The organism is Streptomyces formicae (assembly GCF_002556545.1).
GTDB lineage: Bacteria > Actinomycetota > Actinomycetes > Streptomycetales > Streptomycetaceae > Streptomyces > Streptomyces formicae_A.
The window spans coordinates 4,958,145-5,014,593 of record NZ_CP022685.1 but is presented as its reverse complement, the minus strand read 5'-3'; the positions used below and the strand labels follow the sequence as shown (position 1 = coordinate 5,014,593).

General features: G+C 68.7%; 55 protein-coding genes, 1 tRNA gene and 3 pseudogenes (1 of these 59 running past the window's edge). 33 read left to right on the top strand and 26 right to left on the bottom strand.

The window, feature by feature from the left end; translation table 11 throughout:
- Positions 1-330: 330 nt before the first annotated feature.
- Positions 331-633: a hypothetical protein gene (locus KY5_RS21580; RefSeq protein WP_098243799.1), complete on the bottom strand. Its 303-nt coding sequence runs from the start codon at positions 631-633 to the stop codon at positions 331-333.
- A 122-nt stretch (positions 634-755) separates the two neighbouring features.
- Here KY5_RS21580 and KY5_RS21575 point away from each other — a divergent pair, with 122 nt between their 5' ends.
- Both KY5_RS21575 and KY5_RS21570 read left to right on the top strand, forming a co-directional pair.
- On the top strand, positions 756-1,955 hold the full coding sequence (locus tag KY5_RS21575; RefSeq protein WP_199843184.1) for a pyridoxal phosphate-dependent aminotransferase: 1,200 nt from the start codon (positions 756-758) through the stop codon (positions 1,953-1,955).
- 63 nt (positions 1,956-2,018) lie between these two features.
- Positions 2,019-3,260, top strand: a complete 1,242-nt coding sequence (locus KY5_RS21570) for a hypothetical protein (protein ID WP_418952803.1) — start codon at positions 2,019-2,021, stop codon at positions 3,258-3,260.
- Between the two features lie 14 nt (positions 3,261-3,274).
- On the opposite strand, the gene KY5_RS21565 is transcribed toward KY5_RS21570, so the two are convergent.
- A complete protein-coding gene (locus tag KY5_RS21565) occupies positions 3,275-3,823 on the bottom strand; it encodes a YbjN domain-containing protein (protein WP_098243798.1) in 549 nt (182 codons plus the stop codon).
- A gap of 151 nt (positions 3,824-3,974) precedes the next feature.
- A complete protein-coding gene (gene clpB, locus KY5_RS21560) occupies positions 3,975-6,578 on the bottom strand; it encodes an ATP-dependent chaperone ClpB (protein WP_098243797.1) in 2,604 nt (867 codons plus the stop codon).
- A 196-nt stretch (positions 6,579-6,774) separates the two neighbouring features.
- Here clpB and KY5_RS21555 point away from each other — a divergent pair, with 196 nt between their 5' ends.
- Positions 6,775-7,248, top strand: coding sequence for a pyridoxamine 5'-phosphate oxidase family protein (locus KY5_RS21555; protein ID WP_098243796.1), 474 nt, complete (start codon positions 6,775-6,777; stop codon positions 7,246-7,248).
- Between the two features lie 105 nt (positions 7,249-7,353).
- Here the strand turns inward: KY5_RS21555 and KY5_RS21550 are convergent, their stop codons facing one another.
- Together KY5_RS21550 and KY5_RS21545 are read right to left on the bottom strand one after the other, a co-directional pair.
- Positions 7,354-7,722 (bottom strand): hypothetical protein, encoded by a 369-nt coding sequence (locus tag KY5_RS21550; protein WP_098243795.1) that lies wholly within the window; start codon positions 7,720-7,722, stop codon positions 7,354-7,356.
- The gene (locus tag KY5_RS21545) at positions 7,719-7,877 is read right to left on the bottom strand and encodes a hypothetical protein (protein ID WP_159072576.1); all 159 of its coding nucleotides are present in this window, start codon (positions 7,875-7,877) and stop codon (positions 7,719-7,721) included. Before KY5_RS21545 ends, KY5_RS21550 begins: the two co-directional genes overlap by 4 nt.
- Before the next feature lie 155 nt (positions 7,878-8,032).
- Between KY5_RS21545 and KY5_RS21540 the strand changes: the two genes are divergently transcribed.
- From KY5_RS21540 to KY5_RS21525, 4 genes are all read left to right on the top strand, one after another.
- A complete protein-coding gene (locus KY5_RS21540) occupies positions 8,033-9,016 on the top strand; it encodes a helix-turn-helix transcriptional regulator (RefSeq protein WP_098243793.1) in 984 nt (327 codons plus the stop codon).
- A gap of 89 nt (positions 9,017-9,105) precedes the next feature.
- A complete protein-coding gene (locus KY5_RS21535; protein ID WP_098243792.1) occupies positions 9,106-10,083 on the top strand; it encodes a helix-turn-helix transcriptional regulator in 978 nt (325 codons plus the stop codon).
- Positions 10,084-10,226: 143 nt separating this feature from the next.
- A complete protein-coding gene (locus tag KY5_RS21530; RefSeq protein ID WP_098243791.1) occupies positions 10,227-11,204 on the top strand; it encodes a helix-turn-helix transcriptional regulator in 978 nt (325 codons plus the stop codon).
- A 33-nt stretch (positions 11,205-11,237) separates the two neighbouring features.
- Positions 11,238-11,594: a hypothetical protein gene (locus KY5_RS21525; protein ID WP_098243790.1), complete on the top strand. Its 357-nt coding sequence runs from the start codon at positions 11,238-11,240 to the stop codon at positions 11,592-11,594.
- Between the two features lie 24 nt (positions 11,595-11,618).
- On the opposite strand, the gene KY5_RS21520 is transcribed toward KY5_RS21525, so the two are convergent.
- The 5 genes from KY5_RS21520 to dnaK form a co-directional block, all read right to left on the bottom strand.
- Positions 11,619-12,164, bottom strand: coding sequence for a hypothetical protein (locus KY5_RS21520; RefSeq protein WP_098243789.1), 546 nt, complete (start codon positions 12,162-12,164; stop codon positions 11,619-11,621).
- Positions 12,165-12,262: 98 nt separating this feature from the next.
- On the bottom strand, positions 12,263-12,727 hold the full coding sequence (locus KY5_RS21515) for a heat shock protein transcriptional repressor HspR (RefSeq protein WP_098243788.1): 465 nt from the start codon (positions 12,725-12,727) through the stop codon (positions 12,263-12,265).
- A 1-nt stretch (position 12,728) separates the two neighbouring features.
- Entirely contained in the window at positions 12,729-13,922 is a 1,194-nt protein-coding gene (dnaJ, locus tag KY5_RS21510; protein WP_098243787.1) for a molecular chaperone DnaJ, read from the bottom strand.
- 42 nt (positions 13,923-13,964) lie between these two features.
- Positions 13,965-14,666, bottom strand: coding sequence for a nucleotide exchange factor GrpE (gene grpE / locus KY5_RS21505; RefSeq protein ID WP_098243786.1), 702 nt, complete (start codon positions 14,664-14,666; stop codon positions 13,965-13,967).
- Positions 14,666-16,540 carry a molecular chaperone DnaK gene (dnaK, locus tag KY5_RS21500; protein WP_098243785.1) on the bottom strand — a complete coding sequence of 625 codons (1,875 nt, stop codon included), beginning with the start codon at positions 16,538-16,540 and terminating at the stop codon, positions 14,666-14,668. The genes grpE and dnaK overlap by 1 nt, the downstream gene beginning before the upstream one ends.
- A gap of 350 nt (positions 16,541-16,890) precedes the next feature.
- On the opposite strand from dnaK, the gene KY5_RS21495 reads away from it, so the two are divergent.
- Positions 16,891-19,158, top strand: a complete 2,268-nt coding sequence (locus KY5_RS21495) for a (Fe-S)-binding protein (protein WP_098243784.1) — start codon at positions 16,891-16,893, stop codon at positions 19,156-19,158.
- A gap of 157 nt (positions 19,159-19,315) precedes the next feature.
- On the opposite strand, the gene KY5_RS21490 is transcribed toward KY5_RS21495, so the two are convergent.
- Complete coding sequence (locus KY5_RS21490) at positions 19,316-19,726, bottom strand: ATP-binding protein (protein ID WP_098243783.1); 411 nt, start codon at positions 19,724-19,726, stop codon at positions 19,316-19,318.
- Positions 19,727-19,980: 254 nt separating this feature from the next.
- Between KY5_RS21490 and KY5_RS21485 the strand changes: the two genes are divergently transcribed.
- The 10 genes from KY5_RS21485 to KY5_RS21440 all read left to right on the top strand — a co-directional run bounded on the left by KY5_RS21485 (position 19,981) and on the right by KY5_RS21440 (position 31,682).
- Positions 19,981-20,832 carry a helix-turn-helix domain-containing protein gene (locus KY5_RS21485; protein WP_098243782.1) on the top strand — a complete coding sequence of 284 codons (852 nt, stop codon included), beginning with the start codon at positions 19,981-19,983 and terminating at the stop codon, positions 20,830-20,832.
- Between the two features lie 3 nt (positions 20,833-20,835).
- Positions 20,836-21,009, top strand: a complete 174-nt coding sequence (locus KY5_RS21480; RefSeq protein WP_098243781.1) for a DUF397 domain-containing protein — start codon at positions 20,836-20,838, stop codon at positions 21,007-21,009.
- Between the two features lie 3 nt (positions 21,010-21,012).
- Positions 21,013-21,201 carry a DUF397 domain-containing protein gene (locus tag KY5_RS21475; protein ID WP_098243780.1) on the top strand — a complete coding sequence of 63 codons (189 nt, stop codon included), beginning with the start codon at positions 21,013-21,015 and terminating at the stop codon, positions 21,199-21,201.
- Between the two features lie 152 nt (positions 21,202-21,353).
- Entirely contained in the window at positions 21,354-22,676 is a 1,323-nt protein-coding gene (locus KY5_RS21470; protein WP_418952874.1) for an FG-GAP repeat domain-containing protein, read from the top strand.
- A gap of 17 nt (positions 22,677-22,693) precedes the next feature.
- Positions 22,694-24,211, top strand: a complete 1,518-nt coding sequence (locus KY5_RS21465) for an FG-GAP repeat domain-containing protein (protein ID WP_159072575.1) — start codon at positions 22,694-22,696, stop codon at positions 24,209-24,211.
- Between the two features lie 196 nt (positions 24,212-24,407).
- Complete coding sequence (locus KY5_RS21460; protein ID WP_098243777.1) at positions 24,408-25,799, top strand: FG-GAP-like repeat-containing protein; 1,392 nt, start codon at positions 24,408-24,410, stop codon at positions 25,797-25,799.
- A 35-nt stretch (positions 25,800-25,834) separates the two neighbouring features.
- Positions 25,835-27,316 carry an FG-GAP and VCBS repeat-containing protein gene (locus KY5_RS21455; RefSeq protein ID WP_098243776.1) on the top strand — a complete coding sequence of 494 codons (1,482 nt, stop codon included), beginning with the start codon at positions 25,835-25,837 and terminating at the stop codon, positions 27,314-27,316.
- Between the two features lie 121 nt (positions 27,317-27,437).
- The gene (locus KY5_RS42950; protein WP_098243775.1) at positions 27,438-28,913 is read left to right on the top strand and encodes an FG-GAP repeat protein; all 1,476 of its coding nucleotides are present in this window, start codon (positions 27,438-27,440) and stop codon (positions 28,911-28,913) included.
- 137 nt (positions 28,914-29,050) lie between these two features.
- The gene (locus KY5_RS21445) at positions 29,051-30,517 is read left to right on the top strand and encodes an FG-GAP-like repeat-containing protein (RefSeq protein WP_234362801.1); all 1,467 of its coding nucleotides are present in this window, start codon (positions 29,051-29,053) and stop codon (positions 30,515-30,517) included.
- Between the two features lie 133 nt (positions 30,518-30,650).
- Complete coding sequence (locus KY5_RS21440; RefSeq protein ID WP_098243773.1) at positions 30,651-31,682, top strand: Yip1 family protein; 1,032 nt, start codon at positions 30,651-30,653, stop codon at positions 31,680-31,682.
- A gap of 101 nt (positions 31,683-31,783) precedes the next feature.
- Here KY5_RS21440 and KY5_RS21435 read toward each other — a convergent pair whose 3' ends face one another.
- A complete protein-coding gene (locus KY5_RS21435) occupies positions 31,784-32,281 on the bottom strand; it encodes a phosphoribosyltransferase (protein WP_098243772.1) in 498 nt (165 codons plus the stop codon).
- Positions 32,282-32,289: 8 nt separating this feature from the next.
- Complete coding sequence (gene dcd / locus KY5_RS21430; protein ID WP_055565996.1) at positions 32,290-32,865, bottom strand: dCTP deaminase; 576 nt, start codon at positions 32,863-32,865, stop codon at positions 32,290-32,292.
- 588 nt (positions 32,866-33,453) lie between these two features.
- Between dcd and KY5_RS21420 the strand changes: the two genes are divergently transcribed.
- A tRNA-Gly gene (locus KY5_RS21420) sits at positions 33,454-33,527 on the top strand.
- A 65-nt stretch (positions 33,528-33,592) separates the two neighbouring features.
- Here KY5_RS21420 and KY5_RS21415 read toward each other — a convergent pair.
- On the bottom strand, positions 33,593-34,381 hold the full coding sequence (locus KY5_RS21415) for a GntR family transcriptional regulator (RefSeq protein ID WP_098243770.1): 789 nt from the start codon (positions 34,379-34,381) through the stop codon (positions 33,593-33,595).
- A 143-nt stretch (positions 34,382-34,524) separates the two neighbouring features.
- Here KY5_RS21415 and KY5_RS21410 point away from each other — a divergent pair, with 143 nt between their 5' ends.
- From KY5_RS21410 to KY5_RS43110, 3 genes are all read left to right on the top strand, one after another.
- Entirely contained in the window at positions 34,525-34,932 is a 408-nt protein-coding gene (locus tag KY5_RS21410; RefSeq protein ID WP_098243769.1) for an NUDIX hydrolase, read from the top strand.
- A gap of 55 nt (positions 34,933-34,987) precedes the next feature.
- Complete coding sequence (locus tag KY5_RS21405; RefSeq protein WP_098243768.1) at positions 34,988-35,419, top strand: ATP-binding protein; 432 nt, start codon at positions 34,988-34,990, stop codon at positions 35,417-35,419.
- Between the two features lie 780 nt (positions 35,420-36,199).
- Positions 36,200-36,844 (top strand): DUF4145 domain-containing protein, encoded by a 645-nt coding sequence (locus KY5_RS43110; RefSeq protein WP_098243767.1) that lies wholly within the window; start codon positions 36,200-36,202, stop codon positions 36,842-36,844.
- 107 nt (positions 36,845-36,951) lie between these two features.
- Here KY5_RS43110 and KY5_RS41860 read toward each other — a convergent pair whose 3' ends face one another.
- Both KY5_RS41860 and KY5_RS21385 read right to left on the bottom strand, forming a co-directional pair.
- A complete protein-coding gene (locus tag KY5_RS41860; RefSeq protein WP_159072574.1) occupies positions 36,952-39,030 on the bottom strand; it encodes a hypothetical protein in 2,079 nt (692 codons plus the stop codon).
- A 653-nt stretch (positions 39,031-39,683) separates the two neighbouring features.
- Positions 39,684-39,937, bottom strand: a pseudogene (locus KY5_RS21385) (GntR family transcriptional regulator); the annotation flags it as partial.
- An 11-nt stretch (positions 39,938-39,948) separates the two neighbouring features.
- Between KY5_RS21385 and KY5_RS43105 the strand changes: the two are divergent.
- Positions 39,949-40,356 (top strand): MerR family transcriptional regulator, encoded by a 408-nt coding sequence (locus tag KY5_RS43105; protein WP_324963495.1) that lies wholly within the window; start codon positions 39,949-39,951, stop codon positions 40,354-40,356.
- Positions 40,347-40,703 carry a hypothetical protein gene (locus KY5_RS43100; protein WP_324963492.1) on the top strand — a complete coding sequence of 119 codons (357 nt, stop codon included), beginning with the start codon at positions 40,347-40,349 and terminating at the stop codon, positions 40,701-40,703. Before KY5_RS43105 ends, KY5_RS43100 begins: the two co-directional genes overlap by 10 nt.
- Before the next feature lie 132 nt (positions 40,704-40,835).
- On the opposite strand, the gene KY5_RS21375 is transcribed toward KY5_RS43100, so the two are convergent.
- The 6 genes from KY5_RS21375 to KY5_RS21350 all read right to left on the bottom strand — a co-directional run bounded on the left by KY5_RS21375 (position 40,836) and on the right by KY5_RS21350 (position 44,181).
- The gene (locus KY5_RS21375) at positions 40,836-41,279 is read right to left on the bottom strand and encodes a PIN domain-containing protein (RefSeq protein ID WP_098243765.1); all 444 of its coding nucleotides are present in this window, start codon (positions 41,277-41,279) and stop codon (positions 40,836-40,838) included.
- A complete protein-coding gene (locus KY5_RS21370) occupies positions 41,276-41,536 on the bottom strand; it encodes a CopG family transcriptional regulator (RefSeq protein WP_098247388.1) in 261 nt (86 codons plus the stop codon). Before KY5_RS21370 ends, KY5_RS21375 begins: the two co-directional genes overlap by 4 nt.
- Positions 41,537-41,642: 106 nt before the next feature.
- Positions 41,643-42,323, bottom strand: coding sequence for a DUF4232 domain-containing protein (locus tag KY5_RS21365; protein WP_098243764.1), 681 nt, complete (start codon positions 42,321-42,323; stop codon positions 41,643-41,645).
- Positions 42,324-42,494: 171 nt separating this feature from the next.
- A complete protein-coding gene (locus tag KY5_RS21360) occupies positions 42,495-42,743 on the bottom strand; it encodes a hypothetical protein (RefSeq protein WP_098243763.1) in 249 nt (82 codons plus the stop codon).
- Complete coding sequence (locus KY5_RS21355) at positions 42,736-43,506, bottom strand: SDR family NAD(P)-dependent oxidoreductase (RefSeq protein WP_098243762.1); 771 nt, start codon at positions 43,504-43,506, stop codon at positions 42,736-42,738. The genes KY5_RS21360 and KY5_RS21355 overlap by 8 nt, the downstream gene beginning before the upstream one ends.
- 57 nt (positions 43,507-43,563) lie before the next feature.
- Positions 43,564-44,181 (bottom strand): NAD(P)-dependent oxidoreductase, encoded by a 618-nt coding sequence (locus tag KY5_RS21350; RefSeq protein ID WP_098243761.1) that lies wholly within the window; start codon positions 44,179-44,181, stop codon positions 43,564-43,566.
- A 146-nt stretch (positions 44,182-44,327) separates the two neighbouring features.
- On the opposite strand from KY5_RS21350, the gene KY5_RS21345 reads away from it, so the two are divergent.
- The gene (locus KY5_RS21345; RefSeq protein WP_234362800.1) at positions 44,328-45,023 is read left to right on the top strand and encodes a TetR/AcrR family transcriptional regulator; all 696 of its coding nucleotides are present in this window, start codon (positions 44,328-44,330) and stop codon (positions 45,021-45,023) included.
- A 25-nt stretch (positions 45,024-45,048) separates the two neighbouring features.
- On the opposite strand, the gene KY5_RS21340 is transcribed toward KY5_RS21345, so the two are convergent.
- Both KY5_RS21340 and KY5_RS41465 read right to left on the bottom strand, forming a co-directional pair.
- The gene (locus tag KY5_RS21340; protein WP_098243760.1) at positions 45,049-45,471 is read right to left on the bottom strand and encodes a hypothetical protein; all 423 of its coding nucleotides are present in this window, start codon (positions 45,469-45,471) and stop codon (positions 45,049-45,051) included.
- A gap of 59 nt (positions 45,472-45,530) precedes the next feature.
- Positions 45,531-45,725, bottom strand: a pseudogene (locus KY5_RS41465) (hypothetical protein); the annotation flags it as partial.
- Between KY5_RS41465 and KY5_RS42575 the strand changes: the two are divergent.
- The 3 genes and pseudogenes from KY5_RS42575 to KY5_RS21325 form a co-directional block, all read left to right on the top strand.
- A pseudogene (locus KY5_RS42575) lies at positions 45,724-45,837 on the top strand (glyoxalase/bleomycin resistance/dioxygenase family protein); the annotation flags it as partial. The pseudogenes KY5_RS41465 and KY5_RS42575 overlap by 2 nt on opposite strands.
- Before the next feature lie 184 nt (positions 45,838-46,021).
- Positions 46,022-48,217 (top strand): McrB family protein, encoded by a 2,196-nt coding sequence (locus KY5_RS21330; RefSeq protein WP_098243759.1) that lies wholly within the window; start codon positions 46,022-46,024, stop codon positions 48,215-48,217.
- A 35-nt stretch (positions 48,218-48,252) separates the two neighbouring features.
- Positions 48,253-49,503, top strand: a complete 1,251-nt coding sequence (locus KY5_RS21325) for a 5-methylcytosine restriction system specificity protein McrC (protein ID WP_159072573.1) — start codon at positions 48,253-48,255, stop codon at positions 49,501-49,503.
- Here KY5_RS21325 and KY5_RS21320 read toward each other — a convergent pair.
- Both KY5_RS21320 and KY5_RS21315 read right to left on the bottom strand, forming a co-directional pair.
- Positions 49,492-49,815, bottom strand: coding sequence for a hypothetical protein (locus tag KY5_RS21320; protein ID WP_098243757.1), 324 nt, complete (start codon positions 49,813-49,815; stop codon positions 49,492-49,494). The genes KY5_RS21325 and KY5_RS21320 overlap by 12 nt on opposite strands.
- Positions 49,812-51,041, bottom strand: coding sequence for a Shedu anti-phage system protein SduA domain-containing protein (locus KY5_RS21315; RefSeq protein WP_098243756.1), 1,230 nt, complete (start codon positions 51,039-51,041; stop codon positions 49,812-49,814). Before KY5_RS21315 ends, KY5_RS21320 begins: the two co-directional genes overlap by 4 nt.
- Before the next feature lie 154 nt (positions 51,042-51,195).
- Between KY5_RS21315 and phoA the strand changes: the two genes are divergently transcribed.
- From phoA to KY5_RS21290, 5 genes are all read left to right on the top strand, one after another.
- Positions 51,196-52,581, top strand: coding sequence for an alkaline phosphatase (gene phoA, locus KY5_RS21310; RefSeq protein ID WP_098243755.1), 1,386 nt, complete (start codon positions 51,196-51,198; stop codon positions 52,579-52,581).
- A 106-nt stretch (positions 52,582-52,687) separates the two neighbouring features.
- Positions 52,688-53,284, top strand: a complete 597-nt coding sequence (locus tag KY5_RS21305; RefSeq protein WP_098243754.1) for a chemotaxis protein CheB — start codon at positions 52,688-52,690, stop codon at positions 53,282-53,284.
- Positions 53,285-55,150, top strand: a complete 1,866-nt coding sequence (locus KY5_RS21300; RefSeq protein WP_098243753.1) for a CheR family methyltransferase — start codon at positions 53,285-53,287, stop codon at positions 55,148-55,150.
- Between the two features lie 22 nt (positions 55,151-55,172).
- Positions 55,173-56,033 carry a GAF domain-containing protein gene (locus tag KY5_RS21295; protein ID WP_098243752.1) on the top strand — a complete coding sequence of 287 codons (861 nt, stop codon included), beginning with the start codon at positions 55,173-55,175 and terminating at the stop codon, positions 56,031-56,033.
- Positions 56,034-56,046: 13 nt separating this feature from the next.
- On the top strand, positions 56,047-56,449 hold the 5' portion of the coding sequence (locus tag KY5_RS21290) for an ANTAR domain-containing response regulator (RefSeq protein WP_098243751.1). Its footprint extends 338 nt past the window's final position; only the first 403 of its 741 coding nucleotides appear in the window; it begins with the start codon at positions 56,047-56,049; its stop codon lies beyond the right edge, outside the window.

The window sequence follows — 56,449 nt, the reverse complement described above, 5'->3', positions numbered from 1 at the left end:
GGTGGGGCCGGCGCACCCGGATCGGAACACCGGGAGGTCGGAATGCCGGCTCGTGCCCACGAGAACGTCCGGGGATTCGGGACGGCCGAGGGCGGTGCTGACGTTTAAGAGGGAATCATGGTCGGCGACAGTGCCACAGCGTTTTTACCCAACTTCGTAGGGTTTCCATCCCCCTGGGGGCTGCACAGTTCAACTGTTCAAGCCCTCAATCACCCGATGGCGCCGGAGCGCACCCCCCTCGCACTACGCCGCACGACGCCGAAGCGCCCGGTGGAGAGTTGCCTCCCGCACCGGGCGCCCCGCTGGAACCGGTGGACCAGCTGCCCCGTGTCAGCTGCCTCCGCCGCATCCGCCCCCGCCGCCCCCGCACGAGGACCCGCCGCCGCAGGACGACCCGCCCCCGCAGGAGTGCCCGCCGCCGCAACCGTGCCCGCCACCGCCGTGGTGGTGCCCGCCGCCTCCGCCGTAGGAGCCGTCGGCCGAACCGGCCCACCAACTGCCCGCCGTGCCGGACGCGGCACCACCACCGGCGCCCCAGCTCTTGCGACGCCGCTTGCCCCGGCGCGAACCGAGCCCCGCCACCAGAGCGAACAAGAGCACCGCACCGAAGATGAAGGCCAGGATCACGGCCATCACGCTCCTTCCGTTCCCCCGAAGCAGGTCCCCCGTGGGCCTCGCTTCTCGCGTGACAGGGAAATGCCCCCACCCACCCGGCGCCAAAGCAGAGTTGAGGAACTCCAGAGGTTCGGCGCAGGATGGCGGCCATGACCTCCACTTCCGGGAGCGGGCGCCCGCTGCTCAACCGCCGCCTCGCCGAGTTCGGTACGACGATTTTCGCCGAGATGTCCGCACTCGCGGTGAAAACGGGTGCGATCAACCTGGGCCAGGGCTTCCCGGACACGGACGGCCCCGAGTCCGTGCGGGAGGCGGCCGTACGGGCGCTGCGCGACGGCCGGGGCAACCAGTACCCGCCGGGCCCCGGCGTCCCCGAGCTGCGCACGGCGATCGCCGAGCACCAACTCGCGCGCTACGCCCTGACGTACGACCCCGACCGCGAGGTCCTGGTCACGGCGGGCGCCACCGAGGCGATCGCCGCCTCGCTGCTCGCCCTCGTCGAGCCGGGCGACGAAGTGATCGCACTGGAGCCCTATTACGACTCGTACGCCGCCTCGATCGCGCTGGCGGGCGGCGCCCGCGTCCCGGTCACCCTGCGCCCCCACGAAGGACGCTTCCGCCTCGACCTGGACGAGCTGCGCGACGCGGTCACCGACCGCACCCGGCTGATCCTGCTCAACACCCCGCACAACCCGACCGGCACGGTGCTCACCCGCGCCGAGCTCACCGAGATCGCGAAGCTCGCCGTCGAGCGCGACCTGCTCGTCGTCACCGACGAGGTCTACGAACACCTCGTCTTCGACGACGCCGAGCACATCCCGCTCGCCTCCTTCCCCGGCATGCGCGAACGCACGGTCACCATCGGCTCGGCGGGCAAGACGTTCTCGTTCACCGGCTGGAAGGTCGGCTGGGTGACGGCCACACCGGAGCTCGTCGGCGCCGTCCGCTCGGCCAAGCAGTTCCTCACGTACGTCTCCTCCGGCCCCTTCCAGTACGCGGTCGCCGAGGCGCTCGCGCTGCCCGCCGCGTACTTCGCCGACTTCCGCGCGGACATGCTGGCCAAGCGGGACCTGCTGAGCGCGGGCCTGACGGCGGCGGGCTTCGACGTGTACCGCCCGGCGGGGACGTACTTCGTGACCACCGACATCACACCGCTCGGCGAACGCGACGGCTTCGCCTTCTGCCGCTCGCTCCCCGAGCGAGCGGGCGTGGTCGCCATTCCCAACGCGGTCTTCTACGACCACCGGGACGCGGGCGCCCCCTTCGTACGGTTCGCCTTCTGCAAGAAGACGTCCGTCCTGGAGGAGGCGGTGTCCCGCCTGAAGTCGCTGGCGGGCTGATCGGCCTCCCTCGCACGGGTCCCTCCGGTCGCGCCCGCGCCGGACGGACCGCAGGGTTCCTGTGTGAGTCAGTCCACTGCCCTCCTCCCCGCCCCCGCCACGGAACGCGGCGACGGCGGCTGTGCCCGCCCCTCCCGCGCGACGGTGGCGGGGCCCGTCCTCGCCGTCGGAGCCTTCGCCGCGGCCCGGCTCACCGGCATGGTGTGCGTCGCCCTCGTCTCGCACCTCACCCACCAGGACGCCTTCCGGCTGCTCGGGCGGTCGTGGGACTCGCGCTGGTACACGGGGATCGCCGCGCACGGCTACGGGCGCACCCTCTTCTTCGAACCCGGCGTGGTCCAGAGCGACCTCGCGTTCTTCCCGCTCTATCCGGGGCTCGTGCGCGCCGTCGCCACCGTCCTGCCCCTCGGGTACGGCGCGGCCGCGCTGCTCCTGTCCTGGCTCGCGGCAGGGGCCGCCGCGTGGGGCGTCTACGCGATCGGGGAGCGGCTGCACGGACGGCGCACCGGCACCTTCCTCGTGCTGCTCTGGGCGCTCATGCCGCACTCCGTGGTGCTCTCGCTCGCGTACACGGAGCCGGTCCTCACCGCGCTCGCCGCCTGGTCGTTGTACGCGGTGCTGAGCGGGCGCTGGCTGTGGGCGGGGACGCTCGCGGCGCTCGCGGGTCTCGCCAGGCCCAACGGGTTCGCGGTGGCGGCGGCCGTCTGCGTCACGGCGGCGTACGAGATCGTCGTACGGATCAAGGGGCGCGCCCCCGCGCTGGAAGCTCCCCGGAAAGTTCCCCACAGCCTGTGGAAACTCGGCGGCCTGCGGAGAGTCTGCGCGGGCGCGGCGCTCGCCCCGCTCGGGTGGGCGGCATATGTCCTCTATGTGGGCATCCGCAAGGGCGATCCGCTGCACGGCTACTTCGCGGTGCAGCGCGGCTGGGGGTCCACCTTCGACTTCGGCGCGGGCTCACTGGCCTTCGTCAAGCACCTGCTGCGCGACGGCGACAAGCTCGTCTTCTCGATGACCCTCGTCATCGTCGCGGGGGCGCTGCTGCTCTTCGCGCTGCTCGTCGCGGACCGCGCGCCGCTGCCGCTGGTCGTCTACACGGGCGTGCTCGTCCTCATCACCGTCGGCGGCTCCGGCTTCTTCGAGTCCAAGCCGCGCTTCCTGCTCCCGGCGTTCCCGCTGCTGCTCCCGCTGGCCCTGGCCATGACGAGAGCCCGGCCGAACAGCGCCCACCTGGTGGTGTGCGCCCTGGCCGGGCTCTCGCTCGCCTATGGGACGTATCTGGTGACGACCGCCCACATGCCGTTGTAGGACGAAGGCTCAGGTCAGGCCTGGTCGTCGCCGGGCTTGTCCTCGCCCTCGCCCTCGGCCGAGTCGACGTCGGCCTCCAGGCCGAGCTGCTCGACGAGCCACTTGTCGAACTCGATCGCGGCGCGCACCCAGCTGACGGTCGACGAGACGAAGTGCTCCAGGGAGACTCCGGTGCCGATCAGCATCTGGGCCTCGCCGATGAGGCGGACCGTGCCGTCGTCGTGCGTGTGGCTGTAGACCTTGGGCCACAGCGTGCGGCGGTTCCAGTCGTCGATCGACTCCAGGAGCTGCTGCTTGGTCTCGATCGCGTGAGGGCGGTCGTAGAAGGTCCGCACCGAGAAGACCTGCTGGTCGTCCTCGCCGCGGAACATGAAGTACGTACGGAACTCCTCCCACGGCGCCGCGAGGTCACCCTCGTCGTCGACGACGTGCTTGAGCTCCATCTGGTCCAGAAGCTGCTTGACCAGGTCCTGGTCGGGGACGACGGGGCCCGCCGGTCCTGCGCCCTGCTGCGGTTCGGGCTGGCCCCCGAAATTCGGAATGGAGGACGGGTCGATGCTCACGTGCTTGGTCCCTTCGTATGGATGAGCCCATCCTCTCCCAGGAAGGGCCCCCGGGGGCAAGCCCGCGCCCCCTAAGGGGCGCGGGGAACTGCGCGAGCAACCGACGAGCCGCCGCAGTCGGCGAAAAGGGCGCCCGGCAAACGGGATGCCGCTACAGGGACTTACCCGTAGCAGGGCCGACGATCAGGCCGTCCTCGAAACGGTCGACGCGAACCGTGTCCCCGTCCTTGACCTCCCCGGAGAGGATCTCCTTGGCGAGGCGGTCGCCGATGGAGGTCTGGATGAGGCGCCGCAACGGCCTCGCCCCGTACGCGGGATCGTTGCCCTCGTCCGCCAGCCACGCCAGCGCCTCGGGCGTGACGTCGAGGGTGAGCCGCCGGTCGGCGAGCCGCTTGGCGAGCCGGGCGATCTGGAGCTCGGCGATGTGCGCGAGCTCGTCCTTGGTCAGCGCGGAGAAGACGACGAGGTCGTCGAGCCGGTTGAGGAACTCCGGCTTGAAGGAGGCCCGCACCACTTCGAGGACCTGCTGCTTCTTCTCCTCCTCGGAGGTCAGCGGCTCCACCAGGTACTGGCTGCCCAGGTTGGAGGTGAGCACCAGGATGGTGTTGCGGAAGTCGACCGTCCGCCCCTGCCCGTCGGTCAGGCGCCCGTCGTCGAGCACCTGGAGCAGGATGTCGAAGACCTCGGGGTGCGCCTTCTCGACCTCGTCGAGGAGTACGACGCTGTAGGGACGCCGCCGTACCGCCTCGGTCAGCTGGCCGCCCTCCTCGTACCCCACGTAGCCGGGAGGCGCGCCGACGAGCCGCGCGACGCTGTGCTTCTCGCTGTACTCGCTCATGTCGATGCGGACCATGGCCCGCTCGTCGTCGAAGAGGAAGTCCGCGAGCGCCTTGGCCAGCTCGGTCTTGCCGACGCCGGTCGGGCCGAGGAAGAGGAAGGAGCCGGTGGGCCGGTCGGGATCGGCGATCCCCGCCCGCGTACGCCGCACGGCGTCCGAGACGGCGCGCACGGCCTCGGTCTGGCCGATGAGCCGCTTGCCGAGCTCGTCCTCCATGCGGAGCAGCTTCTGCGTCTCGCCTTCGAGCAGGCGCCCCGCGGGGATGCCGGTCCAGGATCCGACGACGTCGGCGATGTCGTCCGGGCCGACCTCCTCCTTCACCATGGTGTCCTTGGCGGCCTCCTGCTGGGCCTCGGCCTCGCTGGCCTCCTCCAGCTCGCGCTCGACGTCGGGGATCTCGCCGTAGAGCAGCTTGGACGCGGTGTCGAAGTCGCCGTCGCGCTGCGCGCGCTCGGCCTGGCCGCGCAGCTCGTCGAGCTTCTCCTTGAGCGCGCCGACGCGGTTGAGGGACTCCTTCTCCTTCTCCCAGCGTGCGGTGAGCCCGCGCAGCTCCTCCTCCTTGTCGGCGAGGTCGCGCCGCAGCTTCTCCAGGCGCTGCCTGCTGGCCGGATCGGTCTCCTTGCCGATCGCCAGCTCCTCCATCTTCAGGCGGTCGACGGCGCGCTGGAGCTCGTCGATCTCGACGGGCGAGGAGTCGATCTCCATGCGCAGCCGCGACGCGGCCTCGTCGACGAGGTCGATGGCCTTGTCGGGCAGGAAGCGCGAGGTGATGTACCGGTCGGAGAGGCTCGCGGCGGCGACCAGCGCGCTGTCCGCGATCTGCACCTTGTGATGCGCCTCGTAGCGCCCCTTGAGCCCGCGCAGGATCGCGATGGAGTCCTCGACGGACGGCTCGGCGACGAGCACCTGCTGGAAGCGGCGCTCCAGGGCCGGGTCCTTCTCGATCCGCTCCCGGTACTCGTCGAGGGTGGTCGCGCCGACCATCCTCAACTCCCCGCGGGCGAGCATGGGCTTGAGCATGTTGCCCGCGTCCATGGCGGAATCCCCACCGGCGCCCGCGCCCACGACGGTGTGCAGCTCGTCGATGAACGTGATGACCTGCCCGCCGCTCTCCTTGATCTCGGAGAGGACGGTCTTGAGCCGCTCCTCGAACTCACCGCGGTACTTCGCGCCCGCGACCATCGCGCCGAGGTCGAGCGAGACCAGCCGCTTGTTCTTCAGCGACTCGGGCACGTCCCCCTTCACGATGCGCTGCGCGAGCCCCTCGACGACGGCGGTCTTGCCGACGCCGGGCTCGCCGATGAGCACGGGATTGTTCTTCGTACGCCGGGACAGGACCTGCACCACGCGCCGGATCTCCTGATCGCGCCCGATGACGGGATCGAGCTTCCCCTCGCGCGCGGCGGCGGTGAAATCGGTACCGAACTTCTCCAGGGCCTTGTACTGGCCCTCCGGGTCGGGTGTGGTCACCCGGCGTCCTCCCCTTGCTTTCTCGAATGCGTCAAGCAGCTTCTTGGCCGTCGCCCCGTGCCGCCCGAGCGCCTCGCCCGCGGCGCCGCCCTCCGCGGCGATGCCGATGAGCAGGTGCTCGGTGGAAAGGTAGTCGTCGCCGAGCTCCTTGGCCCGCCGGGCGGCGTCGGAGATCACGGCGAGCAGCTCGCGGTTGGGCTGCGGCGGCGCGACGGTCGACCCGGTTACGCTCGGCAGCGCGGCGAGGGCGCGCTCGGTGTCCGCGCGCACGGTCGCCTGGTCGGCCTCGACCGCGACGAGCAGATCGGTGATGTTCTCGTTGTCCTCGCCCTCGAGCAGCGCGAGCAGCAGATGCGCGGGGGTCAGATCCGGGTGCCCGTCCTGCACGGCCCGGTTGGTGGCCGCGGTGATCGCGTCCCGGCTCCTGTTGGTCAGCTCGGCGTCCACGGGTGTCTTCTCCTCCTTGCGGGCCGGGTCCGGCCTGGCTCACTGGCTTGGCACTGGATTGCTGGCTTGCTGGATTGCTGGCTTACGAACAACACTGACTTACCCAACGTACACAAAGTTGAGTCTATTCCACTCAATGCAGGGGTGGAAGCGGGGTGGAGGTCCGGGCTCGCCCCGGGTGGCTTATGTTCCGGTCATGACGAACACGCCCGGTACGTCGTCCGGCTCGCCCGGCACGAGTTCCCGCAAGGACCGCATCGACCCGCGCGATCCGCCGGCCGACTACCTCAGCTTCTGGCGGGAGCGGCACCTGTGCACCCTGACGACGCTGCGCCCCGACGGCACGCCGCACGTCGTGCCGGTCGGCGTCACCTACGACCCGGAGGCGGGCGTCGCCCGCGTCCTCGCGCGCAAGACGAGCAGGAAGGTCGCACACGTCCTCGCGGCCGCCGGGGTCGATGGGCCAGGGGCGCGGGTCGCGGTCTGCCAGTTCGCGGGCAGGCACTGGGCGACCCTGGAGGGGCACGCGGAGATCAGGACGGATCCCGCGGAGATCGACGCGGCGGAACAGCGCTACGAGGAACGCTACGAACGCCGCCCCTCGCCCAACCCGGACCGGGTCCTGATCGAGATCACGGTGACGCGAGCACTGGGCAAGCCACCGCGCTAGCCCCCGCGCCTACACACACCACAGCGGCGCCACCGTGTTCAGGTCCACGGTGACGCCGCTGCTGGGGGAAGCACCTGCGCGATTTACAACGACGGGGGAATCGCGTCAGGCGCTGCGGGGGGTGGCTGTGATGGTTCCTGCGGCCGGGGCGTTCGCGGCGCCCCGGTCCTGGTCCTGCTGATCACCGTCGCCGACCAGCTGGTGGTCGCGCCGGTCGAGATTCACGAAGACCATCCCGTACCGAATGGCACACCGCACGGGCTGCGGCGCACCCCTCGGCCGACGGAGGCACCGGTAGGCCCTGATCTCCTCCTCGTCGTCCCGGGTGACGACGATCGGCTCACCGAGGAGGGTCACCATCAACGAGTCACCGCGGTGGGGGATCGCGGTCACGAGGTCGATGAAGTGCCATCCGGAGCGGTAGGCGGTGGCCATTTCGCGGCGGAAGGTGCGGTCGTCGGGGGGAGTGCTCATGACGCCGCGCCCTTCGGCAGCGAGCTCCAGGAGAGGTCCGGCGGCGGAGCGGCGACAGAGCTGGTGGCTGCCGACTCCTGCTGGACGCTCCAGGAGAGATCGAGAGCGCTAACCGCTCCCATGACCAGCCCTGCGGAGAAGGTGGTGACAAGCACCGAGCGAAGCATGCGCTTAAACATGGTCGGCTTCGTCCTCACTTGATAGGTTCCTCTCCCCCGGCACAACAAGACGATGTCTCAATCGAGCACGTCAAAGCCACAGGGTGGATGCATCATGTTCCTGCACGTTCAGGACCCTGGGGGGTGGAGATTTGACTACAACTGGTGCGAAACCGACACATCCTCACCCCGCAATCCCCCTATGCCCTGACGGTTCGGTTCTTTACGCCACCGCGCTGGGCAACGGCCGCCTGCCGCGCACCGAGGCCGAGAACGTGCCCTGCCTCATGGACACCGCCCTTCTGCACCCGGATCCGGACGATGCGGACTGGCTGATCCCGGTTCTCCCGTCCGCCGCGCTCACCCAGCGGCTCCAGCCCATCGAGCGCGAGATCAGGGAGCAAAGACGGCTCGCCATCGAGTTGGCGGACGTATTTGAGCCATTCATGGCGATCACCGCCCATGCGGAACCCACGACGCAAGGGCTCACGGTCCTCGAAGGGGGCGACCGCATCGGCGCGGTCATCGAACGGGCCACCGCGGAGTGCCGCTCCGAGATACTCACCGTCCAGCCGGGCGGCGGCCGCAGCGAGGACTCCCTCACGGAGGCCATGAAGCGCGGCCAGACGGTCCTCGACCGCGGCATCATGATGCGCACCCTCTACCAACACACCGTCAGGCACAGCCAGGGAACCCTCGCGTACGCGGCCCGCATGGCCCAGGGGAACGTACAGATACGCACCCTGGAAGAACTGGTCGACCGGCTGATGATCTTCGACCGCACGGTCGCGCTCATACCGGCGCGCGCCGACCGTCAGGCCGCCCTGGAGCTGCGCCACCCCGGCCTGGTCGAGTACCTCGCCAAGGTCTTCGAGCAGCAGTGGAACAGGGCGACTCCGCTCGTCGAGGAAGTGCCCTACCCGCCCTCGACCGACGGCATCACCGGCGTGCAGCGCACGATCGCCAAGCTCCTCGTCGAAGGCCACGTCGACGAGGCCATCGCCCGCCGCCTCGGCATGAACGTCCGCACCTGCCGCGCCCACATAGCCAAGATCGCGGCAGCCCTCGGCAGCGGAAGCCGTGCCCAGCTCGGCTACTTGATCGCCCAGTCGGGGATCCTCGACAAGGACACCTGATCCGCGCGCACTGCCCGGAGCCGACGGCGGCGCACCTCCCCCTTGCGTAGAATCGCGGCGCTTCTACCAAGCCGGAGGGAGCGCGCCACATGTCCGACGAGCACATGCCGCACGGAGCCGACCAACTCTGTGAAACCGGCTCGGTCCTCTACACGCGCGCCGTGCGCGAGGGCCGCATCCGAGGCGGCGACGCCGAACCGGCCCCCTGCCTGCTCGAGTTCGGATTCCTCAAGACCGACGCCGACGACGCGCGGTGGCTGAAGCCCGTCGCCCCGGCCGTCGTCCTCCCCCGGCTCCTGCGCACCATCGAGGACCGCGTCGCCCGTCACCGCCGACGCGAGGAGAAGCTCACCGCGACGTTCGAACCGTTCCTGGCGCTCCAGCCGCAGGCCCCCTCAGGCACTCACGAACACTCCTTGATCACCGCCCTGGAGGGCTTCCCCCGCATCGCTGCGGCGATAGAGCAAGCCGTGGCCGAAACGTCACGGGAGGCCCTCGTCATCCAGCCCGGGGGCGCCCGACCGCTCGAATCCCTCAGACAGTCCCTCCCGCGGTCCCGGGAGATCCTGGCCCGCGGCGGCCGCATGCGCACGCTCTACCAGCACACCACCCGCCACGACGCCGCCGCTCTCTCCCACTACGAGCGGCTCGAAGGCGATGTGGAGGTCCGCACGCTCGACGAAGTCACGGATCGCCTCTTCGTCTTCGACCGCGCGGTGGCCTTCATCCCCGTGAACAAGCAGCGCGACGTGGCCCTGCGGATCCGTCTGCCCGCACTCGTCGAATACTTCGCCACCACGTTCGACCGGCTCTGGAGCATGGCTACGCCCCTGTACCCCCGGGCTGCCCCGCAACCGCCGGAGAACGGCATCACCACACGCCAAAGAGCCATCGCGGCCCTCCTCGTCGAGGGCCTCACCGACGCCGAAATCGCCACCCGCCTCGGCATGAACATCCGCACCGCCCGCGTCCACATCGCCAAACTCGCCGCCACACTCGGCAGCGGCAGCCGGACCCAGCTCGGCTATCTCATAGGGCAGTCCGGAATTCTCAGCCAGCAGCCGTGACTCATCGGGGTGTGCTCCGGGCCGCTCCCGCGCTCCCCGGGGCCGGACCGCGAGAAGTGGACACTTCAATCACGGGCCCCGGCCCGGCACACATGTCCCCTGCATAGAATCTCGGCGCTTCAACCGAGCGGGAGGGAGCACATATGAACCGGGAGCACACGCCCCATCGAGCCGAGGAACTCTGCGCCGCGGGATCGGCCCTGTACACGCGCGCCCTCAGCGAAGGCCGGGTCCAGAGCGAGGCGGCGAGGCAGGCGCCCTGCCTGGTCGACTTCGGCCTCCTGCACCCCGACCTGGACGACATGCGCTGGCTGCGCCCCACCGCCCCCAAGGTCGCCCTGCCCCGCCTCCTGCGCACCATCGAGGACCGCATCGCGGACCAGCGCCGAAGGGAGGAGGAGCTGACCGCCACGTTCGAGCCGCTCATGGCCCTCGACGCGGAGTTCTCCGCCGCCTCGGACGAAGCACCCACGATCACCGTCCTGGACGGGCTCGAACGCATAAATTCAGCCATTGACCGGGCGATGAGCGAGGCGCGGGAGGAGTTCCTCGCCATCCAGCCCGGCGGCACCCGTCCGCCCGAGGCACTGGCCGAGGCGCTCCCCCGCGACCAGGACCTCCTCTCCCGCGGCTGCCGCATGCGGACGCTCTACCAGCACACGACCCGGCACTCCCTGCCCGTACTCGGCTACTTCGAACAACTGGAGGGCGACGCGGAGGCCCGCACGCTCGACGAGGTCACCGACCGGCTCTTCGTCTTCGACAGGACCGTGGCGTTCATTCCGGCGTGCAAGGACCGCACCCTCGCCCTGGAACTGCGCCACCCCGCGCTCGTCGAGTACTTCGCCACCACGTTCTGGCGCCTGTGGCGCCTGGCCACGCCCATGTGGCCGCAGGCCGCGCCCCAACTCTCCGAGAACGGCGTCACCGCACGCCAACGCGCCATCGCGAGCCTCCTCATCGAGGGCCTCACCGACGCGGAAATCGCCACGCGCCTGGGCATGAACGTCCGCACCGCCCGCGTCCACATCGCCAAACTCGCGGCGACGCTCGGCAGCGGCAGCAGGGCCCAACTGGGCTTCCTCATCGGGCAGTCAGGCATCTTGAGCCAGAACTCCTGACCCTCGACCGACCCCGCTCACACGAGGAGAGAGATGGCCGACGAAACCTCCCGAGCCACCGTCAGCGGTGACGGCAGCGGTGACGGCAGCGACAGCGAGTTCCAGCGGATCCGCTATCTCGGCCCTTATTTACTGTTCGTCACCGCCAACGCCGGGACCAGTCGCGTTTCCCTCTCGGAGAGGCCGTTCGTCTTCTGGGTCTTCGTCGCGTGCGCCGTGCTCGGTGTCGTGACGACCGTCGCGTGCTTGAAGAGCATGAAGAACAGCCGCACCTCCCGCGGTGACGGGCAGAGGCAGCACCGTCCGGCGTACTGGCCGGACTTCTGGGGCACCCTTCTCGTGCTCTACGCGCTCTACGTCACCGGTTCGGTCATCAACCACGCTACGTAGCCGCCCTCACGCCCCGCCGAGGCGCTACACCTCCAGCCACGCCGCCAGCAACTCCTCCCGCCGAGCCGCCCGAGGCGAGCCCCCCTCATGCCCCCGCCCCCACTCCGCCATCGCCGCCAACGTCGTGTGGAGCGTCGCCGCCCCCTCCGTCATGCGGCTGAGCAGCGCGCGCGAGAGGTCGTACTCGGTCTGCGAGTAGCCCGACGCCGCCGCCGTGTACGCCGTGAGTTCGACGTCGGCCACGGCCTCCGCGTCGGACGTCTCGTCGGACGTCTCGTCGGACGTCTCCGTGCGTATCCGTACCGTCATCGTCGGCGCCTCGTCCTCGCCGCCGAGGCCCAGCGTCAGGGCCATGTCGACCATCGTGCCCAGGTGGAGCTTGAGGGACTTCACGGGGACGTTCTCGACCGTCAGTTCGTGGATGTCGTCCCAGAGCCAGAACGCGGACTGCTTGTCGCCCAGGGCCGTGACGCCCTCCGGGGAGAGGCGCACGCCGGGTGCCAGCCCGGACGGCTTCGCGCCCACGTACACATCGCCTTCGGCGATCCAGAAAAGACCCACCATGGCCATGGTCGGCTCAACTCCCCCACATAGCGGACAACACGCAGAACAGGGGCCGGAGGGTGGTCACCCTCCGGCCCCTGCTTCAGACTACGAAATCTGGAGAACTACTGCTCCGACGACCTCTTGGGCCGCCACACCACCAGCGCGCTCGTCTGCTGGACGTCCTGGTACGGGACCAGGTCGCGGCGGTACGAGGCATGCACCGCCGCCTCACGTTGCTGCATCGTGGCGGCGGCTCCCTCCACGGCCGCGGTCAGTTCCGCGACGCGCGACTGGAGCGCGGTGACCTGGTTCTCCAGCTCGATGATGCGCTTGATGCCGGCGAGGTTGATGCCCTCCTCCTGCGACAACTGCTGGACGGTGCGCAGCAGTTCGATGTCGCGGGCGGAGTAGCGCCTGCCCCGGCCCGCGGTGCGGTCCGGGGAGACCAGGCCCAGGCGGTCGTACTGGCGGAGCGTCTGGGGATGGAGGCCGCTCAGCTGGGCGGCCACCGAGATGACGTACACCGGCGTCTCGTCCGTGAGCTGATACGCCCTACTGAAACCGGGCTGTCGACGACGGCCGTCCATCTCATGCTCCCTTCGCGGCCTTGAACAGTTCTGCCCGCGGATCGTCGCCCGCAGTCGCCTTGCGGTAGGACTCCAGTGCTTCCTTCGCCTCGTCGGACAGCGACGTCGGTACCACGACGTCCACCGTCACGAGCAGGTCGCCGCGGGTACCGTCCTTGCGGACCGCTCCCTTGCCGCGCGCCCGCATCGTACGACCGTTGGGCGTGCCCGCGGGCAGCTTCAGCGTGACCGGCGGGCCGCCCAGGGTGGGCACCTTGACCTCGCCGCCCAGCGCGGCCTCCGCGTACGTCACGGGAACCGTGACCGTGAGGTTGTCGCCCTTGCGGCCGAAGACCGGGTGGGCCTCCACGTGCACGACGACGTACAGGTCGCCCGCCGGGCCGCCCCGTTCGCCGGGCGCGCCCTTGCCGCGCAGGCGGATGCGCTGTCCGTCCGAGACCCCGGCCGGGATCCGCACCTGCATCGTGCGCGACGACTTGGCGCGGCCCGAGCCGCCGCAGACCTCGCACGGGTCCTGGGCGATGAGCCCGCGGCCCTTGCAGTCCACGCACGGGTCGGTGAGGGAGAACCCTCCGCCGCCGCCCCGCGAGACCTGGCCGGTGCCGACGCACGTCGGGCACACGCGCGGCGTGCCGTTCTTGTCGCCGGTGCCCGAGCACGCCTTGCAGGGCGCCTGGGAGGACATGCGGAGCGGCACGGTCGCGCCGTCCACCGCCTCCGTGAAGTTCAGCGTGACCTCGGACTCGATGTCCTGGCCGCGCCTCGGCTGCGTACGCGTGCCGGTACCGGCACCTCCGCCGCCGCGGTTGAACAGGCCCCCGAAGACGTCACCGAGACCGCCCCCGAAGCCGCCGCCGGCCGCTCCTCCGCCGCCCGGGGCGTTGCCTCCGAAGAGGTCGCCCAGGTCGAAGTTGAACGAACCGCCGCCGGCTCCGGGACCCTGCCGGAATCCGCCGTTGCCGAAGAGAGCACGCGCTTCGTCGTACTCCTTGCGCTTCTTGGGATCGCCGAGGATGTCGTTCGCCTCGGAGATCTCCTTGAAGCGCTCCTCCGCCTTGGTGTTTCCCTTGTTGGCGTCCGGGTGGTTCTCGCGGGCGAGCTTCCGGTACGCCTTCTTGATCTCGGCTTCGGTGGCGTCCTTGGGGACGCCGAGGACCTTGTAGTAGTCCTTCTCGATGAAGTCCTTGGTGCTCATCCCCGACGTCCCTCCTCTCTGGTCAGTGCAACGTCAGTTACGTCAGCCCTCGTCCGGGCCACCGTTGTCCTTGTCCGCTGCCTCCGCCTGGTCGGCGTCGGCGTCGACCGTCTCGCCCTTGACCGTCTGCGCGCCCGGCTGCGGCTCCGCCACGGCAACGCGCGCGGGGCGGATGGTGCGCTCGCCGATCCGGTACCCGGGCTGCAGGATCGCGACGCAGGTCGTCTCGGTGACGTCCGGCGCGTACGAGTGCATCAGGGCCTCGTGGATCGTCGGGTCGAAGGGCTCGCCCTCCTTGCCGAACTGCTGGAGGCCCAGCTTGGCGACGACGGTCTCCAGGGACTCCGCCACCGACTTGAACCCGCCCACCAGTTCGCCGTGCTCACGGGCGCGGCCGACGTCGTCGAGGGTCGGGAGCAGCTCGCCCAGGAGGTTCGCCGCGGCGATCTCCTTGACGGTGACCTTGTCCCGCTCCACCCGACGGCGGTAGTTCTGGTACTCGGCCTGCAGCCGCTGGAGGTCCGCCGTGCGCTCGTTGAGCGCGGTGCGCACCTGGTCCAGCTGTGCGGTCAGGCCCACGTCCTGCGCGGACGTCTTGGTGCTTTCAGCGTCCCCGGCCGGGGCCGCCGGGCCCTCCTCGGTGGAGGGCTCGGCGGACTTCGGCGCGGCGTCATCGGGGGTGGCGCCGGAGGGGACGTCAGGGTTCTCGGCGTTCTCGCCGAGGCCCGGGGTCTCCTCGGTCATCAGGCGGCGCCACCCTTCGCGTCACCGGGCTTCTCGTCGTCGACGATCTCGGCGTCGACGACGCCGTCGTCTTCCTTCGACATGTTCGGCGCCTCGCCACCGGGGGCAGCGCCCTCGGGACCGCCCGCGGCCTGCGCGCCCTGGGCGTCGGCGTACATGGCCTGGCCCAGCTTCTGCGAGACGGCGGCGACCTTCTCGGTCGCGGTGCGGATCTCGGCCGAGTCCTCGCCCTTGAGCTTCTCCTTCAGCTCGGTGACGGCTTCCTCGACCTCGGTCTTCACATCGCCGGGGACCTTGTCCTCGTTGTCCTTGAGGAACTTCTCGGTCTGGTAGACGAGCTGCTCGCCCTGGTTGCGGGACTCGGCGGCCTCGCGGCGCGCGTGGTCCTCGTCCGCGTACTTCTCGGCCTCCTGGCGCATGCGGTCGACCTCGTCCTTCGGCAGCGAGGAGCCACCGGTGACGGTCATCTTCTGCTCCTTGCCCGTGCCGAGGTCCTTCGCGGTCACGTGCATGATGCCGTTGGCGTCGATGTCGAAGGAGACCTCGATCTGCGGGACGCCGCGCGGGGCCGGGGGCAGGCCCGTGAGCTCGAACATTCCGAGCTTCTTGTTGTACGCCGCGATCTCGCGCTCGCCCTGGTAGACCTGGATCTGCACGGACGGCTGGTTGTCCTCGGCCGTCGTGAAGATCTCCGAGCGCTTGGTCGGGATCGTGGTGTTGCGCTCGATGAGCTTGGTCATGATCCCTCCCTTGGTCTCGATGCCGAGGGACAGCGGGGTCACGTCGAGGAGCAGGACGTCCTTGACCTCGCCCTTGAGGACACCGGCCTGGAGCGAGGCGCCGATGGCGACGACCTCGTCCGGGTTCACGCCCTTGTTGGCGTCCTTGCCGCCGGTGAGCTCCTTGACGAGCTCGGCCACGGCGGGCATGCGGGTGGAGCCACCGACGAGAACGACGTGGTCGATCTCGGAGAGCTGGATGCCCGCGTCCTTGATGACGTTGTTGAACGGGTTCTTGCACCGCTCGAGAAGGTCGGACGTGAGCTGCTGGAACTGGGCGCGCGTGAGCTTCTCGTCCAGGTGCAGCGGGCCCTCGGCGGATGCCGTGATGTAGGGCAGGTTGATCGAGGTCTCCGTGGAGGAGGACAGCTCGATCTTGGCCTTCTCGGCGGCCTCGCGCAGGCGCTGGAGCGCCATCTTGTCCTTGCTGAGGTCCACGCCGTGGCCGTTGTTGAACTGCTTGACCAGGTAGTCGACGACGCGCTGGTCCCAGTCGTCACCACCGAGGTGGTTGTCGCCGTTCGTGGCCTTCACCTCGACGACGCCGTCGCCGATCTCGAGCAGCGAGACGTCGAAGGTGCCGCCACCGAGGTCGAAGACCAGAATGGTCTGGTCGTCCTTGTCGAGACCGTAGGCCAGGGCGGCGGCGGTGGGCTCGTTGACGATGCGCAGGACGTTGAGGCCCGCGATCTCACCGGCCTCCTTGGTGGCCTGGCGCTCCGAGTCGTTGAAGTACGCGGGGACGGTGATGACCGCGTCGGCCACCTTCTCGCCCAGGTACGCCTCGGCGTCACGCTTCAGCTTCTGCAGGATGAAGGCGCTCATCTGCTGCGGGTTGAACTGCTTGTCGTCGAGGTCGATCTTCCAGTCAGTGCCCATGTGGCGCTTGACCGAACGGATCGTCCTGTCGACGTTGGTGACCGCCTGGCGCTTGGCGACCTCGCCGACGAGCACCTCGCCGTTCTTCGCGAAGGCGACGACGGACGGCGTGGTCCTGGCACCCTCGGCGTTGGTGATGACGGTGGGCTCGCCGCCTTCGAGAACGCTGACGACGGAGTTAGTCGTGCCCAGGTCGATGCCGACCGCACGTGCCATGTCAATTCCTCCAGAGGTACTTCTTGAGTGGATCTGACTCAAGAGTGCATGACCGCTCCGCTGGAGTCAACAGAGCTGAGTCAGGGTGACTCAACTCTTATCTTGGGCTTACGCGCAACTCGCCCCGTATTCGGCTGCGGGTCGCCGGTGGCTGGTCGCGCGGTTCCCCGCACCCCTTGCGGGGCGCCCCACCGGGACGGGAAACGACGACGACACGGGAAGGGTTGCCTGAGCGACGCAGATCACCGCCGCCCTGGCTACAGTGCGGCTGGGTAAGTGGGTAGTCTCAGACGGACTGCATAAGTTACCGCTTAGTAATAGTCCGCCTCGCAGGCCCGAGGAGCCCCCAAATGCAACTCGCCGCGATCATCGTGTCGCTGGTCCTAATCGCGGTCGGCGTCGCGCTGTTCGGCCGTGCCATCGTGCAGATCTACCAGTTCATGCGGCTCGGCCAGAACGTGCCCGCAGGCACGAGGACCGACCAGCCCGCCCAGCGCACGCTCACCGTGGCCAAGGAGTTCCTCGGCCACACGCGCATGAACAGGTGGGGCGTCGTCGGTGTCGCGCACTGGTTCGTGGCGGTGGGCTTCTTCTCGCTGCTCCTGACGATCGTCAACGCCATCGGCCAGCTCTTCAAGGCCGACTGGATGCTCCCGATCATCGGCGAGTGGGCGCCGTACAACGTCTTCGTCGAGTTCATCGGCACGATGACGGTGCTCGGCATCCTGGCCCTGATCGTCATCCGCCAGCTGAGCCGCCCCGACAAGCCGGGCCGCAAGTCCCGCTTCGCGGGCTCCAACTTCGGTCAGGCGTACTTCGTCGAGGCCGTCATCCTCATCGTCGGCGTCTGCATCTTCATGCTGCACGCGCTCGAGGGCGCCCAGCACCACGTGGACAGCTACGAGGCGTCGTTCTTCATCTCGTACCCGGTGGTGTCCTGGCTCGGGGACATGGACGTCTCCACGCTCCAGAACCTCACGTACTTCTTCGCGGGCCTGAAGATCGCGACGTCCTTCATCTGGATGATCACGGTCGCCCTGAAGACCGACATGGGCGTGGCCTGGCACCGCTTCCTGGCCTTCCCCAACATCTGGTTCAAGCGTGACGCCGACGGCTCCACCACCCTCGGCGAGCTCCAGCCCATGACGTCCGGCGGCAAGCCGATCGACTGGGAGGACCCGGGCGAGGACGACACCTTCGGCGTCTCCCAGGTCGAGCAGTTCTCCTGGAAGGGCCTGCTCGACTTCTCCACGTGTACGGAGTGCGGCCGCTGCCAGTCGCAGTGCCCGGCCTGGAACACGGGCAAGCCGCTCTCCCCCAAGCTCCTGATCATGTCCCTCCGGGACCACGCGCACGCGAAGGCCCCCTACTTGCTCGCCGGTGGCGGCAAGGACATGGAGGGCAACGAGAAGGCGACGGAGGAGCAGCTCAAGGACGTGCCCGCGGCCGCCATCGCGGAGGCCGAGCGCCCCCTCATCGGCACGGTCGAGGAGAACGGCGTCATCGACCCGGACGTCCTGTGGTCCTGCACCACGTGCGGCGCCTGCGTCGAGCAGTGCCCGGTCGACATCGAGCACATCGACCACATCGTCGACATGCGCCGCTACCAGGTGATGATCGAGTCCGCGTTCCCGTCCGAGGCGGGCACGATGCTCAAGAACCTGGAGAAGAAGGGCAACCCCTGGGGGCTCGCCAAGAAGCAGCGCGTGGAGTGGACCAAGGAGGTCGACTTCGAGGTCCCGATCGTCGGCAAGACGGTCGACGACCTCACCGAGGTCGACTACCTCTACTGGGTCGGCTGCGCGGGCGCCCTCGAAGACCGCGCCAAGAAGACCACGAAGGCCTTCGCCGAACTCCTCCACATGGCGGGCGTCAAGTTCGCGATCATGGGCGGCGACGAGAAGTGCACGGGTGACTCGGCCCGCCGCCTCGGCAACGAGCCGCTGTTCCAGCAGCTGGGCGCCGAGAACGTCGCGATGCTGAACATGGCGTACGGCGAGGACGACGAGGACGAGTCGACGCGCAAGCCGAAGTCGTCCAAGAAGATCGTCGCGACCTGCCCGCACTGCTTCAACACCATCGCGAACGAGTACCCGCAGCTCGGCGGCGACTTCGAGGTCATCCACCACACGCAGCTGCTCCAGCACCTCATCGACGAGGGCAAGCTGGTCCCGGTGACGCCCGTCGAGGGCCTCATCACCTACCACGACCCGTGCTACCTGGGCCGCCACAACAAGGTCTACACGCCCCCGCGCGAGATCATGACGGCCGTCCCGGGCCTGCGCCAGCAGGAGATGCACCGCCACAAGGAGCGCGGCTTCTGCTGCGGCGCGGGTGGCGCGCGGATGTGGATGGAGGAGCGGATCGGCAAGCGCATCAACACGGAGCGGGTCGACGAGGCGCTGTCCTTGAACCCCGACATCGTGTCGACGGCGTGCCCGTTCTGCCTGGTCATGCTCACGGACTCCGTCAACGGCAAGAAGAACGACGGCAAGGCGAAGGAGTCCCTCCAGGTCGTCGACGTCGCGCAGCTCCTGCTCGAATCGGTCAAGACGCCGGTCGACCCGGCGGGCGACGAGGAGTCGGCGGACGCGCCGGAGCCGGAGCCGGTGAAGTAGCCCGGGCTCGTAGGCAGTTGATCGCCGAAGACCCCGTCTCCTCCTCGCGGAGGGGACGGGGTCTTCTGTCTCCGGCTCAGGGGGTTCCCTGAGGGGTGATGCGCCCGGTCTCCAGCACCTCGTGGATCGACGCGTTGCGCTGAGCGCGCCCCCCCCCTCAGGCCGCGGCCCCCGTCAACTCGCACCACACGACCTTGCCCCGCCCCTCGTCCCGCCGCTCCCGTGCGCACCACCCCCACCCGTCGGCACACTCCCGTACGAGCGCGAGCCCTCTGCCCCCGGTCTCGTCCCACCCGACGGCCCTGACCGGGGACGGAGGCGTGGGATCCGTGTCCCACACCCCGATGCGGAGCACCGCCCCCGCCCACTGCATGCGCAGGGCGGCGGGGCCTTTGGTGTGCTGCACGGCGTTGGCGATCAGCTCCGTGGCGACGAGTTCGGCGGCTTCTGCGAGGTGGGGCAGGCCGTGTGCCTTCAGGATGAGGCGGAGGGTGTGGCGGCTCACGGGGACGGCGCGGGGGTCGTTGGGGATGGTGAGGGTGTAGGTCCAGGTCTCGGTTTCCGGCATCGGTGAACTCCGTTGTGCGGTACGGATGTTGCCCTGACGCGGCGGTCTCCTGGCGGTGGCAGTGTCGCGGCCGCCATGGCATGGCGGTGCGGTGCGCTTCCGTGGATCCGGGACCTCAGCGTGTGCGACGCGTCACTGACGGTAGGGGATATGGTTAATCCGTCGCAACCTTAAGCCGCGAGTTCGGTTCACGTTCGAGTGCGCCAACTGCCCTGCACAAGGCAGGCTTTGGACGATCAGCGAAGGAGGCGCCCATGCCGCCCAGGAGTCAGCCCACCGCACGCCAGGTGCGGCTGGGAGCCGAATTGCGCAAGCTGCGCGAGGCGGCCGGGATGACAGCTCGGGAGGCCGCGCAGTTGATGGGCGTCAACCCCATCCAGGTGAGCCAGATCGAATCCGGGCGCGCGGGGGTGAGCGACGTACGCCTGCGGCGACTCGCGGCGCATTACGCCTGCGCGGACATGGAGTTGATCGATGCGCTCTCGGCCATGGCTACGGAACGTACGCGCGGGTGGTGGGAGGAGTACCGAGGAGTACTACCGGCGCTCTTCCTGGACCTGTCCGAACTGGACCACCACGCCCAGTCCCTGCAGACGATCGGGACCACCCACGTCCCCGGCCTCCTCCAGACACCCGAGTACGCACGAGCCATCTACACCTTTTGGCAACCTGAGCTACCCGGCAATGAGGTCGAGCTGCGGGTGGAGCACCGCATGCGTCGCGCCGAGGTACTCACACGGGAAAACCCCGTGCCCTACACGGCTGTACTGCACGAGAGCGTGCTACGCACACACGTTGCCGATCGACGCGTCACACATGCCCAACTCGCGGCCATACTCGTGGCGTCGGAGCGCCCCCATGTCACAGTGCGCGTCATTCCCTTCGACGTGCTCGGATTCGCCGGGGCCGGTGCGACGATCCTGTACGCAACGGGCGCGGTACCGGCCCTGGACACCGCCCAGCGGGACACCCCGAACGGTTCCCTGTTCCTGGATGCCCCCGCACATCTTCTCGCCATGCGCAGGCTCTTCCGTAGGGTGGAATCCATGGCCTTGAAGCCAGAGGAATCAAGGGACTTGATCCACCGCATGTCCAAGGAGCTGTAAGCCATGCCCTACTGGCAGAAGTCCTCGTTCTCCGCCGGCGCCGACGGCAACGACTGCATCGAACTGGCCAAGGGGGAACATAGCCTGCTGCTCCGCGAAAGCGACGCCCCGGACCGCAGGCTCGCCCTCACCTCCGACGCCCTCGGCGCTCTCCTGCGCCGGATACGGAAGGCATGACTCATGCCCCAGTGGCAGAAGTCCTCCTTCTCCGGTCCCGCTGACGGAACTGAGTGCATCGAACTCGCCCGCGACGAGAACACCCTCCTCCTCCGCGAAAGCGACACCCCCCACCACATCCTCACCCTCACCCCCACCGCCCTCTCCGCCCTGATATCGCACGCTACGCACCCACACGTGACCCGCAAGTAACCAAAGCGCGATCCCCCCGGCCTTAACCACACCGCCCCGCAAGAGCATCATGTGCACGTTGTGATGTCTGGTGCGGTCGGGGTGGATGGGCAATGCGGAGTGCCGGTAGTAGACGGGGCAGGGAACGCGACGTGAGACGGGGCGTGGCCTCAATCGTGGCCGCCAGCCTCAGCTGTGCCCTGCTCCTCACGAGCTGCGGCGGCAGCGGCGACGACGACGCGAACGCCACCGACAAGCACCGCCCCGTCAGCATGGCCGGCAAGGGCGCCCCCCAGCAGCCCGTCCCACGCGGCGACGGCAGCAAGGTCGACGACGACTTCAACGGCGACGGCGCCCCCGACCTCGTCCTCGACGACCTCGTCCACCGCGACCACGGCGACGACGCGGGCATCGGCATCGTCTACGGCGGCAGGGACGGACTGCGCCCCGGAGCGCGGCAATTGCTCAGCGCGCACGCCAACGGGGCCCGCATCAAGGGGCAGCTCCCCGCCGCCTTCGAGTCCGAGGCCGCCTGCGACCTGGACAAGGACGGCTTCACGGATCTGCTCGTCTCCACTGATCCGCCTTACAACGGGCAGGGCAGGCCCCCCGTACCCCTCCAGATTCTTTTCGGTTCGCCGCAGGGCCTGACCGGCAAGGCCGTGCAGCTGAAGGTGCCCGCGCAGGCACGTTTCGGCAATGACTGGCCCGATCAGCCCGTGTGCGGGGACTTCGACGGGGACGGCGCGAACGACCTCGTGCTGCACGCGAGCTCCGCCCGGATCTCCTTCCTGCGCGGGCCCTTCACCAAGAAGGGCGCCCCGCGCGCGGCAGGCGCACCCGTCACCGCCCCCGGCAACAACCTCGTGACCGGCAGGGCCACGGACGTCAACGGCGACGGCTACGACGACGTGCTCGTACGCAAGGCGGCGGGCGCCACCGGAGCCGCCGCCAGCGCCCTCGTCCTCGGCGGGCCCAAGGGTCCCGACGAGACCGGCGTGCTCTTCCCGGCGGGCAAGGACGTCGCCTTCGGCCGCTTCGGCAAGGGGAAGGGGACGGACGCGGCGATCGCCGGGCCCAACGGCGTCGCCCTGCGCTACGACGTCCCCGGCACCCTGCGCGGCTCCCTGGAGGCCAAGGGCGTCGCCGTGGACGCGGGCGACCTCGACGGGGACGGTCTGAGCGAGCTCGTCCTCAGCGGCGGGGGCAGCGGGAGCGGCGGCGGCGCGGGCGAGGTGCGGGTCTTCAGGGGACGTACGTCGGGACTGGCCGCCAACGCCAGCGCGACCGTGATCCCCTCGGCCAAGGGCACCACCCAGGTCCTGAAGATCGCCGACTTCGACGGCGACAAGCGCGCCGATCTGGTGCTGCGCACCTATCGCGGAGACAGCGCCGACACCGTGGGCGTCTACCCGGGCCTGAAGGGCGACCTGGTCGCCCGCAAGCCACAACTCACCTTCTCCACAGCGGAGTTCCTCTCACTGAGCGACGGCTGATGACGAGGCGGACCCGTGTGACCGTCGCACTGTGCGGCGTGGCGGCCCTACTGCTCACCGGATGCGCCTCCGACGGCGGCGGCTCGGGCGGTGACGGCGACCGCACCCCGCCCCCACCCCTCAAAGGCACCCCCGCCCTCGGCAAGCCCGCCGACCGACCCGACCCGAACGACTTCAACGGGGACGGCTACGACGACTACGCGCGCGTGCTCGACGCGGAGGGCGGGGGGAAGGACGAGAGGGACCGAGCCACCCTCGTCGTCCTCTACGGCTCACCCAAGGGCCTCCTCACCGGCTCGCCCGCCCGCCTGAGGGCCCGCAGCGGCGACGAGTTCTTCACCGAGCCCCACCGCGCCGACCTGGACGGCGACGGGTACACCGACCTGGTCGTGGCGCGCGGCGAGTCCGCGGACTGGGAGACCTTCGCGCTGTTCGGAGGGCCGCGCGGCCTCGGCGCCCCGCGCCCGCTCGCGCTGGAGCCCGGCACCCGCGTCCAGGCCGCCGGGGACTTCAACGGCGACGGCAGGGCCGACCTCCTCGACGGCGGCCGGGGCGGCAGCGGCGACATCAACGCGGAGAGCCCGGGGCAGGACCCGGCCGCCGTACTGCTCGGCCCGTTCGACCGCGCGGCGGGCGAGCCCGCGGGCAGCATCCCCCTCGACCTCGGGCAGCACGGCTACACCAGCCCCTACGAGGCCGTCGTGGGGGACGTCGACGGCGACCGGCGTACGGACGCGATCCTCTTCTACGACTTCGACGCCGAGCAGGACGACTCGGCGCCCGAAGGGCTCACGTCCATCGCCTACTTCCGGGGCGATGCCACCAAGGGACTGGTGCCGGGACCCGACGTACGGCCCGATCTGTACGAGTCGTTGGCCAACTTCGACACCATCCGCGGCGCCACGATCGCCGACATGGACGGCGACGGCGTCGGGGACCTCGTCGGCGCCTCCCAGGTCTCCTCGGGCCGCTCGGCGAGCGGCAGGAACCCCGGCAGGGTCACGGTCATCCACGGCTCGCGGACCGGACTCGGCGCGGGCCGCGCGGCCACCGTCCTCCAGTTCCCGGAGCGGCGGGGCGCGTTGTGGGGCGAGGCCCCGCACGTCGGTGACGTCAACGGCGACAAGAAGGCCGACCTGGTCGTCAGCGACCTCGAACCGAGGGCGAGGACCGGCGGCGAGGTCACCCTGCTGCCCGGGGACGGCAAGGGCCCCGTACGGGACCGGGCGCAGTACCTCAGCCCGCTGACCGGCGGGCTGCCCAGCAGGAAGGGGCACCCCGACGTGTGGTCCGGGTTCGTCGCCGACGCCCTGCTCGACGTCGACGGGGACGGCCGCGACGACGTCGTCGTCCACGCGGACGAGTGGGAGAGCGGCAGGCGCGGGAGCGGCAAGGCCAAGCACTACGGCGGCGAGGGGCAGGCGAGGACGCACGCCGCGTTCCTCGTCCTCGGCGGTACGGACAAGGGGCTCGATCCGGAGCGGGTGCGGTACTTCACCCCGGGGGACGTACGCGGCGAAACCACACTGAAGTAGGCGCGACAGCGGTGGAGTTCCGCCGTTCCGTTGTTTACCCGTACGTCACTTCACCGACCGCGTCGCACAACCCTTCGTACGCCCCACGAGTCACACACCCGGAAGCAAAGTCATACCCAAGGGCTCACTGAGAGCGCCTTGGAAGGGTTCACGCAGAGCCCTCAGATGCCCTGCCCCCCACTTTCGGGAGCTCCACGTGCGCGTAAGAAACCTGGCCGTCACCGCCACCGTCGCGGCACTCGCCGCCACCGGCCTGACGCTGCCCCTGGCCGGTTCCGCGAGCGCCGCCTCCACCCTGAAGGACGACTTCAACGGCGACGGCTACCGCGACCTCGCGGTCGGCACGCCCGGGGCCAACTCCGTGACCGTGACGTACGGTTCGGCGTCCGGCGTCTCCGAGTCCCGCGCGGTGACCCTCACCCAGGACACGCCGGGCGTGCCCGGCGTCACCGAGCCCGAGGACGAGTTCGGCGAGAACGTCACCACCGGAGACGTGAACTCCGACGGCTACGCCGACCTGATCATCGGCGCGCCCGGCGAGCAGGTCACGGGCAAGCCCTCCGGCTCCGTCACCGTCATCAAGGGCGGCAAGAACGGCTTCACCGGCGGGAGTTACGTCGTGAACGCCCCGAGCGACAACACGGCGGGCCGCTTCGGCGAGGCCACCGCCTGGACCGACCTCGACTACGACGGTTCGCCCCAGCTCGCCGTGATCAGCGGCGACAACTGGTGGTTCTACAGCGGCAGCGGCGAGAACGACAGCCACCCCGTCGGCCTCGAAGTCGACTTCCTGCCCGAGGGCGTACGCCTCGACGGCATGGTCACCGGCAACTTCAAGTACAAGAGCGGCGTCGGCTTCGTCCTCTTCGGCGAGCGCGCGGACGGCGGCGCCTACACCGCGCACATGGACGGCGGCGTCGGCGACTACGGCTACGAGGCCGAGCTGCTCGCCGAGGGCGACGACCCGACGGCGACGCGCGACGCGGCCACCGCCGGCGACGTCAACGGCGACGGGTACGCCGACCTGATCACCGGTAACTCCCGCGCGGGGAAGGGCGGTTCGGTCACCGTCCGGCTCGGCGGTGACGACAAGTTCGGCGCCCCGGTGACGTACGACCAGAGCAGCGCGGGCGTGCCCGGCGCCGACGAGAGCGGCGACGCCTTCGGCTCGGCGGTCTCGGCGGGGGACGTGACCGGCGACGGTCTCGCCGACCTCGCGGTCGGCGCGCCCGGCGAGGCCGTCGGCACGGTCGCGGGCACCGGCAGCGTCACCTTCCTCAAGTCCACGGCGGGCAAGTTCACCTCGGGCCAGGCGTGGCACCAGGAGAGCGCGGGCGTGCCCGGCGTCGCCGAGGAAGGCGACCGCTTCGGCGCGTCCGTGCGCCTGAAGGACATCAACAAGAACGGCAGGGCCGACCTGTCCACCGGCGCCACCGGCGAGGCCATCGGCACGACGAAGGGCGTCGGCGCCGTGTGGGTGCTCCGGGGCACCTCGACCGGCCTGACCTCGTCGAACGCCGCGTCCTTCAACGGCACGGACTTCGGCATCGGCCACGCGGGCGCGGGCTTCGGCCACACCGTCCGCTGACCCCCCTCACCCTCATGCGAGTTGGAGACCCTTCCATGACTGCACACCTGCGCAACCCCACGCGTGAAGCCGCGCGCAAGCCCGCGCGCAACAAGCTCATCGCGGCGGGCGCCCTCTGCGCCGCGACCGCGCTCGGCCTCACCGGCCTCGCGGCGGGCGGCGCGTCCGCCGCCGCGCCCGCGAAGATCCGCGCCGACTACAACGGCGACGGCTACGCCGACCTCGCCGTCGGCGTGCCGAACGGAACCGTGGACGGCAAGGCGAAGGCCGGATACGTCAACGTCGTCTGGGGCGGCAAGTCGGGCCTCGGCCAGCACGGCTCGACCACCGTCAGCCAGGGCACCACCGGCGTGCCCGGCACCGTCGAGGCGGGCGACCGCTTCGGCAAGGCCGTCGCGTCCGACGACATGAACGGCGACGGCTTCGCCGACCTGGTCGTCGGCACGCCCGACGAGGCCAACGACGCCGGGCTCGGCGCGGGCACCGTCGCCGTCGTCTGGGGGTCGGCGAGCGGCTTCAAGGGCGGGTTCACCGCCGCCAACGGCGGCGTCAGCGACGCCTCGTACGGCGCGCTCCTCGCCACCGGCGACTTCGACAAGGACGGCGACAAGGACATCGCCCTCAACACCCACTTCGACGAGACCAGCCAAGTCGCTGTGCGCAAGGGCCCGTTCACCGCAGGATCGTCCGCCACGCTCGAACGCGTCGAGGGCTGGCACTTCGCGGGGCCCGCCGCGCTCACCGCGGGCGACTTCGACGGGGACGGCGGCGACGACCTCGCCTTCTCGTACAAGGGCATGGAAGTCAGCGGTACGCAGGTGATGAGCCGTGCGTCCGGCGCGTGGAAGTCGACCTGGTCGACCGGCGACAGCACCAACAGCGCGCTCGCCGCGGGTGACTTCGACGGCGACGGCACCACCGACCTCGCCGTCGGCAACGTCCAGGCCAACCCCGAGTCGGAGGAGACCGGCTGCGAGGACCGCCTCGGTGGCGCGATCCTCACCGTCTACGGCAAGCAGGGCGGCACGCTCGGCGGCGGCACCTCCTGCACCACGCAGAACTCCGACCAGGTCGGCGGCGCCTCGGAGGCCGAGGACAACTTCGGCGCGCGGCTCGCCGTCGGCAAGCTCGACCAGGGCGGCGCCGACAAGCTGCTCGTCGGCGCGGACCAGGAGGCCGTCGGCACCGCGAAGAACGCGGGCACCTACTGGACCCTCACGTCCACCGGCACGGCCAAGCCCTTCACGGGCCCGGCCTTCAGCCAGAACTCCGCGGACGTGGCGGGCACGGCGGAGGCGGACGACCGCCTCGGCGCGGCCGTCTCGACCGGCGACTACAACGGCGACGGCCGCGCGGACGTCGCGGTCGGCGCGCCCGGCGAGGACGCGAAGAAGGGTGGCGTCTGGTACGGCCCGAGCGCCGCGGCCGGTGGCCCCAACTCGCCGGTCACCGCGGTGACTCCGGGGAAGCTGGGCCTCGCGGGAGCGCATGAGTACGGGTCGCCCCTCGGGCACTGAGGCAAGGTCCCTCGGCGCCGGGGCAATCACCGGCTCCGCCGAGTTCGTCCTCAAGCGCCGGACGGGCTGAATTCAGCCCGTCCGGCGCTGCTCAACCCCCTGCCCACGCAAGGAGATCCACATGCCCAAGCACAAGCCCACCCGCTCCAGACGCACCCGCCTCGCCACGGCGACGGCCACCGCCGCCGCGCTGACCGGCGGACTCCTCGGCCTCACGGCCACCACCGCGAGCGCCGCCGAACCACCGGCCGCCACCCGGGCCGACGACGCCGACTTCAACGGCGACGGGGCGGCCGACCTCGCCACCTCGGCCCCGTTGGCCGACGTGGGCGGCCGGGACAAGGCGGGCCAGGTCACCGTCACGTACGGCGGGACCGCGCGGCGCCACGTCACGTACAGCCAGAACAGCCCCGGCGTGCCGGTCACCGCCGAGAAGAGCGACCGGTTCGGCGGCGACACCGCGTACGGCGACTTCGACCGCGACGGCTACGACGACCTCGTGGTCGCCGCCACGGGCGAGGACGTCGGCAGCGACGTCGACGGCGGCACCGTGCAGGTCCTGTGGGGCTCCAAGAACGGCCTGACCAGCGGTACCACCCTCAAGGACCCGCGCCCCACCCGGCACGACCTCTTCGGCGGCCCCCTCCAGGCGGGTGACTTCGACGGCGACGGCAAGGACGACCTGGCCGTCGCGTCGGGCTCGGGCGCGGCCACCATCGACATGTTCAAGGGCGGCATCACCCGCTCCGGCGCCACCGGCGGCCACTACACCGTCCTGCCGCCCATCACGAGCGACCCCGGCGAGGGCCCCTTCAACCTGCACTCCGGCGACGTCAACGGTGACGGCAAGGACGACCTGATCGTCAACGGCTTCTCCACGGGCGACGGTTACAACGCCAACCTCTGGCTGCCCGGCAGCGCGAACGGCGTCACCACCCGCGGCGTGCAGCGGCTGCCCGGCGGCCACATCACCGACGTCGGCGACACCGACAAGGACGGCCACGACGACATCGTCATCGGCCTCACCTGGGACGACGGCATCGACGGCGCGCACAAGGGCGGCACGGTCTACGTCGTCAAGGGCAACGCCAACGGCCCCTACGGCGACACCCAGGTGATCACGCAGGACACCCGGGGCGTGCCCGGCGGCAGCGAGAAGGGCGACGCGTTCGGCGCGGAGCTCGACCTCGGCGACATCGACGGCGACGGCCACCTCGACCTGGTCGTCGGCACGCCCGGCGAGGACCTGGACGGCGTCACCGACGCGGGCGCGGTCACCGTCCTCTACGGCGCGGCGGACGGCTCGGGCCTGAGCACGGCGCAGTCCGTGCTGCTCAGCCAGAACAGCCCCGGCGTCCCCAACTCCAACGAGAAGAACGACGTCTTCGGCTCGGACGTCCACATCGACGACCTGAACGACGACGGCCGAGGCGACATCGCCATCGGCGCGTCCGGCGAGAACGCGGACAACGGCGCGCTCTACGTCCTGGACTCCCTCGCCAACGGCACGCTCTCCGGCTCGTCCGGGATCTACACGTCGACGGTCGGCATCTCCGGCGCGGGCACGCCGCGCTTCGGCGCGAACTTCGCCGACTGACGCACTCCGCCGTCCCCCGGTCCACCCCACAGCCAGGCGCGGCCACGCACCCCCATACGGCCCCGCCATCCCGGCGCGGGCCCGCACCCCCGATGCGGGCCCGCGCACCCCAAGAGTCGAAGAGTTGGAGTCCCTCCGTGCGCACACGCGTCCTCGCCGCCGCCGCGGCCACCGCACTGGCAGCCACCGGCCTCGCCGTCCCCCTCGCGACCTCGGCAGCCGCCTCCGAACCCACCGAACCCCCGCCCCTCACCAGCGACTTCAACGGCGACGGCTATGCCGACCTCGCCGTCGGCGTGCCCAGCGGCACCGTCGACGGGAAGGCCAGGGCCGGATACGTGAGCGTCGTCTTCGGCGGCGAGTACGGGCTCGGCCCGCACGGCGTGCGGCGCGTCACGCAGGCCACCGTCGAGGTGCCGGGCACCCCGGAGGCCGGTGACCGGTTCGGGGGCGCGGTCACCACCGCGTACGTCAACGCAGACCGGTACGCCGACCTCGTCATCGGCGCTCCCGGCGAGGACATCGGCACCAAGAAGGACGCCGGCTCCGTCACCGTGCTCTACGGCACCGGCGACGGCTTCGCCACGGCCAACACCGCGGCCAGGGGTGACGCGACGGGCGCCGCGTACGGAAACGCCCTGGTCGCCGCCGACTTCACCGGGGACAAGAAGACCGACCTGGCCATCGGCGCCAAGGACAAGGTCGTCTACAACAGCAAGCCCGGCGCCGCGACGACCGGCCTCCTGATGGACGACCGCATGGGCGGCCGCGCCCCCGTCATGACCACCGGCGACTTCGACGAAGACGGCCTCACCGAGCTCGCCGTCGCCTTCTACACCGAGTCCGAGCCCTACATCCGCTCCCACGTCCAGCTCTTCCGCTACGACCGCGGCGGCGACTTCGAGGGCGACTTCGGGCTCACCTGGAGCAGCGACAACAGCGCCGCCAACTCCCTCGCCGCGGGCGACTTCAACGGCGACGGCCACGACGACCTCGCCCTCGGCAACTGCCGCGAGATCGCCGACGAGAACATCGACGACCCGTGCGGCCCCGAGGAACTCACCAAGGGCGGCGGCATCCACATCCACTACGGAGACGGCGACGGCCTCGTGTGGAAGGGCCAGACCCTCAACCAGGACACCCCCGGCGTGCCGGGCGCCGCCGAGCCCGGTGACGACTTCGGCAACGCGCTCACCGCTGCCGACTTCGACGGCGACGGCCACGACGATCTGGTCGCGGGCGCCCCCGGCGAGGCGGTGGGCAGCACGAAGGGCGCGGGCAGCGTCACCGTGCTGCGGGGCGGCCCCCAGGGCATCCTGGACGCGGCGGGCGCCGCGCGCGCCACCACGTACCACCAGAACTCCCCCGGCATCCTGGGCGTAGCTCAGAAGGATGACGCCTTCGGCACCGCCCTCACCGTCGGCGACCACGACGGCGACGGGCGCCCCGACCTCTCGGTGGGCGCGCCCGGCGAGGACGCCTCGACGGGCGGCGTCTGGGACCTGCCGAGCGGCGCCGCGGGCGGCTCCGTGATCAATCCCAACACCCTTGGCCTGCCCGCCTCTTCGGACCCGACGGCGTACGGCGCGGTGCTCGGGCGCTGAGCCGCACGGCGTCCCGGCCGGCCTGGGGCAAACCCTTCAGGGTTCCCTTAGGGGTTGTCACAGGTCGGCCGCAAACCCTCTCTCCTCCCGAGGAGGGACGACCCGACCCCCGAAGACCAGGTACGTTCGATTCGTGGCTGGATTCAGGATCGGACGCGGCCGGGACGACAACTCCCCGCAGCGACCACAACAACCGCGGCAGCAGCCGTACGGACAGCAGACCCCCCAGGGGCAGCAGCAGCCGTACGGCCATCCACCCGTGCCCCCGCGCGGCGGCCCCCGGCAGGGAGCTCCGTACCAAGGGCAGGGACAGCCGAACCCGCAGCAGTACGGCGGCGGGGGCGGCGGTCAGTACGGGGGCGGCGGCCAGTACGGCGGTGGTGGTCAGTACGGCGGCGGCCGGCACGGCGGCGGCCAGCAGTGGCCCCAGGCCGCGGGCGGCCACGGCGAGCCCGAGTACTTCGGCGGCCCGGACGATCACGGTCAGGGCCACGGCCCGCAGGGCGGCTACGACCCCTACGCGGCCAACAGCCCCGGCAGCACGCAGGCCTTCTCCATCGGCGAGGACCCCTACAGCCAGGGCGACACCTACCGCGCGGGCCAGGCGGCGGCCCCGCCCGTGGGCCCTCGGCTGCACTGGAAGGACCTGCTGCGCGGCATCGTGATGAACCCGGGTCCGACGTTCCTCCAGATGCGCGACTACGCGATGTGGGCCCCGGCCGTCATCGTCACGTTCCTCTACGGCATGCTCGCGATCTTCGGCTTCGACGCGGCCCGCAAGGACGCGATCAACGCCACCATCTCGACGGCCGTCCCGTACGTCCTCACCACCGGCGTCGCGATCACGATCAGCACGTTCATCCTGGGCGTGGTCACCCACTCGCTCGCCCGCCAGCTCGGCGGCGACGGCGCCTGGCAGCCGACGGTCGGCCTCTCCATGCTGATCATGTCGCTCACGGACGCGCCCCGCGTGATCGTCGCGATGTTCTTCGGCGGCGGCGAGACCTTCGTCCAGCTGCTCGGCTGGGCGACCTGGATCGCCGCGGGCTCGCTGCTCACCATGATGGTGAGCAAGTCGCACGACCTGCCGTGGCCGAGGGCGCTGGGAGCGGCGTCGATCCAGCTGCTCGCGATTCTGGCGATCATCAAGCTGGGTACGTTCTAGAGGCACGCGTACGAGGAGGGCCCCGGACGACTCGTCCGGGGCCCTCTCCGTATCTCCGTATCTCTGCGTCTCTGCGTCTCTGCTCTCCGCGTACGCGGGGGTCAGGCGTCCAGGACCTGCCCGTCCCGCTTCACGACGGGCGGCTCGACGCTCCACGGGAAGTTGATCCACTCGTCGGTGCGCTTCCACACGTACTCGCACTTCACCAGCGAGTGCGACTTCTCATAGATCACGGCGGACCGGACCTCGGCCACGTGGTCGAGGCAGAAGTCGTGGACGAGCTTCAGCGTCTTCCCGGTGTCGGCGACGTCATCGGCGATCAGCACCTTCTTGTCGGTGAAGTCGATGACGTTGGGCACGGGCGCGAGCATGACGGGCATCTCAAGGGTCGTCCCCACCCCCGTGTAGAACTCCACGTTCACCAGGTGGATGTTCTTGCAGTCGAGCGCGTACGCGAGCCCGCCCGCGACGAAGACGCCACCGCGAGCGATGGAGATGATCACGTCGGGCTGGTACCCGTCATCGGCCACGGCCTGCGCGAGCTCCCGCACAGCGCCGCCGAACTTCTCGTACGTAAGGTTCTCGCGCACGTCACTCATGCTGGATGTCACACCTGTGTCCGATGGAAATTGAGGAAGGAACGGGAGGCGGTGGGGCCTCGCTGTCCCTGATAACGCGACCCGTACCGCTCCGACCCGTAGGGGGCCTCTGCGGGCGAGGTGAGCCGGAACATGCAGAGCTGCCCGATCTTCATCCCCGGCCAGAGCTTGATCGGCAGGGTCGCGAGGTTCGAGAGCTCCAGGGTCACGTGCCCGCTGAACCCCGGGTCGATGAACCCGGCGGTGGAGTGCGTGACGAGCCCGAGCCGCCCGAGGCTGGACTTGCCCTCCAGCCGACTGGCGAGGTCGTCCGGCAGGCTGATGACCTCGTACGTCGAGGCGAGCACGAACTCACCCGGGTGCAGGATGAACGGCTCGTCGCCCTCGGGCTCCACGAGCCGCGTCAGGTCGGCCTGCTCCACGGAGGGGTCGATGTGGGGGTAGCGGTGGTTCTCGAACACCCGGAAGTAGCGGTCCAGCCGCACGTCGATGCTCGAGGGCTGCACCATGGATTCGTCGTACGGATCGATCCGTACTCGTCCGGAGTCGATCTCGGCCCGGATGTCCTTGTCTGAGAGAAGCACGCACCGAGGATACGCAGAGCGCGCGGGCCCTCCCCAATCGGACGGGACCCGCGCGCCTCGGCGTCTGCGCGTCTGCGCTGTGCTGGTCGTCTGTCGTGCGTGGGCCGCGCCGGCTACCGCTTCTGCATGGTCACCGGCACGGAATGCCGGAGCCTGGCACACCGCGGACAGCGGATCAGCCGCCCGGGACCGAGCCGGTCCGCCTGCTGCATCGGGAACGACGCGGTGCTGAACACGTGCCCTTCGGCACATCGGACGACGGTGCGCTCCATCAAGTCCTCGAGTCCCTTCCCCAAAGCCGGAATTGAGCCCCGTACTGGCTCCTGCAAACTCGCCCTGCCCGTCTCCGAGCCGACGAACGAAAGGCCACATTACGGTATGAAAGGGACGCCGATCCAAGCGGCACGACCACAATCCACGGTACGCCCCAACTCCCTCCCCCCGCACGGCGCATCCACCTCCCGAACTCGGCCCGAACGCGGCCCGGACACGGCCCGGACAGCACTCGGACCCCACGGCGAGAGCGCCTGGGGCCCGGTATGAGGTACAGTGTGCGACGTTACGGCGCCGCTTCTGGCGGAGTCTTTCGCGGGTGTAGTTTAGTGGTAGAACATCAGCTTCCCAAGCTGAGAGTGCGAGTTCGATTCTCGTCACCCGCTCCATAGTTCGCGGCAGTTGAGGCCCAGGTCGGGTGACCTGGGCCTTTGTTTTGTGCCCTTCCTTGCGCTCAGGTGGCGGGGAGCTGGTAGGCCAGGACGTAGGCGTCGGCGGCCATGACGGTGTCGCACACTTCGACCGCCCGTCCGTCGGTGTCGTAGGCGGTGCGGATGAGATGGATGACCGGCACGCCGGAGGCCAGGCGCAGCGTCCGCACCTCGGCGGGCGAGGGCATCCGTGCCCGGATCTCCTCGTCGAAGCGGTCGAGGCGGTGTCCGAGCTCTTCGAGGCGGGCGTAGATGCCGCCGGGCCCGGGGTCGGGTTCGGCGATCCGGGTAGCCCGGGCGATGTCGATGGGCAGGTAGGAGGTGGCGAACTCGACGGGCCGCCCGTCGAGCAGGTACCGGCGCCTGCGGGCCAGCACCCGCCGTACGGAGGATCCCAGGCGGACGGCGACGTCCCGCCCGGCCTTCTCCTCCTTGACCTCCAGGCTGTCCACCTCGGGGTGGCTGCCTGCGGCGTCGGCTTCGACGAGGAAGGCGGACTTGCCCTGTTCGCGGTGGCGTCGGGCGAAGCGGTCGGAGGCGAGGCGCCGTACAGGTTGCCGGGGCCGGACGAAGACGCCCCTGCCGTGCTCGGCGTGGACGAGTCCTTCGCCTTGGAGTACGGAGAAGGAGTTGCGCACGGTCATCCGGGATACCCCGTAGTGCTCGACGAGTTCGGCCTCGGAGGGCAGCTTCTCGCCCTCGCTGAACCGTCCGCGGTCGATGGCCTCGCGCAGCTGGTCGGCGATCTGCCGGAAGACCGCACGGTCGCTCGTGGGGTCCACGGTGCCGAGCCGCCCCGGGAGTGAGCTCACGGGTACTCCTTTAGATATCTAGACAAGTGCATGAGTGGCGTTGCTACGGTGTGGAGCCTAGCCATCCAAGGGCACTTCGAGAGAGCTTCGCGGGTGCTTCGGGGCAGTCAAGGAGGACCGTGAGCACTGACCGTCCGCACTCCGTGAGCGTCGCCGGAGTCATCGTCGACGACCAGGGCCGGGCCCTGTTGATCAAGCGCCGTGACAACGGCAAGTGGGAGCCCCCGGGCGGCATCTTGGAGCGCGAGGAAACCATCCCCGAGGCCCTGCAACGCGAGGTCCTCGAAGAAACCGGCCTCAAGATCACCCTGCCCGCGGCCCTGACCGGCATCTACAAGAACATGACGGGCCTGATCGTCTCCATGGTCTTCCGCTGCGAGGCCGCCGACGGCACGCCCACGACCGGCGACGAGACCCGCGCCCTGCGCTGGGCCACCCGCGACGAGGTCACGGAACTCGCCGACGAGGCCTACGCGATCCGCGTCCTGGATGCACTCGACGCGATGTCCCCGCCAGCGATCCGCGCCCACGACGGCGTGAAACTCATCTAGCTCGCAGAGCTCGAACCCGCTGCACATGGCGGCCTACCAGCACGAAGGAACTTGTATGCACGAGTATATGAGCACCGCCGCCCGGGTTTGGGGCCTCACGTGCCCGGGTTTCCCGGAAGAGGTCAGCAGAGCCCGCCGCTGGACCCGCGACATCCTCGCGGGCTCGCCGCTGGCGGAGGACGCGGAACTGATCGTGAGCGAACTGAGCGCGAACGCGATCCTGCACACGGCGAGTGGCCGGTCAGCGGGGAGCTTCCACCTAGCACTGGCGGTCTCGTCACAGGTCATCACACTGTCGATCACGGACGACGGGGACGTAGAGACGGCCCCGAAGGCCAGGCGCCCGGACGAGGAAGCCACGCACGGGCGAGGCCTGGGCATGGTCAGCACGCTGGCCCACCGGGTGGTGGTCCGGAACAGCGACGACGGCCACACGGTGACGGCGGAACTCTTCGTGGAGGCGCACCCCGGGGAGTCCACATACTGAGCGACGAAGTCTCCTGCGGATTCTGGTGCGAATGCTGGGTGGAAGACCTTGCCTCCGGGGCCGCCCAGCACTCACGGCATGCTTCGGCGCCTACTCGGCGGCCCGGGCCGATGGCTGGCTGACGATCGCGCTGCGGTAGGTCGAGGCGGCACTCAACCCGCGACAGTCATGGAGACTTGGGACGGGCTCTACGAGGGCCGCATCGATAAAAGAAGAGCGCTGCTCCGAGCCGAGCCCTGCACAGCATCGATTACCGACGCCCGCACCCTGATCACATGGACGATACGACCAGTGCGCCTCATGCCGCTGGCAGACCACAATGAGGCTTAACTCCGGGCCTGCACAGATGGCTTCAAGGCCCACGCGACCGACTGAGTTGCAACGTTCTTTACTGGCTCAAGGCGGCTCGCTCCCCTCCCCGCGAGCAGGTCTGCCCCCCGGCCGGGCCTGCGCTCCTGTCTCCGCCCCGCGCCAGCCCGGCCGGCGGCCGGGCCGCGTGCAGAGCAATCAGCCGCTTAAGCTGAGAGCGAGGGTACGTCGCGGCTAGGGCGACCGGTTCCACGGCTTTAGGGCCACCTCCCCTGCCCGGGGCTCGCGTTGAGTAAGGCCAGGGGGCCACTCGTGCACATCGCGGGTAGGCCCCAAGCCTGCCGCGTTGCCAACCAGCGTTCAACGCCCTGATCACGCTCCCCCCAGACCGGGCAGGCCACCAGCCAAACCCGCTCCACCAACCTTGTGAAAAGCCTGCTCGCACATACGCGTTCTAGATATTCTTTGCGCATGCCTTGGGACGAGCGACACTCATTCAGAGACTGCCCGTGGTGCGGTCTCACCAATACCCGACTGACGACTATCACCGCTGACCAATTAGTATCCGACAAATGGGGCGAGAATAGGTTTTGGGCAACGTTGGGATGCCCATCCTGCGGGAATGCCGTACTTGTACGGCATGGAGCCCCTGACAGCGACGATATCAAGGCGTACGAAGTTGTACCGATCTCCAAGCGCGCCGAGACCGATATCATGCATCTACCGAATGACGTGACACGTTACTATAGCGGTGCTCTACGCGTGCTTCGTGCTGGTGTGCCGGACGCCGCAGCCGTTCAACTTAGGCGAACCCTTGAGGCCGCTGCCGCTCATTATGAGATCAAAGAGAAGGTCCTCATGAAGAGCATCGAGAAGTTGATCAAGGATGGGCATGTCACGCAATCATTCGGCCCGCTTCTTCATCACATTCGCTCCATTGGCAATGTGGGGGCGCACGCAAGTGACGAACAGGTGGATCAGGAAACGGCCGAGAGGGCTCTTCGGTTCACGACTCAGCTACTTCGGAATCTATTCGAGGTCCCAGGCGAACTTGATGAACTAGCGACGAACGGCAAGGAAGCAGCGGCAGATTCCAGGCGCAGCGCTTCGAGTTAGAGATATTCAGCAATTTCTCAAAACGCAGGGCCCTGGCCTCTCGGAGACAGGGCCCTGTCATGCAGTCAGGCGCCAACCTGCTCCGCGAGTCTCCGCTACAGCAGCCGCTACTCCCTTTGCGAGGCAAATTCAAAGAGCCGCTGACTAAGAGACGCCACCGCCGGGGAAAATTCAAGCTCGCGCAGCTGGGGGCGCGAGATTCCCAGTTTTGCAAATTCCGCGAGATCCAGCAGATACATACTGTTGCGCTGCTCCACACACCCGATGTCTGCCAAAAAGTCGAGCGCCGTGCGAGCTCGACGATTCTCTCCGATAATCAAATTGTCCACGAATGGCTGATAGAGAGCAGCCTGCCCCTTCTTGGCGTCCTTGAAACGCAGCACGATTCGCCGCATCTCCAGATAGAGCGCAGAGGCTTCCCGCGCACCCGAATGCAACGCTGAAGGATTTAGCTTCTTCTGATACTGAGTCCAGGGGTATGAAAGTTCATCGCACAAGATATGGAGGTGCGTAGACTCTACACGAATCTTCACGTTGTCACTAATGAGATTTGAGACGTTAAGCAAAACTGGAGTTTCGCCACTATCCCCCGTGCCAAATACTTGAACATCTTTAGCGGTGACTAGCAAGTCCTGGCAGGCGATGTAAACGCTGGGACCAAACTTGAACGAGCTACCCTCACCGCCAAGCATCACCTCGGGAACTTCGTATATCTCGGCATTACTCAGCTCGCGAGGAAAAGTCAGACTTAGATTCCCCTCGAAAGATGTAAAAGTGAGCGGACCCATCGTCAGGCTGACATTTCCCTGATGCTTTGAAGTGACCGCGAAGCCCGAGTAGAGTCGATTACCGGTCTTCCCAGCAGTGAAATGCAGAGTATCGCCGGCCACACACATTGACTTAAATGATTCATACAAGGCACCGAAAAGCTCAGAATGACAGGTAGATACAGGTGCCCCCTCAACGCGTGTCAGGGCATGCGTGAAGTAGGCGAACATCGGCGAGTGCTTCCACTCGGAGGAAAGGAGTCGACTGCGAATTGAAGCACCAGAATCGCCAACCACGGTCACGCTAGCGAGAGAACGTGCCGTGACATAATCACGGAAAATTACGTTAAACCACTCAGATCCGCGCAGGAATGGGTGGTTTACCAACTGGGAATTGACGGCAACCTCGTAGGCGTCGCGTAAACGCTCGGGCAGGTGGGCCGGGAGTTCCACCGGTGTTGAAACCTTTTCGACATAGTCAAGAAGCCGCGTGCACTGCTCTTCAGGCGTATACAAAGCCAAAGACAAACGTCGGTCTCCGACAGATTCAAATTCGGCAGTCTTAGCGAACTGGGTTACAAATTTATTTTGCTCACGAATGAGCAGGTGGTCAATAACTTGAGCGACCAAATGCCAATGCGCTGTTCCTTCTGCTGCACCCGAGGAGGAGAATTCACGGTGAAGGGTTGTAAAATTGTCTACGGCCAGAAATTCTGCGGCTACATCCAGAACCGGAGCGTAACCGAGAAAATCGCGAATTGATGGGTTGTTCCAAATGTCTGAGCTCACGTCAGATATAACAGAAGATAGAAGAGTAAATAGGGTATCTCGGGCCCTTTCGTAAGGGGTGGCGAATCGGCGATGTACAGCATCTTTTCCTGAAGCCGAATACACCTCAACCATACGATCGTCAAGATAGCTTGCAGCTTGGTCGCGACCGAAGGGGAGGATTTCAAAGTGGGAGTATTGGATACTCCGCTCGTTGAAAAGATCGGTCAGGGATCTTGCGCTTTCGGCACGAGACAGCATAATCATCGCAGGCTTGCCTGACATGTCTGCCGCAGTTTCTGCAACGCCGCGCAGGAATGCCTGGAAGTTCGCCTGCCCTGACCGGATCTCCGCTTCATCAAGCGCATCAATGATAAGTGTGGCACGCCCCGCTTTCATCTGCTCAACGAAGCGCCCAGACGGGCCTGCGCCCATCGCCTTCCAAAGTGCACCTTCAAGCGTATTACTACCGACATGCAGTGTTGACAGGTCGAGAACGGGCGCCTTAAGCGTGTGGCTGAGATATCGCGCTGCTGTTGTCTTTCCGACAGCAGCTGGTGCTGTAATCAGAATAAGCGAGGGGGTCACCGGGTCGCTGACTCGCGCAGCACGCATTTCAGGAATTACGTAATTTGCCTTGGGAGTGCGCACCTCTCGAACACCCTGCGAATCTGACACGAGACCAACCCAGGAGTCTTGCGCTCCACAAAGTCCTGCAAGATCACTAAGAAACATGTTACTCCCCACCCGCAGGTCATCTGAACCTAAACAAGTAACACAGCAGACCTACCCTTGTCTCACGCTTTGTTTTTTTGGCGAATTCCAGTACCCGCTGAGATGTACGATGTGGAGAGTCTGCCTCGCATGATCAAGATGAAGTTCGCGACGGAGCGGTCGTCGCGCAAGGTGCCATCCATGCGCTTCCGCCCTCGGGACTTGCTCTGGTCGACAGCCGACAGCATGGCTTAGGCCCACGGGGGTACAGCGAGGCACACGCACGCCTGCACGGTCGTCTACCCGCCCTCTTGGCTGACTTTCGTCGGCTGAGCCTCAGACACTCCCGGGGTCAGCCTGGCCGAGGAAGGTTCGAGGCCGCGCCTTTCACGTGCCAGATCCTGCGGGGAACTGCGGGGACTCGCCCCGGGTACGATCACACGTCGACACCGCTCCGCCGCAGGTAAGCCCAGCAACCGTTGCCAAGAAATCCGAGCTTCCCAAGCTGAGAGTGCGAGTTCGATTCTCGTCACCCGCTCCATAGTTCGCGGCAGTTGAGGCCCAGGTCAGGCGACCTGGACCTTTTGTTGTGCGCGGCCTTCGGTGTCGTAGGCGGTGCGGATCAGGTAGATGACCGGCGGCGCCTGCGGGCGTAGCCGCCGGGTCCGGGGGCGGGTTCGGCAATCTGTGTGACGCGGGTGATGTCGATCGGCAGGTAGGAGGTGGCGAACTCGACCGGCCGCTCGTCGAGGAGATGCCGACGCCTGCGGGCGAGCACGCGCCGTATGGATCCGAGCCGGGCAGAGACGCCCTGTCGTCCTGCCTTCTCCTCCTTGTTTTCCAGGCGGGCTGACGATGAAGGCCAAACAGTTCTACTCCGACGCCGGGATCATGCCGTCGGCCGACCGCAGACTAGCTGGCTACCGGATCTACGACATCGACGTGCTTGCGCGTCTGGATCTTGTGCGGACCTTGCGCGATCTGGGACTCGACCTTGCCGCCATACGGGAGGTCCTTGACCGGGAGATTTCGGTACCCGAGGTCACGGCCGCGCATGCCGACGCTCTGGACGTGCAGATCCGCACTCTGCGCCTGCGGCGCGCGGTGCTACCAGCGAGGGCCAAGCGGGGATCAAGCCCGGAGGAAATGGACCTCATGCACCAGCCCGCAAGACTCCCCGATGACGAACGTCGTCGTCTCGTCAACGACTTCATCGGCGAAGCCTTCGGGGCCGGGACGCCAACCCCGGCTTCGTGGAGATGATGCGCTCGGCCTCGCCCGAACTGCAGGAGTGCTCCGAACCCGATCAGTTCGACGCCTGGGTGGAACTCGCCGAGCCCACCCAGGATCCGGAATTCCGCGCCGCGGTACGCTGGATGGCAGAGCATCAGGCGGCCGAGCGTCCCCAGGGCGACACCACTGGCCTGCACCACGACCTCACCCCAGACAGTCCGCGACCAGGTCGGCCGCGCTCCCACCGCCCGCTACGCCCGGTCTTCGACCGCGCCGACGACGCCGAACTGTGCCGCTGGCTGCTGGCACACCTACACGCCTGGAGATCGCCAACGATCCCCGCGCGGGACGCTATTGGCACCCTCTGGCCGTCATAAACGGATGGCCCGTCCAGCCGACCCTGACGCCGGTGCGCACCTGCTTCATCGAAGCCCTGCGCACCAGGATCAAGCAGTAGCCCGCGTCGCCCGGCCCTCGCGGTCGAACCTGGCGGCGACGGAGTGGACAGGTCAGAGTGGCAGGTCGTCGGGCAATACGCGGAACGCCTTGTGGCGGCCGAGAGGGCGGACGGCGCGGAAGTCCCGGCGGTCGAGGGTGAGGATCGCGTCGGTGTCGTAGTCGGATGCCAGGGCGACATTCACCGCGTCCGCGAGGTCGAGGTCCAGCGACCCGTAGCGCAGCCGGACGGACTGGGCGGCGTCCAGGTGGTTCTCGGTGATCTCCGGCGCGATGACTCGGCCCCGCCGCATCCAGTGCCGGATGTCGTCGATCGCGCTGAGCGCGGCGTCCCGGCCCAGCTCACGCGTCGCGACGTGATCGAGCTCGGCGAGCAGGAGCGGGGACATGACCAGAAGGCCGGCCGACAGGATGGCCTCGTTGGCCGCCTGGTGTTCCGGATGGGTGGAGTCAAGCGCGGCCAGCAGGCCGGAGGTGTCGGCGATGACGATGATCACGCGGCGGCACCGGGATCCGTCTCGCGTCGCACCGCATCGGCGACCGTGTCACGAACCTCGGCCTTTGACGGAGTGCGGCCCCGTCCCTCGAAGGTGCGCGAGAACAGCGGCTCGTCCCAGACGCGGTTCGCCATGGCCGCGAGGTGGATGCCCTGGCGAATGATCTCGGCCTCGCTTATGCCTCGACGCTTGGCGGCCTCTTTGATGATCGCCAGGTCCTCGGGGGCCGCGTAGACGTTGGTCCGCTTCATAGACATGTACCAATGGTAGTCCATGTACCAGATTGGGGCATGCTGAAAGCAGCAACACAACAGAGAGGCCCAGGTCGGTGACCTGGGCCTTTGTTGCGCGTGGGCGCTGCTCTCAGTTGGTGGTGTGGGTGGGGTAGACCTGCACGTCGGTGTAGGCGCCCTTGATGGCTCCGGCGGCGGAGGGCCAGTCCAGGGTCACGCTGTGGGTCTCGTTGGGGGGCGTGACGATGATGTTGGTCGGGGAGGCGAGGCTGTCGCCGGAGCCGTCGATGGTGTAGGCGAGGTTGAAGACGGCGGCGTCACCGGGCTTGAGGGTGGTGACGCGGGGCTGGGCCTGGCCGCGCTCGATGGGGCTGGAGGTGTTGTCCTCGTCCTTGATGTCCACGCCCGCGAAGCCGGTGGCCGAGCAGGTGGTCGAGCCCCGGTTGATCATCGTGATGTCGATCCGGCCCTCGTTCTCGTCCGGCGCGGCGTCCGCGGCGTCTATCGCCAGGTCCTCCGTCTTGCAGAACGTGACCTTGCCACCGCCGGACTTCGCGGCACCGCCCCCGGCCGCCTCCGCCTTCGTGTCCTTGCCGGAACCGGAACCGGAGCCGGAGCCCGCCTTCGCGTCGCCCGCCTCCGAGCCACCCTCCGCCTTCGCGTCACCCTCCGAGGAGGACGAGGACGACGAGGACGACGAGCCCTTGGAGGAGGAACCACTCGCCGAGTCGTCGCCACCGCCACACGCCGTCAGCGACAGCGTGGCGGCGACGCCGAGAGCGGCAAGGGCGGAGAGGCGGGTGTACTTCATGGTGTTCCCCCAGGAGTGACTCGGTGGAGTAGCTCGGTGCGTGCGGTCTGAAACATTTGTAGCCCGCACCGAGTTACAGCCGGTCCCCCACGAGGTCTTCGTTCTGTCACAGGGGATCTCAGGGAGCGATGAGGCGGCTGGTGAAGCCGTCGCGATCAACTTCGCCTGGCGTTACTGCGCTTCGGAGATGACCTGCTGGCTGTCCCTCACCCGTTCATCTCCCTGCTCACCGTCCAAGCCGGGGCCCATCGGTCCCTCGCTGCTGGCCTCGACGCGCTCGATACTGCGCAGTGGCGCACGGTTCCGTGCCCCGCCACGGCGAGCGACGTCGATGAAGTGCAGCGCCTGGGCGAGGCCGCTACTGCCGCAGCGGGCGAGGCCGAGCTCTTGGTGGGCCACCGACCAGCCGTCATCAGCCATAGATGTTGCTACGCCCGCCGCCCCCCCCATCCACCGACATCGCCACCCCCGTGACATAAGACGCCGCCCCCGAGCAGAGCCACACCGCCACCCCCGCCGCCTCCTCCGCCGTCGCCATGCGGCCGAGTGGGGTGATCGACTCCTGGAGGGCTATCAGGTTCGTGCCCGCCGCGACCCTTTCGAGGCCGGGGGTCCGGGTCGGGCCGGGGCAGACCGCGTTGACGCGGATTCCGTGCGGGGCGTAGTCGACGGCGGCTGTCCTGGTGAGGCCGACGACTCCGTGCTTGGCGGCGACGTAGGCGGGGGCCGTCGGGATCGCGTGCAGGCCGCCTGCCGAGGCGATGTTGACGATCGCGCCTCCGCCTCGGCTCCGCAGTGCGGGCAGCTCGTGCTTCATGCACAGGAAGGTGCCGCTCAGGTTCACGTGGACCACGTGCTCGAACTCGGCCAGGGACATCTGGTCGAGCTGTCGGTGGTGCGAGTCCAGGCCCGCGTTGTTCACGGCCAAGTCGAGGCCGCCGTATGTCGCTACCGTGCGCTCGACGGCCGTCCGTACGGCGTCTTCGTCGGTGATGTCGACGGGGACGGGCAGCGCCTCGCCGCCGTCGGCCCTGATCAGCTTCGTCGTCTCGACCGCCGTGCTCTCGTCGATGTCGGTGACGGTGACCGCCGCTCCCTGCCGGGCCAGTTCGACCGCCGTCGCGCGGCCGATTCCGCTGCCCGCGCCCGTCACCAGGCCGACTTTTCCCGCGAGGTTGATCATCGTGCTCTCCCTGATAAGCCGTGCGTGCCAAGCAACTCGGTGTGTCTGAGCCCGTGTTCAGGTGAGGGGGACCACGATTTCGTTTGCGTGTGCGCCCGTTTCCGCCTCGTCCAGGAGCAGCGCCGCCACCGTCGCGCGCGAGATCCTCGGCGGCAGCAAGGGGCGGCGCAGGTTCGCGAGACGTACGACGTGGCGGGTGGGGCTGAGAGGGCCCTCCGTGATGTCCGGGGCGTGGAACACCGTGGCGCCTGCGGTCAGGGCGATCTGGTCGGCCTCCGCCTTCTCCGCCAACTCCGCGCCGACGAACATCCGCATCACGAGGGAGTAGAGCAGCCCGCCCGAGCGGCTCGACACACCGGAGCCCAGGGCGCCCAGCCAGACCGTGCGGACCTTCGACTCCGCGAGCAGCCTCGCCCCGGCGACCAGGGCGCCGGGTCCTTCGCCCTTGCCGATGCCGATGGCCGAGACCGCCACGTCGACGTCGTCCAGTAGGGGGTCGGAGAAGGTTTCCGGGGAGCAGACGTCCGCCCTCCGCGTCTCGACCTGCCGGGGCGCGGGCACGGCCACCTTCTCCGGGGTGCGGACCAACGCCACCACCTCGTGCCCGCGTTCGACCGCCTGTTCCACGAGCGTGCTGCCGGTCCTGCCCGACGCCCCGAGTATCGCGATGCGCATGCCGATCCACTCCCTGCCCTTGACTGAACAAGTGTTGGTTATGTGAGTAAACAGGTGTTGGTTAGTGGCGTCAAGGAGAGGAGGGGTGCAGTGGGCTCCATGTACGGTTGTTGCACCGTTCTCACTGGTCGGAAGGGGGCTCGCGGGTGTCACCTCAGGAGCAGGCCGCTCCCCGTCGTCGTAATCCACGCGGGCAGGGGCAGGTACTCAGGGCTCAGCTCATCGACGCCGCGGCGAAGCTGCTCGCCACCCTCGACCAGCCCGAGACGCTGACGCTCCGGCAGGTCGCGCGGGAGGTCGGTGTCGCACCGGCCAGCATCTACAGCCACTTCCCCGACCTCGGCGCGCTGGTCCAGCACGTACTGCGGCTGCGCTACGAGGAACTGGCCCGGCTGATGGACCAGGCCGCGCGGCACGCCCCGGATCCGCTCGCCGACGTCGTCGGGCGCTGCGCCGCCTACGTACGCTGGGGAATCGATCAGCCCGGGCACTACCGGACCCTCTTCGGCGGGCGCATGCCCACCGAACTCATCACCGGGTCGGCCCACGGGGCCGGTGAAGAGCTCTTCGGGGCCCTGGTCGCCGCCCTCGCCGCCGCCACCGATCCGGACCGGACGCAGGCACAGAGGCAGGAGCAAGCGCAGACGCAGGTCGCGTCCGAACGGCAGTGGCAGGCCGGGCTCCTCCTCTGGACCGCTCTGCACGGCCTCGTCAGCCTCTACAACGAGCACGGCGACATGCCCTGGCCTCCCCTGGACGACCTGCTCGCCGACCTGATCGGGCTGCACACCGGCCGCCCCGCGGCGGACATCGCGGGACTTCTGGCATCGGGTGAGGACTAACGGGTCAGAGCCCGGAATCCGCTCTTCACAGCTTCGCGTTGAGCGTCATGAACGAGCGGCGCTCGATGAAGTGCTCGAAGACGGGCTCCGGTTCGGGCGAGCCCGTCGACAGGTCCAGGCCGCACATGTAGAGCTCAGGGCGGTTCGACAGGAGCTCGAAGTCGCGTACGGCGTCGTCGAATGTGCAGATGACACCCGGCTCGGTCGCGGAGTCGATCACTAGGACGTGATCATGCGTACCCATCGGCGTCGCTCGGGCCCACCGCACCGCCTCGTCGTCCGAGACGCCGTCGAGCTCGAGGGACCGGCGCGACACCTCGCTCCAGTCGATGCCCTGCCCCGCCCAAGGGAGGGTGCAGAGATAGGCGTCGAAGGCCGCTGCGAGTTCGACCGTGCTGGTCGAGGCGGCGCGGGTCTCGATCCAGGTGGAGATGTCTTCGGAGCGCACTCGCGCAGGTTACCGACCGGCCGCTGAGCGAAGCGCGCCTCACCTGCGCCGCAGGACCGTCAGCTCCTCGAAAGCCCGTCGCCGGGTGCGGCAGAGGTTGGAGTTGCCGTCGGGGTCCGGGCCAGGGCCATGGTCCCGGCCGCGGTGGGTGTCGTGAAGTAGCGGCGGGCGTACAACGCGACGTACACCAGGCCGATCAGGACTCCGAAGGTGGCGATGGCCACGGCGATGGCGAGCTCGAAGTGGTTGCCCGCGTCCACCGGCCGACTCAAGGACGCGGGCCGCGCAACGTTCGAGGAGAACGACGCGTCCTGTTGCTATGCGCTCCAGGACAAGGTGTGGGTGCACGGTCCCGGGCAGGAGCCGTGCTGCGGCTGCGCCTGATCCAAGAGGCGGCAGCAATACTCCACGTCCCCTTCGCCTCAAGCTTCTTGGCAGGGGGCTTACACCACTGACCAGAACTGGTCGGAAACGGTCTTCACGTCGGCTGACCGCGCCGCCTAGCCGCCCCGCCTCACGGCCGCGGGTGGCTGGGCGACAGAATGCGCGCATGGCTGACGGTGGGGAATTTCGCAGCGGTCTCGCTCAGCGCGTCGCGAACTTCGACCGGAAGGCGGCCGACGCGGCCGCCGACAGGGCGGAGGAGGAGCGGAAACAGGTACTGGCAGACTTCCCGTTGGACACCTGGGGGGCACTGTCGCTGGAGCGGTACGCACTGGGGCCGACGGGCTATGAGCGTCCGGGGACGTCCTTCTGCCGTCTGCTGGAGTACGGAACCAATGCCATCGGCAGCATCCGCGGCGGCAGCGCGGCGAAGCACATCGTGTACCAGCACCGGACGGGCGAGTGGCGGATCGTGCCCAGCGCCTTGCGCGGGCTCAGCGCGCACAAGGCCTGGGAGGCGGTACGGGGCGAGTTCGTGACCGCCTTCGCTGCGGCGGCCGAGGGGGACTACGAGCGCATCGACGAGCTGGAATCGCTCTCGTACGGGCAGGCGCTGACCACCAAGGCCCTGACCGTGTACTTTCCCGACGACTTCTTCCCGGTCTTCTCCGCCTCGCACGTCCGACACTTCACCGCACTGCTGGGCGGCAGACCGCACCAGTACTCCTCGGGCGTACGCACCTGGCGCGCCAATCGGGAGCTGCTCGACCTCGTCCGCCATACACCCGAGTTCGACGGGTGGCGGACGCACGAAGTGATGCGGTTCCTGTACGCCTTCCACGATCCGCGCCCGAAGGACCGGCTGGTCTGGAAGGTTGCTCCCGGGGAACGAGCCGGCCTCTGGGACGACTGCCTGGCGAACCGCCGCATACGGATCGCCTGGGACGAGGTCGGCAGCCTCGGCCAGTACGAGAGTGACCAAGAGCTCAAGGAGGCTCTGGACCTGCACTGGCCGCACAGCACCGGCGGCAACCTGCGGCTCGCCCGGCAACTGCTCGCCTTTCGCGACCTGGAGCCCGGCGATCTGATCGTCGCCAACCGGGGCAAGTCTGAAGTGCTCGCGGTGGGGACCATCGTCGAGGGGTACTCGTACGCTCCGGAGCTGGCGACGCACCGGCACACCGTGGGAGTGGACTGGGACACCTCGTACGCCCAGCTGTTCGAGTCGCCGCGGCATGCCTGGCAGCAGACCTTGGCGAAGGTCCCCGCCGGGCTGTGGCGGGAGATTCGGCAGGGCCGCAAAGCCGCCCTCTCCGAGACCACCGAACCGATGGCCGGTAGCGATGCCGAGACGGACGCTGAGCTTCCCGAAGCCGTACGCAAAGTGCGAGAGTTGCTCGACCACAAGGGGCAGGTCGTGCTGCAGGGCCCTCCCGGCACCGGCAAGACGCGGCTGGCACTCAGCGTGGCACTCGCCATGGCGGGGCAAGGAGATCTGATCGAGGCCTCAGCTGAGGAACGCGCCGCGGCGCTCGCCGAGTTGTCCAAGGTCCCCACGGGCGCCGATGCCGCCCGCCTGACCATGGTGACCTTCCACCCGTCCTACGGATACGAGGACTTCGTCGAAGGCTTCAAACCGGCTAAGGCGGCGGAGGGGGCGGGGCTCAATCTGACCATGACGGACGGGCTGTTCCGCCGGGTCTGCACAGCGGCGGAGGAATCACCCGACGACACCTTCCTGATTGTCGTGGACGAGATCAACCGCGGTGATCTGCCGCGTGTCCTTGGCGAGTTGATCACCCTGTTGGAACTCGACAAACGAGGTTCTGTCGCCGTCACCCTGCCCACGAGCGGCCGGCCGCAGACCGTGCCCCCGAACGTCCGCATCATCGGCACCATGAACTCCGCCGACCGCAGCGTGGGGCACATCGACGCCGCGATCCGGCGCAGGTTCGCCTTCCTCGACGTGTCACCGGACTTGGACGTTCTGGACGGTGAGGTCGAAGGCCTCGGCCTGGCTGACCTCCTGCAAGGACTGAACACCAAACTCGACACCGCATTCGGCCCGGATCACCTGCTCGGGCAGGCCTACCTACTCGTCGGCGACCGGCCGCTCGCCACCGTGGAACAGCTCTCGAACGCCTTCCATCACGAAATCGTGCCACTCGTCTCCGACTACTGCCTGGGGCAGCCCGACCTCCTGAGGAGTGTTCTGGGCGCCCTGGTGGACGACAGCACCGGCCGGGTGGTGCACACCAACCCGCAGGACCTGCCCGGAATGCTGGCGGAGGAGTTCGTGGCGACGGGAGCCGCGGGCGATGAGCGGTCCGTCGACGAGGGCACTGGCGGCTGGGGACAGTGAAGAGCGGACCAGCCCGGAGCACCGCCCGACACGAGGTGGTCCTCGAAGAGCACACCTCCGTCACTGTCTCGCGTTCCAAACTGTACGGAGGTGACCTCGACAGGCTTCGTGCGGCCCAGGCTGTCACCGTCACCGAGAACCGCGACGGTTACCTCCTCAAGGTGAGGTCGTCAGCCGGAGTCATCGAACTCGACCGGGTGCGGCTGGTGTTGCGGCCCAAGTTTCCGGTAGAGGGACAACGGCTGATCGAATGGCTCTGCTACTCCCATTACCAGCGAGAGCCCGACGAGACGCTGCGCAACTGGCCCATCGGGCGCGACGGCTACGCGGGATTGGTGCCCGCCGCGCTGCTGCACGAATGCCGCCTTCTGCTCCGGCGCGGGCTACGCAGGGACTACGTACGCCGACCACGCGTCGACACCACCTTGCGGGGGCGACTCGACGTGGAAGCCCAGGCGACCCGGTGCTTCGGCACGATTGACCAGCTTCATCTGCAGACCTTCGAATACGAGGACGGCGGCTGGGAGAACATGGTGTGCGGGGCCGCGCTGACCGTGGCGGCCCAGCGGTCCACCGACGCGCGTCAGACCCGGTGGCTACTCGACGCCGCAGCCCAATTCCCCTGCCCGCGAAGGCCGATGGACGCACGGGCCCTGCTGGCGCGGGCACAGTACAACCGGCTCAACAGCCACTACCGGGCCGCGCACGCCTGGGCTCGGATGCTGCTCGGCGGCGGCGGGGTGCGGGACCTCCTGGATCCGCACGGCTTCGGGGCGAAGAGCCTGCTGCTCAATTTGAACGTCCTGTGGGAAATGGTCGTCCGGCGGATGGCGGTCGACGCGGCGGCCGGGCTCGGTGGCAGGGCTGCCCGCCCTGAAGAGGGCGTCATCCGGACGTACGGAGTACTCAACGGGCATCCGCCGCCGTTCCGCCCCGATGCGCTGCTGGCCTTCCCGCCACCCCTCGGGGAGGCCGGCGCGGCGCGCTACCTTGCCGTGGACGCGAAGTACAAGCGGTACGCGGTGGAGAATGTCGGCGCCGCCGACCGCCACCAACTTCTCACCTACATAGCCGGATACACCGATCCGGACGCCCCGCTGGCCCTCGTCGTCCATCCCTCACCCGACGGTCCCACCCGGCGCGTTCTACGTGTCGAGGGGCCCCGTGGTCGCCTGGGCCTCATAGAGGTACTGGGCCTCGATACGCGCGCCGCTCTACAGGACGCCGCAGAACCGCTACGCAAGGCGATCACCGACTTCGCCGGACAGAGCCCGTCAGGTGCGTGACTGCCTCAGGTGACGGGATGCGGCGAGGCAGGCGGAGAGCCAGGTCGCCTCCTCACGGTTGATGATGAGGTCGGCGACCGTGATCATCCCGTCCATCGGGCCGTCGAGCCGGATCGAATGGTCGCCGATGCGGAACATCTCCCAGTCGGTATCGCTGTGCCAGAGCCGAGCGGTCTTGTCGCCCCGGCGCTGGGCGAATACGAGTTCCTCTCCGTGTTCGTTCATGAAGTACCCGACGTAGTCCCTCTCGGTCACCTCACCACCGCACAAACGGGCCAGAAGCGGTTCGATCGCGGGTTTCTCGTCCGTCATGCGCGAGGCTCCTCCTCGGAGTCCGTGTCAGCGTTCAGGTCGACGTCGTACTCTGCCGATGAGAGAGCCAGCATGCGCGAGGCCGAGTCCAGCAGCGTCTCGTAAGTGATCACTTCTATGCGTGACTGGTGCGCGTTGTAGGTCCGCAGCGTCTCTGCGATCTCCTGGGCCGTGGCGTCCCCGCTCACGTACCGCGGATGTCCGATCACGACGGTCGCCGAGGCCCGGCGCGTATCGACTCCGTGCTTGGTCAGGATTCCGGGTCGGTTCTCGTCCAGAGTCCGGAGGTAGTTCTGCGTCTGGGAGACCGCATGGTGCACCGGGGCGCCCAGCATGAGCTGGCCGGAGGGCCGGATGACCAGTTTCTCGATGTTGGCGCGCTTGAGTTCCACCACGTGCAGAGAACCGTCGGCGCGCAGGAGCGGGATGTCGAGGATGGTGTCCGGTGTGTACTGACGGCGGGCCAGCTCGGCCACATAGGCACCACCGAAGATCCACTCCTGATTCTTCAGACAGGCGTGGAGCGCGCTCTCGGAACTGTCCGGGGCCTCCACCGCGGAGCGCAGAGCCGCCAAGCCCGCCTGTCTGGCCTTCAGTTCGAGCAGCTGGGCCAATACGCCCGCGTCAACGTCGGCCAGGACCTCACTCATCATCCGTGCGGCCTCGGCGGAAGCCGGTCGTGGCAGGTTCCGCAGAACCACCTCCATGTGCCCGAACTGCTGCAGACGCCTGACTTCCCGAATGGACAGCCGAACACCGCCATCCCCTTCCCCGAGGCCGAGATGGTCGGCGGACCGGGCTATGCCCCGGAAGAGGTCACGCGCGTCCGAAGCGGTCGCGTCAGGATGGTCTCGGCACAGGGCGTCCAGAGCCGAGACCGCCCTGTCGGCACCCATGGCAGCCAGCCTCTTCATGTAGTCCTCGCTACGCTGCCGGGCATCCTCGTCGTAGTAGTTCTCCAGGATTTCCAGGAACAGATCGCCTCTGGCGTAGGCGGCGAAGCGCTGGAAACGCTGGGCGAGTGGGAAGTCCCCGTGCAGGATCGCTTCCTGGGCCACGCTCTCCAGGGCATCCACCAGGGGCCTGCCCTTGCCGTACTTTCCGCCGAGGCCTCCCATGACAGTCAGCACCGCGTCGATGCGCTCCCGAACACGCGCATCCCCTGTGAGCTCCTGAGCCGCCTGGACCATGCGCCAGAGCGTGAAGCCGGATCGAAAGGTCGTCACGCAGGCACCCTAGGGCCGGGCACTGACAACTCCCCACGTCACGTCGCCCCCAAGACATCAAGAAGGCACCACCACGCCCCACGTGGTTCATGTCCCGCTGGTGAGGTGGCCGCACCGTACAGAGACGTCATTGAGTGCTTCTGAGGAGTTCCGCATGGCCAGACCGCGTGTGTCCCGTTCCCGTCGTCGGGTGATCATCGCCTCGTCCGTGGTCGCCGCCACCGCCGTGGCCGTCACCGTCACCGCCAGCGCGGGGGCCTCCGACACCAAGGACCAGGCCCGTCGCGCGATCCAGGGCGGGAAGGCGAAGAACGTCATCCTGCTCATCGGCGACGGCATGGGTGATTCCGAGATCACGCTCGCCCGGGACTACACCGTGGGCGCCAACGGGCGGCTCAACATGGACAAGTTCCCGCTGACCGGCGCCTACACGACGTACGCCGTACACAAGGACGGGACTCCGGACTACGTCACCGACTCCGCCGCCAGCGGGTCCGGCTGGGCCACCGGTGTGAAGACCGTGAACGGGCGGATATCGAAGACGCCCGGCACCGACAAGGCCGTTCCCACGATTCTGGAGCTCGCGCAGAAGAAGGGGTACGCGACCGGGTCCGTCACCACCGCCGAGCTGACCGACGCCACCCCGGCCGTCCTCGCCTCGCACGCCACCGACCGCAGCTGCCAGGGTCCTGCCGACATGGCCAAGTGCCCCGCCGACACCATCGCCAAGGGCGGGCCGGGGTCCATCGCGGAGCAGAGCGTCAACCACAAGGTCGACGTCCTCCTCGGCGGCGGCAAGCAGCGCTTCGACCAGAAGGTCACCGACGGCAAGTACAAGGGCCTCACGGTGAGCGAGCAGGCCGAGAAGCTCGGGTATCAGATCGTCACGAACGACCGCGAGTTGAAGAAGGTCAAGTCCGTCAGGAACGGCAAGCCCGTGCTCGGGCTCTTCGCGCCCGGCAACGTGCCCGTCGAGTGGACCGGCAAGGCCGCCGCCAAGGGCGGTACGGACCCGCAGCGCTGCACCACCTCCAACCCGGGCCGTCCCGCCGGTACCCCCGCCCTCGACGACCAGGCCACCAAGGCCATCAAGCTGCTGGAAGCCAAGCAGAAGCACGGGAAGGGCGGGCAAGGGTTCTTCCTTCAGGTCGAAGGCGCCTCGATCGACAAGCAGGACCACGCCGCCGACCCCTGCGGCCAGATCGGTGAGACCGCCGCGTTCGACCGTGCCGTGAAGGTCGCGCGCGACTACGCCGCCAAGCACCCGGACACCCTGGTCGTCACCACCGCCGACCACGCGCACACCAGCCAGATCGTGCCCCTGGAGGCGCAGCCGCCCGGCCTCTCCTCCACGCTCGTCACCGACGAGGGCCAGCAGCTGAAGGTCAACTACTCGACCAACACGCCCGGCCAGTCCCAGGAGCACACCGGCACGCAGGTGCGGATCGCGGCGCAGGGCCCGCAGGCGTACCGCGTCCTCGGGGTCACCAACCAGACCGACCTCTTCACCACCGTGCGTGAGGCGCTCCGCCTCCGCTGAGCGCGCGCACCAGGAGGGCGCCGACCGCGGGTCGGCGCCCTTCTTCCTCGTCCGGTTGTCCGGTACGAGCACCTGATCCCAGGGGCAGATCCGCTAGGCTCGCCCTGTGACGGCCGACCAGTCTCCGGTCCCCTATGCCATCGTCGCTGTCGCATCGTCCGCGGGCGGCATCCAGGCGTTGATAGCGCTGCTCGCGGAGCTCGGACCGGACCTTCCCGTGCCCGTCCTCGTGGTGCAGCACCTCGACCCGCGGCACCGGACGGTGATCGCCGACGTGCTCGCCCGGCGGGCCGAACTTCCGGTCAAGCTCGCGCAGGACGGCGAGTACGCGCGGAACGGCGTGATCCACATCGCTCCCCCCGACCGGCACCTCCTCGTGAACTCCGACGGTCTCCTCACGCTGTCCGACACCGAGCTCGTGCACTTCGTGCGGCCCTCCGCCGATCTCCTCTTCGAATCGGTCGCGGGCGCCTACGGGTCACGGGCGATCGTCTGCGTGCTCACCGGGACCGGGGTCGACGGCGCGATGGGCGCCGAGGCGGTCAGCTCGCGCGGCGGGACCGTGATCGTCCAGGATCCGGCCGACGCCCAGTATCCCGGGATGCCGCAGGCGGCGATCGACGCGGGGGCGGCGGATTTCGTGCTACCTCTTGAAGAGATCGCCGCGGTCGTCCGCGGACTCGTCGAGGCCAAGAGGCAGTGAATGGGCGCATCGCAGCACGCCGACAACGATGAGGCGCTGGAGGAGCTCCTCGCGTTCATCAGGGACGCCCGTGGCTTCGACTTCACGGGCTACAAGCGCTCCACGCTGGGCCGACGCATCAAGAAGCGCATGACCGACGTCGGCGCCACCTCGTACGCGGACTACCGGGACCTCCTGGAGACCAGCGCCGAGGAATTCAACGCGCTGTTCAACACGATCCTGATCAACGTCACGTCCTTCTTCCGCGACCCGGAGGCCTGGACGCTGTTCCAGCGCGAGATCATCCCCGAGCTGATCACGGACCTCGCGCCCGAGCAGGAGATCAGGGTGTGGAGCGCGGGCTGCTCCAGCGGCGAGGAGCCGTACTCCCTTGCCATCATGTTCGCCGAGGCGCTCGGCATCCACGAGTGCCTCAAGCGCGTGAAGATCTACGCCACGGACGTCGACGAGGAGGCCCTGCGCGAGGCCCGCTCCGGGCTGTACCCGGCGAAGGCACTGGAGCCGCTCAGCATGGAGCTGCGACAGAAGTACTTCGAGAAGAACGCCGCCCAGTTCAGCTTCCACAGCGACCTGCGGCGGCGGGTGATCTTCGGGCGGCACGACATCACCAGGGACGCCCCGATCTCCCGGCTGGACCTGCTGCTCTGCCGGAACACCCTGATGTACTTCAACGTCGAGGCGCAGACGCAGATCCTGGACCGTTTCCACTTCGCGCTGCGCAAGGACGCCTTCCTCTTCCTCGGCAAGGCCGAGATGCTGCTCAACGACGCCGAGCGGTTCGAGGTGACCGACATGCGCCAGCGGATCTTCCGGCGCAGCTCGGGCGCGGCCGGGGCTCCGTACCAGCCGGCCCCTCTGAAGATCCGGCCCGGCACGGGCCCCGAGGTGACCTCGGTCGCCCGCAGCCGCCAATTGCGCGATCTGGCCCTGGACGCCGGACCGACCGCGTCGATCACCGTCGACAGCGAGGGGAGCCTCGTGGTGGTGAACAGCCAGGCGCGGATCCAGTTCGGCCTCTCCACGGCCGACCTCGGCCGCCCCTTCCGGGACCTGGAGATCTCCTACCGCCCCGTCGAGCTCCGCTCCTTGATCGACCAGGCCATGGACGAGCGCAGGACGCTCCGGGTCAACAGGGTCGAGCGGCGGGTGGGCGACGAGGTCCAGTACGTCGACATCCTCATCCAGCCGCTCGCCGGGACCAACGGCACCCACGTCGCGACCACGATCTCGTTCGCCGACGTCACGGTCAGCACGCAGCTGAAGTCCGAGGTCAAGCGCGTCAAGGAGGACCTGGAGACCGCGTACGAGGAGCTCCAGTCCACCAACGAGGAGCTGGAGACCACCAACGAGGAACTCCAGTCCAGCATCGAGGAGCTGGAAACGACCAACGAGGAACTCCAGTCCACGAACGAAGAACTGGAGACCACCAACGAGGAACTCCAGTCCGGGAACGAGGAACTGGAGACCATGAACGACGAGATGCGCATCCGCACCGAGGAGCTCGACGAGGCCAAGGCCTTCCTCGAGGCCGTGCTGACCAGCATCGCGGCGGGCGTGGTGGTCCTGGACAGCGAGCTGAAGGTCAAGAGCTGGAACCGCGGCGCCGTGGACCTGTGGGGACTGCGCGCGGACGAGGTCATCGACACGCCCTTCTTCGGGCTGGACTTCGGGCTGCCCACCGAGGAACTGCGGCCCGTGGTGTCGGAGTGCCTGACCTCCCGCCAACGCTCGGGGCCGGTCGGCATCCGCTCCACGAGCCGCCTCGGCAGGCCCATCATGTGCGACGTCTTCTGCTCCCCGTTCGACGGGCACCACGGCGGTGTCGTTCTCATGATGGAAGAGAGCCGAACCGACCCTCAGGGCTGAACCCGCGCCGTACGCTGGGGACATGAACCCGCAGGGGCACGCGGCCCGGCTCGGCCTCGCGGTGGAGGCGCGGCGCCGCGCCCGCCGTGCGATCGAGCGCGCGGCGCGGGCGGAAGCGGCGGCCGAGCGGCACACACTCCTGAGCGCCCACCCAGGTCCCGGGGGCGAGCTGCACGCCCGGATCGCGGCGCGACACCGCAGGTCGGCGGCCTGTCACCGCTCATCGGCCCGCTTACAGGAGGCGTTCGCCCAGCGGGCGGCGGAGTGGGCGGAGGGGCTGGGCACCCAGCCCCGCTTCATGACCGGGGTCGCCGAGGCGTGCGGCACGGCGAGCGCCGCGCTCACCCTCTTCGACTCCGCACAGAACCAGCTCGCGGTGGCCACGTCCGACGAACCCTCGCGTGCCGCGCAGGACTTGGAGTACGTGCTCGGGGAGGGGCCCGCGAGGGACGTGGCGGCCGCGCTCCTGCCCCTGCACGTGTCGGGGCCCTTGATCGAGAAGCGCTGGCCGGGATACGGCCCGGCGCTGGTATCCCTGGGCGTCATGTCGGTGGCCGCCGTGCCCCTGAAAGCGATGGACAGCTGCGTCGGTTCGCTCGCGGTCTTCGATCTGGGCGCGGGCCGCGCGGCGTTCGCGGGACTCGCCGACGTCGCGGAGGCGCTCACCCGCATCATGGTGCTCGGACCCGACGCCGACCCCGAGCTCTACGGGGGCACGGACCACAGGGACACCGTGCAGCAGGCGGCGGGCGTACTCTCCGCCCGGTCCGGGCGCCCGATCGCCGACGCCCTCGCGCTGCTCAAGGCGCGCGCGTTCACCGGGGAGGTATCCACCGAGGTGGTGGCCGGGTGGATCCTGGACGGAGAACTCGATCTCGGCTGAGGGAGAACCGACCATGAGGCCCGTGCAGGAGCTCGCCGACTTCTTCGTCGCCCTGGCGGGCGGCGCCGAGGAATCACCGGACGTCGCCGGGACCCTTTCGGTCCTCGCCCACCACAGCCCGCTCCTGCTCGGAGTCCGTGCCACCGCGGCCGTCGTGTTCGCGCCCGGCGGGCGCGAGGCGCCACAGGTGGTGTGCCACGACCCCGAGGTCGCCCGGCTGGAGCGCGAGGCCGTCGAGCGGCGCGAGGGGCTCGTCCACGACTGTCTGCACCACGACCGGGGGCCGCGCCTCGTGGCCTTCGACGGGCGTCCGGCGAACCTGCGCTGGCCGCACTACGCCCCCGGGGTCGTGGCGCTGGGCTACACCCGCGGCGTCGCCGTTCCCTTACGCGGGCGCACCGGGACGACCGGCGCGC

What these genes read in the sequence shown, in the direction of transcription:
- KY5_RS21490 (WP_098243783.1), bottom strand. Translation starts at nt 19,726, where the DNA reads ATGCCGGAAACCGAGACCTGGACCTACACCCTCACCATCCCCAACGAC.
- KY5_RS21435 (WP_098243772.1), bottom strand. Translation starts at nt 32,281, where the DNA reads ATGAGTGACGTGCGCGAGAACCTTACGTACGAGAAGTTCGGCGGCGCT.
- KY5_RS21320 (WP_098243757.1), bottom strand. Translation starts at nt 49,815, where the DNA reads ATGACGGACGAGAAACCCGCGATCGAACCGCTTCTGGCCCGTTTGTGC.
- KY5_RS21530 (WP_098243791.1), top strand. Translation starts at nt 10,227, where the DNA reads ATGAACCGGGAGCACACGCCCCATCGAGCCGAGGAACTCTGCGCCGCG.
- KY5_RS21370 (WP_098247388.1), bottom strand. Translation starts at nt 41,536, where the DNA reads ATGTCTATGAAGCGGACCAACGTCTACGCGGCCCCCGAGGACCTGGCG.
- KY5_RS21535 (WP_098243792.1), top strand. Translation starts at nt 9,106, where the DNA reads ATGTCCGACGAGCACATGCCGCACGGAGCCGACCAACTCTGTGAAACC.
- KY5_RS21550 (WP_098243795.1), bottom strand. Translation starts at nt 7,722, where the DNA reads ATGAGCACTCCCCCCGACGACCGCACCTTCCGCCGCGAAATGGCCACC.
- dnaJ (WP_098243787.1), bottom strand. Translation starts at nt 13,922, where the DNA reads ATGAGCACCAAGGACTTCATCGAGAAGGACTACTACAAGGTCCTCGGC.
- phoA (WP_098243755.1), top strand. Translation starts at nt 51,196, where the DNA reads ATGGCCAGACCGCGTGTGTCCCGTTCCCGTCGTCGGGTGATCATCGCC.
- KY5_RS21485 (WP_098243782.1), top strand. Translation starts at nt 19,981, where the DNA reads ATGCCGCCCAGGAGTCAGCCCACCGCACGCCAGGTGCGGCTGGGAGCC.
- KY5_RS21520 (WP_098243789.1), bottom strand. Translation starts at nt 12,164, where the DNA reads ATGGCCATGGTGGGTCTTTTCTGGATCGCCGAAGGCGATGTGTACGTG.
- dnaK (WP_098243785.1), bottom strand. Translation starts at nt 16,540, where the DNA reads ATGGCACGTGCGGTCGGCATCGACCTGGGCACGACTAACTCCGTCGTC.
- KY5_RS21575 (WP_199843184.1), top strand. Translation starts at nt 756, where the DNA reads ATGGCGGCCATGACCTCCACTTCCGGGAGCGGGCGCCCGCTGCTCAAC.
- KY5_RS21360 (WP_098243763.1), bottom strand. Translation starts at nt 42,743, where the DNA reads ATGGCTGATGACGGCTGGTCGGTGGCCCACCAAGAGCTCGGCCTCGCC.
- KY5_RS21365 (WP_098243764.1), bottom strand. Translation starts at nt 42,323, where the DNA reads ATGAAGTACACCCGCCTCTCCGCCCTTGCCGCTCTCGGCGTCGCCGCC.
- KY5_RS21300 (WP_098243753.1), top strand. Translation starts at nt 53,285, where the DNA reads ATGGGCGCATCGCAGCACGCCGACAACGATGAGGCGCTGGAGGAGCTC.
- KY5_RS21355 (WP_098243762.1), bottom strand. Translation starts at nt 43,506, where the DNA reads ATGATCAACCTCGCGGGAAAAGTCGGCCTGGTGACGGGCGCGGGCAGC.
- KY5_RS21480 (WP_098243781.1), top strand. Translation starts at nt 20,836, where the DNA reads ATGCCCTACTGGCAGAAGTCCTCGTTCTCCGCCGGCGCCGACGGCAAC.
- KY5_RS21475 (WP_098243780.1), top strand. Translation starts at nt 21,013, where the DNA reads ATGCCCCAGTGGCAGAAGTCCTCCTTCTCCGGTCCCGCTGACGGAACT.
- KY5_RS43105 (WP_324963495.1), top strand. Translation starts at nt 39,949, where the DNA reads ATGAAGGCCAAACAGTTCTACTCCGACGCCGGGATCATGCCGTCGGCC.
- KY5_RS21405 (WP_098243768.1), top strand. Translation starts at nt 34,988, where the DNA reads ATGCACGAGTATATGAGCACCGCCGCCCGGGTTTGGGGCCTCACGTGC.
- KY5_RS21455 (WP_098243776.1), top strand. Translation starts at nt 25,835, where the DNA reads ATGACTGCACACCTGCGCAACCCCACGCGTGAAGCCGCGCGCAAGCCC.
- KY5_RS21515 (WP_098243788.1), bottom strand. Translation starts at nt 12,727, where the DNA reads ATGGACGGCCGTCGTCGACAGCCCGGTTTCAGTAGGGCGTATCAGCTC.
- KY5_RS21295 (WP_098243752.1), top strand. Translation starts at nt 55,173, where the DNA reads ATGAACCCGCAGGGGCACGCGGCCCGGCTCGGCCTCGCGGTGGAGGCG.
- KY5_RS43110 (WP_098243767.1), top strand. Translation starts at nt 36,200, where the DNA reads ATGCCTTGGGACGAGCGACACTCATTCAGAGACTGCCCGTGGTGCGGT.
- KY5_RS21495 (WP_098243784.1), top strand. Translation starts at nt 16,891, where the DNA reads ATGCAACTCGCCGCGATCATCGTGTCGCTGGTCCTAATCGCGGTCGGC.
- KY5_RS21350 (WP_098243761.1), bottom strand. Translation starts at nt 44,181, where the DNA reads ATGCGCATCGCGATACTCGGGGCGTCGGGCAGGACCGGCAGCACGCTC.
- KY5_RS21525 (WP_098243790.1), top strand. Translation starts at nt 11,238, where the DNA reads ATGGCCGACGAAACCTCCCGAGCCACCGTCAGCGGTGACGGCAGCGGT.
- grpE (WP_098243786.1), bottom strand. Translation starts at nt 14,666, where the DNA reads ATGACCGAGGAGACCCCGGGCCTCGGCGAGAACGCCGAGAACCCTGAC.
- KY5_RS21580 (WP_098243799.1), bottom strand. Translation starts at nt 633, where the DNA reads ATGGCCGTGATCCTGGCCTTCATCTTCGGTGCGGTGCTCTTGTTCGCT.
- KY5_RS21555 (WP_098243796.1), top strand. Translation starts at nt 6,775, where the DNA reads ATGACGAACACGCCCGGTACGTCGTCCGGCTCGCCCGGCACGAGTTCC.
- KY5_RS21330 (WP_098243759.1), top strand. Translation starts at nt 46,022, where the DNA reads ATGGCTGACGGTGGGGAATTTCGCAGCGGTCTCGCTCAGCGCGTCGCG.
- KY5_RS42950 (WP_098243775.1), top strand. Translation starts at nt 27,438, where the DNA reads ATGCCCAAGCACAAGCCCACCCGCTCCAGACGCACCCGCCTCGCCACG.